This window comes from Actinomadura fulvescens, from assembly GCF_039533225.1.
GTDB classification, from domain to species: domain Bacteria; phylum Actinomycetota; class Actinomycetes; order Streptosporangiales; family Streptosporangiaceae; genus Spirillospora; species Spirillospora fulvescens.
This window is the reverse complement of record NZ_BAAATD010000002.1, coordinates 1-57,671: the sequence shown is the minus strand read 5'-3', so window position 1 is coordinate 57,671 and position 57,671 is coordinate 1. Positions and strand designations below refer to the sequence as shown.

General features: G+C 69.2%; 46 protein-coding genes and 1 rRNA gene (1 of these 47 running past the window's edge). 24 read left to right on the top strand and 23 right to left on the bottom strand.

The window, feature by feature from the left end; translation table 11 throughout:
* From ABD333_RS07335 to ABD333_RS07325, 3 genes are all read right to left on the bottom strand, one after another.
* Positions 1-277 carry the beginning of a DUF6801 domain-containing protein gene (locus ABD333_RS07335; RefSeq protein ID WP_344538984.1) on the bottom strand. It extends 890 nt beyond the left edge of the window, so the window shows 277 of its 1,167 coding nt (coding positions 1-277); the start codon lies at positions 275-277; the stop codon falls past the left edge of the window.
* 435 nt (positions 278-712) lie between these two features.
* Positions 713-961 (bottom strand): hypothetical protein, encoded by a 249-nt coding sequence (locus ABD333_RS07330; protein ID WP_344538982.1) that lies wholly within the window; start codon positions 959-961, stop codon positions 713-715.
* Between the two features lie 408 nt (positions 962-1,369).
* Positions 1,370-3,268, bottom strand: coding sequence for a fibronectin type III domain-containing protein (locus ABD333_RS07325; protein WP_344538980.1), 1,899 nt, complete (start codon positions 3,266-3,268; stop codon positions 1,370-1,372).
* A gap of 873 nt (positions 3,269-4,141) precedes the next feature.
* Here ABD333_RS07325 and ABD333_RS07320 point away from each other — a divergent pair.
* A complete protein-coding gene (locus ABD333_RS07320; protein ID WP_344538978.1) occupies positions 4,142-5,122 on the top strand; it encodes a helix-turn-helix domain-containing protein in 981 nt (326 codons plus the stop codon).
* Between the two features lie 291 nt (positions 5,123-5,413).
* On the opposite strand, the gene ABD333_RS07315 is transcribed toward ABD333_RS07320, so the two are convergent.
* A complete protein-coding gene (locus ABD333_RS07315) occupies positions 5,414-6,031 on the bottom strand; it encodes a hypothetical protein (RefSeq protein ID WP_344538976.1) in 618 nt (205 codons plus the stop codon).
* Positions 6,032-6,259: 228 nt separating this feature from the next.
* Positions 6,260-7,216, bottom strand: coding sequence for an alpha/beta hydrolase (locus ABD333_RS07310; protein WP_344538974.1), 957 nt, complete (start codon positions 7,214-7,216; stop codon positions 6,260-6,262).
* A gap of 263 nt (positions 7,217-7,479) precedes the next feature.
* On the opposite strand from ABD333_RS07310, the gene ABD333_RS07305 reads away from it, so the two are divergent.
* Together ABD333_RS07305 and ABD333_RS07300 are read left to right on the top strand one after the other, a co-directional pair.
* Entirely contained in the window at positions 7,480-7,839 is a 360-nt protein-coding gene (locus ABD333_RS07305; protein ID WP_344538972.1) for a hypothetical protein, read from the top strand.
* Positions 7,840-7,980: 141 nt separating this feature from the next.
* Positions 7,981-9,546, top strand: coding sequence for a S8 family peptidase (locus ABD333_RS07300; RefSeq protein ID WP_344538970.1), 1,566 nt, complete (start codon positions 7,981-7,983; stop codon positions 9,544-9,546).
* A 20-nt stretch (positions 9,547-9,566) separates the two neighbouring features.
* Here ABD333_RS07300 and ABD333_RS07295 read toward each other — a convergent pair whose 3' ends face one another.
* A complete protein-coding gene (locus ABD333_RS07295; protein ID WP_344540434.1) occupies positions 9,567-10,526 on the bottom strand; it encodes an alpha/beta hydrolase in 960 nt (319 codons plus the stop codon).
* A complete protein-coding gene (locus ABD333_RS07290; protein WP_344538968.1) occupies positions 10,526-10,699 on the bottom strand; it encodes a hypothetical protein in 174 nt (57 codons plus the stop codon). Before ABD333_RS07290 ends, ABD333_RS07295 begins: the two co-directional genes overlap by 1 nt.
* 136 nt (positions 10,700-10,835) lie before the next feature.
* Here ABD333_RS07290 and ABD333_RS07285 point away from each other — a divergent pair, with 136 nt between their 5' ends.
* On the top strand, positions 10,836-11,714 hold the full coding sequence (locus tag ABD333_RS07285) for a dienelactone hydrolase family protein (RefSeq protein WP_344538966.1): 879 nt from the start codon (positions 10,836-10,838) through the stop codon (positions 11,712-11,714).
* 137 nt (positions 11,715-11,851) lie between these two features.
* Here the strand turns inward: ABD333_RS07285 and ABD333_RS07280 are convergent, their stop codons facing one another.
* Positions 11,852-13,036, bottom strand: coding sequence for a M64 family metallopeptidase (locus tag ABD333_RS07280; RefSeq protein ID WP_344538964.1), 1,185 nt, complete (start codon positions 13,034-13,036; stop codon positions 11,852-11,854).
* Between the two features lie 60 nt (positions 13,037-13,096).
* Entirely contained in the window at positions 13,097-14,032 is a 936-nt protein-coding gene (locus tag ABD333_RS07275) for a LysR family transcriptional regulator (RefSeq protein WP_344538962.1), read from the bottom strand.
* Between the two features lie 555 nt (positions 14,033-14,587).
* Between ABD333_RS07275 and ABD333_RS07270 the strand changes: the two genes are divergently transcribed.
* Positions 14,588-18,247 (top strand): S8 family serine peptidase, encoded by a 3,660-nt coding sequence (locus ABD333_RS07270; protein ID WP_344538960.1) that lies wholly within the window; start codon positions 14,588-14,590, stop codon positions 18,245-18,247.
* Between the two features lie 362 nt (positions 18,248-18,609).
* On the opposite strand, the gene ABD333_RS07265 is transcribed toward ABD333_RS07270, so the two are convergent.
* Positions 18,610-19,509, bottom strand: coding sequence for an isocitrate lyase/PEP mutase family protein (locus ABD333_RS07265; protein WP_344538958.1), 900 nt, complete (start codon positions 19,507-19,509; stop codon positions 18,610-18,612).
* A 434-nt stretch (positions 19,510-19,943) separates the two neighbouring features.
* Between ABD333_RS07265 and ABD333_RS07260 the strand changes: the two genes are divergently transcribed.
* Both ABD333_RS07260 and ABD333_RS07255 read left to right on the top strand, forming a co-directional pair.
* Positions 19,944-21,188, top strand: coding sequence for a PucR-like N-terminal domain-containing protein (locus tag ABD333_RS07260; protein ID WP_344538956.1), 1,245 nt, complete (start codon positions 19,944-19,946; stop codon positions 21,186-21,188).
* 155 nt (positions 21,189-21,343) lie between these two features.
* On the top strand, positions 21,344-22,897 hold the full coding sequence (locus tag ABD333_RS07255) for an adenylate/guanylate cyclase domain-containing protein (protein ID WP_344538954.1): 1,554 nt from the start codon (positions 21,344-21,346) through the stop codon (positions 22,895-22,897).
* A 46-nt stretch (positions 22,898-22,943) separates the two neighbouring features.
* Here the strand turns inward: ABD333_RS07255 and ABD333_RS07250 are convergent, their stop codons facing one another.
* The 3 genes from ABD333_RS07250 to ABD333_RS07240 form a co-directional block, all read right to left on the bottom strand.
* Positions 22,944-24,041: an alpha/beta hydrolase gene (locus tag ABD333_RS07250; RefSeq protein ID WP_344538952.1), complete on the bottom strand. Its 1,098-nt coding sequence runs from the start codon at positions 24,039-24,041 to the stop codon at positions 22,944-22,946.
* A 140-nt stretch (positions 24,042-24,181) separates the two neighbouring features.
* Positions 24,182-24,961, bottom strand: a complete 780-nt coding sequence (locus ABD333_RS07245; protein ID WP_344538950.1) for a hypothetical protein — start codon at positions 24,959-24,961, stop codon at positions 24,182-24,184.
* Positions 24,958-25,797 carry a hypothetical protein gene (locus ABD333_RS07240; RefSeq protein ID WP_344538948.1) on the bottom strand — a complete coding sequence of 280 codons (840 nt, stop codon included), beginning with the start codon at positions 25,795-25,797 and terminating at the stop codon, positions 24,958-24,960. The genes ABD333_RS07245 and ABD333_RS07240 overlap by 4 nt, the downstream gene beginning before the upstream one ends.
* Before the next feature lie 404 nt (positions 25,798-26,201).
* Here ABD333_RS07240 and ABD333_RS07235 point away from each other — a divergent pair, with 404 nt between their 5' ends.
* Positions 26,202-27,479 carry a PucR-like N-terminal domain-containing protein gene (locus ABD333_RS07235; protein WP_344538946.1) on the top strand — a complete coding sequence of 426 codons (1,278 nt, stop codon included), beginning with the start codon at positions 26,202-26,204 and terminating at the stop codon, positions 27,477-27,479.
* On the opposite strand, the gene ABD333_RS07230 is transcribed toward ABD333_RS07235, so the two are convergent.
* The gene (locus tag ABD333_RS07230; RefSeq protein WP_344538944.1) at positions 27,428-28,243 is read right to left on the bottom strand and encodes a MerR family transcriptional regulator; all 816 of its coding nucleotides are present in this window, start codon (positions 28,241-28,243) and stop codon (positions 27,428-27,430) included. The two genes, ABD333_RS07235 and ABD333_RS07230, sit on opposite strands and share 52 nt — an antisense overlap.
* Positions 28,244-28,609: 366 nt before the next feature.
* On the opposite strand from ABD333_RS07230, the gene ABD333_RS07225 reads away from it, so the two are divergent.
* The 5 genes from ABD333_RS07225 to ABD333_RS07205 all read left to right on the top strand — a co-directional run bounded on the left by ABD333_RS07225 (position 28,610) and on the right by ABD333_RS07205 (position 33,176).
* On the top strand, positions 28,610-29,221 hold the full coding sequence (locus ABD333_RS07225; protein WP_344538942.1) for an SCP2 sterol-binding domain-containing protein: 612 nt from the start codon (positions 28,610-28,612) through the stop codon (positions 29,219-29,221).
* A 172-nt stretch (positions 29,222-29,393) separates the two neighbouring features.
* Entirely contained in the window at positions 29,394-29,837 is a 444-nt protein-coding gene (locus tag ABD333_RS07220; protein ID WP_344538940.1) for an SCP2 sterol-binding domain-containing protein, read from the top strand.
* A gap of 143 nt (positions 29,838-29,980) precedes the next feature.
* Complete coding sequence (locus ABD333_RS07215) at positions 29,981-30,361, top strand: fatty acid desaturase family protein (protein WP_344538938.1); 381 nt, start codon at positions 29,981-29,983, stop codon at positions 30,359-30,361.
* A 346-nt stretch (positions 30,362-30,707) separates the two neighbouring features.
* Positions 30,708-31,916, top strand: a complete 1,209-nt coding sequence (locus ABD333_RS07210) for a PucR-like N-terminal domain-containing protein (RefSeq protein ID WP_344538936.1) — start codon at positions 30,708-30,710, stop codon at positions 31,914-31,916.
* 204 nt (positions 31,917-32,120) lie between these two features.
* Entirely contained in the window at positions 32,121-33,176 is a 1,056-nt protein-coding gene (locus tag ABD333_RS07205) for a hypothetical protein (RefSeq protein ID WP_344538934.1), read from the top strand.
* A 51-nt stretch (positions 33,177-33,227) separates the two neighbouring features.
* Here ABD333_RS07205 and ABD333_RS07200 read toward each other — a convergent pair whose 3' ends face one another.
* On the bottom strand, positions 33,228-34,838 hold the full coding sequence (locus tag ABD333_RS07200; protein WP_344538932.1) for a sulfatase family protein: 1,611 nt from the start codon (positions 34,836-34,838) through the stop codon (positions 33,228-33,230).
* A gap of 169 nt (positions 34,839-35,007) precedes the next feature.
* Positions 35,008-36,042, bottom strand: a complete 1,035-nt coding sequence (locus ABD333_RS07195; RefSeq protein WP_344538930.1) for an MlaD family protein — start codon at positions 36,040-36,042, stop codon at positions 35,008-35,010.
* A 166-nt stretch (positions 36,043-36,208) separates the two neighbouring features.
* Here ABD333_RS07195 and ABD333_RS07190 point away from each other — a divergent pair, with 166 nt between their 5' ends.
* From ABD333_RS07190 to ABD333_RS07180, 3 genes are all read left to right on the top strand, one after another.
* On the top strand, positions 36,209-38,344 hold the full coding sequence (locus ABD333_RS07190) for an ATP-dependent DNA helicase (RefSeq protein WP_344538928.1): 2,136 nt from the start codon (positions 36,209-36,211) through the stop codon (positions 38,342-38,344).
* Between the two features lie 136 nt (positions 38,345-38,480).
* Positions 38,481-40,136 (top strand): alkaline phosphatase D family protein, encoded by a 1,656-nt coding sequence (locus ABD333_RS07185; RefSeq protein WP_344538926.1) that lies wholly within the window; start codon positions 38,481-38,483, stop codon positions 40,134-40,136.
* A 106-nt stretch (positions 40,137-40,242) separates the two neighbouring features.
* Positions 40,243-41,223: an SGNH/GDSL hydrolase family protein gene (locus ABD333_RS07180; protein WP_344538924.1), complete on the top strand. Its 981-nt coding sequence runs from the start codon at positions 40,243-40,245 to the stop codon at positions 41,221-41,223.
* Here the strand turns inward: ABD333_RS07180 and ABD333_RS07175 are convergent.
* The 3 genes from ABD333_RS07175 to ABD333_RS07165 all read right to left on the bottom strand — a co-directional run bounded on the left by ABD333_RS07175 (position 41,211) and on the right by ABD333_RS07165 (position 45,961).
* On the bottom strand, positions 41,211-42,425 hold the full coding sequence (locus ABD333_RS07175) for a pyridoxal phosphate-dependent aminotransferase (RefSeq protein ID WP_344538922.1): 1,215 nt from the start codon (positions 42,423-42,425) through the stop codon (positions 41,211-41,213). The genes ABD333_RS07180 and ABD333_RS07175 overlap by 13 nt on opposite strands.
* Before the next feature lie 174 nt (positions 42,426-42,599).
* Positions 42,600-45,110, bottom strand: coding sequence for an ABC transporter permease (locus ABD333_RS07170; protein WP_344538920.1), 2,511 nt, complete (start codon positions 45,108-45,110; stop codon positions 42,600-42,602).
* Positions 45,107-45,961: an ABC transporter ATP-binding protein gene (locus ABD333_RS07165; RefSeq protein ID WP_344538918.1), complete on the bottom strand. Its 855-nt coding sequence runs from the start codon at positions 45,959-45,961 to the stop codon at positions 45,107-45,109. Before ABD333_RS07165 ends, ABD333_RS07170 begins: the two co-directional genes overlap by 4 nt.
* A 227-nt stretch (positions 45,962-46,188) precedes the next feature.
* Here ABD333_RS07165 and ABD333_RS07160 point away from each other — a divergent pair, with 227 nt between their 5' ends.
* The 4 genes from ABD333_RS07160 to ABD333_RS07145 all read left to right on the top strand — a co-directional run bounded on the left by ABD333_RS07160 (position 46,189) and on the right by ABD333_RS07145 (position 50,597).
* Positions 46,189-46,926, top strand: coding sequence for a TetR/AcrR family transcriptional regulator (locus tag ABD333_RS07160; protein ID WP_344538916.1), 738 nt, complete (start codon positions 46,189-46,191; stop codon positions 46,924-46,926).
* A 143-nt stretch (positions 46,927-47,069) separates the two neighbouring features.
* Positions 47,070-48,089, top strand: a complete 1,020-nt coding sequence (locus ABD333_RS07155; RefSeq protein ID WP_344538914.1) for an AurF N-oxygenase family protein — start codon at positions 47,070-47,072, stop codon at positions 48,087-48,089.
* A gap of 2 nt (positions 48,090-48,091) precedes the next feature.
* Complete coding sequence (locus ABD333_RS07150) at positions 48,092-49,597, top strand: flavin-containing monooxygenase (protein ID WP_344538912.1); 1,506 nt, start codon at positions 48,092-48,094, stop codon at positions 49,595-49,597.
* A 181-nt stretch (positions 49,598-49,778) separates the two neighbouring features.
* Positions 49,779-50,597: an SDR family NAD(P)-dependent oxidoreductase gene (locus ABD333_RS07145; protein WP_344538910.1), complete on the top strand. Its 819-nt coding sequence runs from the start codon at positions 49,779-49,781 to the stop codon at positions 50,595-50,597.
* A gap of 354 nt (positions 50,598-50,951) precedes the next feature.
* Here ABD333_RS07145 and ABD333_RS07140 read toward each other — a convergent pair whose 3' ends face one another.
* From ABD333_RS07140 to ctaD, 3 genes are all read right to left on the bottom strand, one after another.
* On the bottom strand, positions 50,952-52,076 hold the full coding sequence (locus ABD333_RS07140) for a PP2C family protein-serine/threonine phosphatase (RefSeq protein WP_344538909.1): 1,125 nt from the start codon (positions 52,074-52,076) through the stop codon (positions 50,952-50,954).
* 106 nt (positions 52,077-52,182) lie between these two features.
* Positions 52,183-52,863 (bottom strand): class I SAM-dependent methyltransferase, encoded by a 681-nt coding sequence (locus tag ABD333_RS07135; RefSeq protein ID WP_344538907.1) that lies wholly within the window; start codon positions 52,861-52,863, stop codon positions 52,183-52,185.
* A 91-nt stretch (positions 52,864-52,954) separates the two neighbouring features.
* The gene (gene ctaD, locus ABD333_RS07130) at positions 52,955-54,622 is read right to left on the bottom strand and encodes an aa3-type cytochrome oxidase subunit I (protein WP_344538906.1); all 1,668 of its coding nucleotides are present in this window, start codon (positions 54,620-54,622) and stop codon (positions 52,955-52,957) included.
* Positions 54,623-54,856: 234 nt separating this feature from the next.
* Here ctaD and ABD333_RS07125 point away from each other — a divergent pair, with 234 nt between their 5' ends.
* The 4 genes from ABD333_RS07125 (at position 54,857) to ABD333_RS07110 (ending at position 57,503) form a co-directional block, all read left to right on the top strand.
* Entirely contained in the window at positions 54,857-55,357 is a 501-nt protein-coding gene (locus ABD333_RS07125; protein ID WP_344538904.1) for a 2-thiouracil desulfurase family protein, read from the top strand.
* Between the two features lie 56 nt (positions 55,358-55,413).
* On the top strand, positions 55,414-56,364 hold the full coding sequence (locus tag ABD333_RS07120) for a hypothetical protein (protein ID WP_344538902.1): 951 nt from the start codon (positions 55,414-55,416) through the stop codon (positions 56,362-56,364).
* A gap of 399 nt (positions 56,365-56,763) precedes the next feature.
* Positions 56,764-57,225, top strand: a complete 462-nt coding sequence (locus tag ABD333_RS07115; RefSeq protein ID WP_344538900.1) for a hypothetical protein — start codon at positions 56,764-56,766, stop codon at positions 57,223-57,225.
* Entirely contained in the window at positions 57,222-57,503 is a 282-nt protein-coding gene (locus ABD333_RS07110) for a hypothetical protein (protein WP_344538898.1), read from the top strand. Before ABD333_RS07115 ends, ABD333_RS07110 begins: the two co-directional genes overlap by 4 nt.
* Positions 57,504-57,546: 43 nt before the next feature.
* On the opposite strand, the gene rrf is transcribed toward ABD333_RS07110, so the two are convergent.
* Positions 57,547-57,663: ribosomal RNA gene (gene rrf, locus ABD333_RS07105) — 5S ribosomal RNA — on the bottom strand.
* Positions 57,664-57,671: the final 8 nt, after the last annotated feature.

Here is a 57,671-nt window from a genome sequence, read left to right as displayed (position 1 = left end):
CCGCCGTGCCGCCGATCTTGACACCGTCGACGGCCTGAAGGCCTTCCGTGGTGTCCGCACCGAGAGCGGCGTCCCAGTTCACCTGGACCGTCGGAATCTCGCTGTTCGCCTTGATCTTCTTCGGGATGGCGGTCTTGATCTTGAGGTCAAGGGTCCGCTTCCCGATCAGGGGGTAGGTGCAGTCGTACTTGAGTGTCTTCTCCACCGGCTCCGCCGCAGCGGTCCCGGTGCCGGCGACACCGACCAGTCCCAGACCAAGTCCGGTGACGGCTCCCATGATCAGGCCCTTTCGCAGGCCTGGAACTCTGTTGGATTTCACGCGTTACCTCTCTAGAGATGAAAGCCGAGGATTCCTCAGCAAGATTCGGGACCCCCGAGTCTCAGATGACTCCTTCCTTGGACGCCGGCAGGCGGGCCTTATCACGCCTGCTCGGCTAGAGGCATCTAGGCCGTCTGACTACCGGGTTACACAACGGAAACCTACTCTTCGGTAGTTCACCCGTCATCGGCCGCGAGTGACAAAGTTCACGATTTATGGCTCATGGACCACAAAAACCCAGGTGAGGCCACGAGGACGCCTGCATCCGAAGCTCTTGACGCTATTTCGCAGCCCGAAGAAATTGTCAGCCAAAGGCAAATCAGACAAGGATTCTGTCAGCCGATGATGAAACCGGCCCGGCGGCGACAATGACTCTCGGTAACGAGCATGTGCCTAGGTTGCACAGGCACGCAAAGCGGCGACAGACTTGGGGTCCTTTGCATCCGGCACGAACGGCTGACCGTCCGGGGGCACCTTGATGCCACGCTTCTTCATGCATGCACGCAGCTCATCGAGCTTCTTCTGCAGACCGGAGTCGGCCTGGCCCAACAGCTGCATCCCGCACTTCTGCACTGCTGCCTGCTGCGCAGAAGAGAGCTTGGAGTAATCGGTAGGGATTCCCTGGATGCCCTCCTGGCGCAAGCAGTTCTCCAGCTTGCTCCTCGCTTGTGCCGCGGCAGCCGTTCCACTACCGCCCGACCCGGAAGGCGTCACAGTGGAGGCCACGACCCCCGGCTGGGACGGCGAGGAGCCGTCTTCGTCTCCGCCCCCACACCCGGTGGCAAAGGAAAGCACAGCGGCGGCAGCCGCGATGGTACAGACAGAATTCTTCAAGCCCCGCACAATCGAGCTCCTCTCGGCGGCACCCTTTCCTGCGAGAGGGTACGTTCGCGCCAAATCAAGGCACAAGCGAAAAGTGTGATGTCAATAACAGGAACGGAAACTTGCTCACTGGACGACAAACGGGTCACCGTCTCTGGTCGCCGGCGGATAAAGAACCGGCGTGGCCGGACTCCACCAGCACGGGAGCCCGGCCGCCTACCGCCAGTGTCAGCGAGCCTGCTTCAGGTCCGCCGGGGTGCAACCCGCGCTGGCGAGCTGGCAGAGGGGCGCCTGAACGATCTTGATCGCGTTGTCGCCGCCAGCGATCGCACCGTTGAGCAACGGGTCCAGGTCCTCGCCCACTCCGCACCCGGTGAACCGAGGGATCGTCATGGTGCCCGCGAGCGGGCCGCCGTCCTTCACGTTCTTGTACTCAGGGGTGCTGTGCAGGGTGACCGGCATCGGCCTCACCGACCGGCATCGTTTCCCGAGGCTGAGGTCGGTTCCGTTCACGGTCGCGTCGAGCAGACGGACCGTCATCTTCACGTTCGCCGTGGCCTTGAAACCCGTATCGGTCTCCTGCCCCTCGAGAAGACCGACCTCACGCTGCTCGAGCTCCATCGTCGCGGTGGTCGGCATGAAGCCGAACGTGAGCATCGTGGCCCGGGTCTGCATGCTGGCCACGAACTTGAACTTGGCCTTAGCCGTCGTCTTCGTCGCGTGGTAAGCGACGTTCGTGAGAACCGGGTTCTGCGCCGGATCGTTCAGCACCACCGCACTGTCGAGCTTCTTCACGTTGGAGAAACCGGCCATGTAGGTGCAGGCTGAGATCCACTCCGGCGTATCGCCGTTGAGCTTGCCGCACTCTGCTGGAGGACCCTTGGGAGTCGTGACGGTGAGGACCGGGCTGGGCCCTGACAGGTTCCCTACCGTGTCCTTGGCACGAACGGTGATCTCATATGTCGTCTGGGGCTTCAGACCGGTCGCCCAGCCGAACGGCTCGACCGACGTTCCGGCCAACCTCTCGCCGGCCGTGCCCTTGTCCCTGGCATAGACGTTGTAGCCCTCGACTCCAACGTTGTCCGTCGACTCCTCCCAGGACACCACGGCGGCGTTGCTCGTCAGAGCGGTCTTGGTGAGCTTGCCCGGCGGGGACGGCGGAGTCGTGTCCGGCCCTTCAGGATCGAGGGTCACCTGAGCGGGCGCGCTCGCCTCCGAGACGTTCTTCGAGAGATCTCTGGCTTTGACCGTGAAGGAGTGGCTGGACCCGGGGGTGAGCCCCGTCAGTGTCTCGTTGGTCTTCGACCCCGGATTGACCTGCTTGACGAGCTTGTCACCGTCATAGATGTCATAGCCGGCCACCCAGAAGTCATCCGCGGACCGTCCCCACGACAGGGTCGCTTGAGTCGACGACTTGGACGTGACCCGCACCGCACCCGGCTTGGACGGTGCCTTCGTGTCCGGCTCGTCGACGACTTCGTACTCAGCGATCACGTTCTTCTGGTCGGGCCGCTGCTTGCACGTCACGTCGATCGTCCCGAGCGTCGTGGGTTTGCCGTCGGCCTTTCTCGGCATGATCTTCATCTGAAGATCTTTAACGATGAAACGCCCGTGGCCGGCCTTCTCGACCTCCAGGGGAAGCAGTTGCGTGCTTACCTTGATCTTGAAGGCTCCCGCCGGCGGAATTCTGGTCTTGGGGACCTGGAAGTACTGGTCAGCATTCTCGATACCGCCGGCGGGATCCTCCCAGCGGGCGTTCGCATGGCCTAGTTCTGCCCATGACCCCTGGTTGTCCAGAGTTCCACCGAGCTCCACCGCGCCAACGGCGGTCAGGCCATCTGTCGTCTCCGCGTTCACCGTCGCGACGGCCTCGATCGTCTCTGACGGATACTCCTTGCCCGCGGTGGTCTGCAACGAGACCCGCTTCGGGAAGTCCAGAGTCATCGCGGTGGTCAGCTCGTGTTCGCCGATCAATGGGTACTTGCACGAGTACTTCAGATTGATCGACGTCGGCTCGGCGACCGCCGCCGGTGTACCGGGAGAGGCGATGGAGCCGCCGACCACGGCGGCGGCAGCGGCCAGCACCAGGGTGGCCCTCCGCCGTCCAGGAGTGATCAGATCCTTCATCGCGCCACGCCTCTCCTACCGCCACGGAACCTCTCGCCGCCCTGCACAGGCTCCAGGAACAAGAACTGGTTGCCGCGAGAATAGGGACTCGCTTAACCCCCGCGTAACGGGCGACCCAAGATCCGTTCGATAACTAACACCAAGCGAGCACCGCTCACACGGAGCTTGTCACCGGACGCTATGGGTTGATTGCCCGCCAGGAGCCTACGGATGGCCGAAAATTATCATCGGGTGAGCATCCCGACGCTGTCTCCCAGTGTTCCGGAGCAGCTCACGTCAGTTCCGAAGCCTACTCTCGGATGCCGAGGTTTGCGCCGCGGCAGGGGGTTGGTATCCGCGTGCCATGCACCGGCTCGACATCGAACTTTCGTTGTAGCCGTAGCCACCGATACCCGTTGTGGAGAATGCGACACCGGACAACGAGCTCTTCGTGCAGCGACCGATGGGCTCCTGAACAAGTTCAACCGGAGTTCGCCATACAAACAGCGTTGAATATGGAGTAGAACATCATTGCTGACCGTGCCGGAATGATTGCTTCACGTAAAATGAGACGCATCATAGCGCGAAGCGGTCAGTAGCGGTGTCGAGGTCATCAGATGAACATCGCCTTCATCGTCTGCCGCCAATTACGCAGACTTCTCTATCGCGATGCGAGTACTTTTGTAGCAGCAGGCCTCCAATTCCATGCCGACCTTAGTGATCTGTCATCAGGAAGAAGAAGCCGACAAAGTTATTGACAACCAATGACAGTCGTTCCGACCCGAGTCTGATTACGATCACGGAGAGCAGCGTCGACGGCTGAGCTCGGTCACGCTTGGTGTCGGGTTCACAAAGGTAAGCGGGGGTCTCATGCCGGGCAGTATCGCCACGAGGATGTTCCGGACTGAGCAGCTTCCACCTGAACAGCGCTTCGAGTGCTGGCTCGACTTCACCGCACGAGAGTTCTGGCGCGTGCACGGAACCAGCGATCACAAACATCACTTTCGCGCGTCGGCTCGCGTGCTCGACCTGGGGCTCATGCGGGTTGCGGCTCTGAGCAGCCAATCCATGGAGTCCGGTAGGACCCTTCCCCTCATACGCCAGGCAGATCCGGACGTTTACCTGCTGAAACTCTTCCTGCGGGGCAGCGGAAAAGTGTGGCATGAGAATCACCGCACCGACGTACAACCCGGCGGCTTCCTGCTTCTGGACAGTTCACTGCCCTACCGCTTCCAACTGTCGGATCACAACGGCCTCGCAGAGACTCTGGTGGTCCAAGTGCCTCGTGGTCAGTTGGCGCTACCGTCCGGCCAGATCGACCGACCCATTTCCATGCCCTTCCACTCCAGGGACGGGGTCGGAGCTGTGTTTCACAGCTATCTGGTGGAGCTCATGAAGCAGGCAGACGACTACGGCGGCACCGCCAATAACGCCCTCTCGACGGCCACCCTCCACCTGCTCAACGCCATGTTCGGTCAATGGCTCGACGGCCCGTACGAATACGACGACCAGCCGGGAGCGCTGCTGGCTCAGATCCATCTCTTCATCGAGCAGCGCCTCGGCGACCCTGGACTGACCCCCGACGTCATCGCCGCCACCCACCAGATCTCCACTCGGCATCTGCACCGCATCTTCCGACACGAGGGGGTCGGTATAGCGGGCTGGATACGTCGACGCCGGCTAGAGAACTGCCGCCGCGATCTCACGGACCCGCAGCTGCGATCGCAGTCCGTGCACGGCATCGCCAAACGATGGGGATTCTCAGACGGTGCACATTTCAGCAGACTCTTCCGCACCACTTTCGGGATGCCGCCGGGCGCATACCGCCGTTCGGCGCTGCGCCCTGACGGCGGCCGTGGATTGTCCAGCCACTGAGCACTGCGGCTCGCCGCCCACGAAAGAGGAGGGCCTGAGGCCCGGGCCCTTCTTGAATTCTGCGGGTCGCCATCGTCAGGCCCTGGGTCACCGAGCCGGGCTTGGGATTCTGGCAGGGGCCTTGAGCAGAAGCTGGAGCTTCTTCGAACAAGCGAAGCGGCTCCGCCGACGTCCGTCGACGTCGGCGGAGCCGCTTTCCGCTGCCCGCAAACGCTATCAGCGCAGAGGTCAGCAGGTCGGGGCTCGGCCATTAACGCCCTATTGCCGGTGCAGAGCGCTGGTGCGGCCGAGCTATCGGCGGGCGGCGCGCGGCTTGGACGTGAACGTGCCAAGAGTCAGAGTCTGGCCTGAGTTCGGGGTGCAGTTGACGGTGTAGTACGCGTCGCCGTTCGGCGCTTGGGAGATCACGGTTCCGGCATCGTCCTTGACCGTCAGCCTCAGGATGACGTTACCGAGGGAGAACGTGTTCGTACCCGCGTTCGCGTAGTGAAATCCCTTGGGCAGGGCGCCGTGGTCTTGGAATTCGTAAGGCTCGCCCAGATCCAGCGGAGGCATGGTCTCAGCGGACTTGGCGAAGATTTGAAGGCCGACGTTGTTGGCACCCGACAACGGGACCTTGCGTGTGCTGTTGACCTGAATCGTGCCGGTCTTCTTCGGGTAAGAGAAACTAGTGATCTTTGTATCGAGCGTTCTTCCGAAGCTGAATACCGTGTACAGACCCATTTCCGGCATGGGTTCGTCCGCAAAGACAGAGCGCGGCAGCGCCGAGCTGGACTTTGAGGCCATGGGAAGGGCGCTTCCGTCGTGGAACTGGCAGGTATAGGCGACCGTCGCCGCGACGGGCTGCGCCGTGGCTGTGCTCGTCCCGAAGAGCTGACCGGCGCCGAAGCCGAGCACTGCGGCGCTCACGGCCGTGACCGTGACTTTCTTGGCTGCGCTATTTCTGCTTGCCATTGAGTTGCTCCTTGCCGAGGGTTGATGACTCAATGACGATAATCCGGACATGGTCCACCTGTCGTTGATCATCAGCGCCAAGGACTTGGATATTTCCGACACCTCGAGGGGCTCGTAACGCGTTGACTCCCCCGCCCGTATGTGGCCAGGCGGAGGAGCCGAACGTGACTGAGCCGGTCGAGGTCAGGCGGCGGCGTGTTTGGGGGTGGTGGTTTCGCGGATGAACGTGGCGACCTCGTCGATGGCCTGCATGCCTTCGGGGATGACGCCGGCGAAGGCGGGGAAGACGTGGATCTGGTTCTCCCAGATCTGGAGGCGGTGCGGGACGTCGGCTTCGGCAAGGCGCTTGGCCATGAGCTCGGCGTCCCAGCGGAGCCCTTCGCAGGAGCCCACGATGATGAGGACCGGCGGGAGGTTCTGGAGGGCCTGGTCGCAGGGGGACGGGAGCGGGTCGCCTTCCATTCCGGCGAGCAGGAGGCGCTTCAGGGGCTTGAGGCGGTGCACCGGGATGTAGACGTCGGTCTTGGTGTGCGGGTAGGTGGAGCGGGCCTCGTGGTCGAGGTCGACGAGGGGTGAGAGGGCGGCGATTCCGGCGGGCGCGGGAAGGCCGGTTTTGAGGGCGGTCAGGGCCGTGGTGAACGCGAGGAAGGCGCCTGCCGAGTCGCCGGAGATGACGATGTTCTCGGGGGCGTAGCCCTGGTCCAGGAGCCAGCGGTACGAGGCGAGCGCGTCGGCCATGGAGGTCGAGAGCGGCGCACTGGGGAGCTGGCGGTAGGCCACGGAGAACGCCGTCGCGTCCGAACGTTCGGCGATGCGCTCGACGAGCTTGCGGTGGGTGCGCAGGCCGCAGCAGAAGAAGCCGCCGCCGTGCAGGTAGAGGATCACCCGGTCGGGGTTCGTGACGCCGGCGGGCCGGATCCATTCGCCGTGGAAGCCGTCCAGCCGGATCCGTTCGACCTCGGTGTCGCGGGACGTGCGCATGAGGAGCGGCGCGCCCAGGTCGAGGACGACCGCCAGCCGCAGCATGAACTTGGTGAGCGGGCTGTAGCGGAAGATCGGGCGGATGGCGTACTTCATGAACGCCGAGAAGCGACGCGCCTGCTTACTGCAACCTGGACGTTCTTCGATCACGGGTTCCATGGACGGCGCTCCTTCGACCCCGGGGTGGAGTGCCATCGAGCCTAGGGAGCCGGGCACTGACAAAGCTGCTCATCTCACGCCAAACCCAAGGCCGCGACATTGCCAGGGAACGCGCACGCGTGGTCACCGCCCGCACGACCCGTTCGCCGTTGTCACCAGGATGACAAGAAGCGGCGGCCGAACGTGGCGCGAGGGGCATCGACCCGGACGAGGGAGGCACATAGTGTCGGCCCCCGCTCACACGTGCGTCGAAGGGATCTGCCGTGAAGCTCGCGTTCGGTGCGGGACTGGTCGCGCTCACCGCCCTGCTGGCCGCCTGCGGCGGGGATGACACGGGGGACGCCGCGTCTCCCCCGGCCGCGCCGGTGGTTCCGACGACCTCGGCGCCGGTCGCCCCGTCCACGATCTCGCCCACGACACCTCCTCCGGCCGCGAGCCCCTCACGACCCGCGCCGCAGGTGAGCGCTTCGTTCACCGCCTGCATGCGCAAGCACGGGGTGAAGATCCCCGACCGCAGTGAAGCCTGGACGCCGCCACCGAACACCGATCGGGCCAAACTCCAGAAGGCCTTCGCCGAGTGCATGCGCCGCATGGCGCCCTCTCCCCCGCCGCAACAGCCCTGAGTTGTCAAGGGGCGACAGACGAAGCCATGGCGGATTCCTGCTCAGGATGTTGATAGATCCGCGGCTCGCCTTTCTCCAAGATGTGGCGCCGGGCCCGGCGTCGGCTCGCCCGTACACGCATCGAGGAAAGGGTGTTCCGACTTGGCCAGGACTCGAAGGCTGCTGGTGACGGCGGCGGCGGGCGCGATCTTCCTCCCGCTGCTGACCGCGGTCCCGGCTGCCGCTGAGGGAGAGATCCTCAACGCGCAGGCGGCACGGCCCGTCAAGGGCAGCTACATCGTCACGCTCAAGGACACCGAGACATTGCGCCAAGAGGGCGTACAGCGGGAGGCCCGGCGGCTCACCCGCAAGTACGCGGGGAACGTCGGTTTCGTCTATCAGCGGGCCGTCAGGGGATTCCAGGCACTGCTCAGCGAGGAGAAGGCCGAACGGCTCGCGGCCAACCCCGCCGTCAAGTCCGTCGAGCAGGACGTGCAGGTCACGGCTTCCGACGTCCAGCAGAACCCGCCGTCCTGGGGCCTGGACAGGCTCGACCAGAAGGCGGTCCCCCTCAGCCGCACCTACACCTACGACACCGCGGCCTCCAACGTGACGGCCTACATCGTCGACACCGGGATCATGACGTCCCACGCGGACTTCGGCGGGCGGGCCAAGTCCGGGTACGACTTCGTCGACAAGGACGCCGACGCCACCGACTGCAACGGCCACGGCACCCATGTCGCGGGCACGGTAGGCGGAGCCGCCCACGGGGTCGCCAAGGGCGTCAAGCTGGTCGGCGTTCGCGTGCTCAGCTGTACGGGCAGCGGTTCGACGGCAGGTGTGATCGCGGGCGTCGACTGGGTGACGGCGAACGCCGCGAAGCCGGCGGTCGCCAACATGAGCCTCGGCGGCGGCGTGAGTTCCACGCTGGACGCCGCCGTCGAACGGGCCGTCGCCTCCGGCGTCACCTTCGCCGTCGCCGCGGGCAACGACAACAAGAACGCCTGCAACGCCTCCCCGGCCCGGACGCCCGGCGCCCTCACCGTCGGCGCGACCACCTCGGCCGACGCCCGCGCCTCGTTCTCCAACTACGGCTCCTGCCTGGACCTGTTCGCACCCGGTGCGGGCATCGTCTCGTCGTGGATCGGCGGCGACTCGGCGACCAGGACGGCTTCCGGCACGTCGATGGCGTCCCCGCACGTGGCGGGCGCCGCGGCGCTGGTCCTGGCGGGCAACCCCGGCTACACCCCGGCCCAGGTGGGCTCCGCGCTGACCTCGGCGGCGAGCACCGGTACGGTCACCGGTCCGGGCAGCGGATCCCCGAACCGCCTGCTGTTCACGACGGACGGCAGCGGCGCGCCGCCTCCCCCGCCGCCGCCCCCCTGCGACGCGAAGACCAACGACACCGACACCGCGATCCGTTCGTGGCAGACCTCGTCCAGCCCGGTCACGATCGCCGGTTGCACCGGGAACGCCAGTGCCACCACCAAGGTCACGGTCGACCTCACGCACCCCCGACGCGGATCGCTGACCATCGACCTCGTCGCGCCCGACGGCACGTCCTATCCCCTGAAGGGCTTCGATCTCTTCGACGGCGCCGCCGACCTCAAGACCACCTACACCGTGGACGCCTCCGCTGAGGCGAGCAACGGCGCGTGGACCCTCCGCATCGCCGACTGGTGGTTCGGCACACAGGGCACCCTCAACACCTGGACCCTCACCCCGTAACGGCCTGGAGCGACCGCTGTCTACGCCGCGCGGGCGGTCGGGCGTGGGGTCGGGGTCACCTCGTAGACGAACGCGGCGATCTCGTCGAGGGCTTGGGCGCCCTCGGGCACGACTCCGGCGAACACGGGGAAGACGTGGACCTGGTCCTCCCAGATCTGGAGGCGGTGCGGGACGCCGGCTTCGGCCAGCCGGGCGGCCATGAGCTCGGCGTCGAAGCGGAGGGCCTCCCGGGACCCGACCATGATGAAGACGGGCGGGAGGCCGGTCAGGTCGCGGGTGGAGGGTGACGGGTCTTCGTCCATCCCGGCCAGGAGAAGCCGCTTCAGGCCCTTCAGGCGATGCGCGGGGATGTAGGCGTCTTTCCTGGTGTGCGGATAGGGCTTGCGGGCGACGTGGTCGAGGTCGGCCAGGGGCGAGAGCGTGACGATGCCGGCGGGGACGGGGAGCCCGGCTTCGAGGGCGCTCAGCACGGTGGTGAACGCGAGGAAGCCGCCTGCGGAGTCGCCCGCGATGACGATGTCGTCCGCGCCGTACCCCTGGTCCAGGAGCCAGCGGTACGAGGCGAGGGCATCGGCCATCGAGGTCGACAGAGGCGCGCCGGGGAGCTGCCGGTAGGCGACCGAGAAGGCGACGGCGTCCGAACGCGCCGCCAGGCCCGCGACCAGGTTGCGGTGCGTACGCAGGCCGCAGGAGAAGAAGCCGTCGCCATGCAGGTAAAGGATCACCCGGCCGGGGTTCGTGATGCCCTCGGTCCGGATCCACTCGCCGTGGAAGCCGTCCAGCCGCACTCGTTCGATCCTCGTGTGCCGTGACGGGCGCATCACCACCGAGGCTCCCCAGTCGAAGACTCCGGCCAGCCTCAACATCGGCGGCGTGAGCGGGCTGTAGCGGAGCACCGGGCGGGTCAGGCACTTCAGGAGGAACGCGATTCGGCGGGCCTCTCGGCTGGTGCCGAGCCGGTTCTCGATAACGGACTCCATCACGACGCGTTCCCCTCGGCGAAGCTGCTTTCCAGCCGACGGTAGAGACCGATTTGACCGCGACGTAACGGCGTCTCAGAACCGGCGCGATATTTGATAATCGCGCTGCCACAAAACTCAGAGTTTTGTCGCGTGCCGCCAACACCGAGCGCGGCGACCTCCTCCGCAGCCACGGCAAGACGCCACGATGGCCCCGGCGAATGTCACTCGGTGACAGGTTGCGTGAGCGTATTTCGTTCTCAGGTGAATGGGTCCTGGCCCGGTCTTCTGCGACAGTTCGGGCCCACCCCTTTGTCGAAAGGCCCTCCGATGAACGACGCCTTCCGAAGACGCACCGCGACCCTGCTCATGGCCGCCGGGTTGTCCACGGTGCTCCTGACTGCGCCGGCGGCCGCGGACGCCAATCCCTACGAGCGCGGCCCGGCGCCCACCGAAGCCTCGATCACCGCAGGCACCGGCCCGTTCGAGGTGGCGTCGGTCTCGGTGCCGGGGGCGAGCGGGCTCGGGTTCGGCGGCGGCACGATCTACCATCCGAAGGCCACCGGCCAGGGGACGTTCGCCCCGATCGTCGTCACGCCCGGTTTCATCGGCCCGCAGTTCTCGATCGCCTGGTACGGGCCCCGGCTGGCGTCCCAGGGCTTCGTCGTGATGACGATCTCCACCAACGCACCGATGGACGTGCCGCCCGATCGTGCCAAGCAGATGCTCGCCGCGTTGGACTACCTGACCCAGAAGAGCGCGGTGAAGGACCGTGTCGACGCGAGCAGGCCGGGATTGATGGGGCACTCGATGGGTGGCGGCGGCACGATCCGGGCGGCCGCCGAACGGCCCGAGATCAAGGCCGCCATCCCGCTGGCCCCGTGGGACCCCGACGCCTCCCTCGCGCGCCCGGTCAAGGCCAACACGCTGATCATCGGCGCCGACATGGACTTCATCGCCCCGGTGTCCATGTTCTCCGAGCCCATGTACGCGGAGTTGCAGAGCGCACCGGAGAAGGCCTACCTGGAGCTCAACAACGCAGGCCACGTCATCTCCTACATCGCGCCGAACACCACGATCGCCAAGTACAGCATCGCCTGGATGAAGCGGTTCCTGGACAACGACACCCGCTACGACCAGTTCCTGTGCCCGCCGCCCAAGCCGAGCTCCGCCATCAAGGAGTACCGGGACACCTGCTCGCTCGGCTGACCGGCCCCCCGGAGACGTCCACGACCTTCGTCCCCGGGAGGGTTCGCGAACGCCGGGCACACGTCCCTGGGCATGGGCTCGCCGATCCCCGGATGTCAGCGGTTCGGCCGGGGATCGGCGAGGCGGGCTACGCGGTGCTAGCCGCCGATACTCCAGGTGCGGGTATCGGTCAGCGAGCCACGCTTCAGGGCGGGGTCGCGCACCCATGGCGTGTTGTCGGTGACGGTCGCGGTCACCGTGTGCGTGCCCTTGGCCAGGCGCAGCGATGGAACGTGCAGTGCGTTGCCCTGGCCCGCGTAGTGGCCGTCGACGGTCCAGGTCGTGGTGACCCTGGACGAGACCGGCCGCACCCAGAGGGTGGTGGAGGCCCCGGACGCCGCGTCTATGAGCCCGGTCTCGCGGTAGAACGCGGCGATCATGGCTTCGCGGCCGGGCAGGTTGAACTGGCGGCCGAGCGTTCGCATGATCGAGTTCTGGCTGGGCCGGTAGACGCCGTACCGGTAGTAGTAGCCGCCCTCGTACGTGTCGATCACGCCGCCGTCCGGAGTGGCCTGGCCGAGCCAGGCGTGCCACTTCAGCCGGTACTGGCGCATGGTCTCGCGGGAGTAGATCGAGACGTTCGGCTCACGCGGCTCGCCGCCCGTATACCGGTTACCACCCTCGTACTCGTCGGCGAGCCCGCCGATCGAATGGCCGAGCTCGTGGATGGCGACCTGGCCGGACTGGGCGTTGCCGCCGGACGCGGTGGCCACCCTGCCGCCCGCGCCTCCGTAGGTGGTGCTGTTGCCGAGTGCCAGCACCTGATCGACGTCGGGGGCCTGCGCGGCGTACTGCTGTGCCTTGGTCTCGTTCACGCAGAGAAGCCGTTGGATGCCTCCGCAGTAGAAGCCCATGTCCATGGCGGTGTTGCGGTTGACGCCATAGGGGTCGTTGTCCACTCCGGACTGCGGCGAGGCGACGTTGACCTGCCAGACGTTGAACTGCGTGCGATGCGAGCGGAACGGCTCGATGGCCATGATCTCGGCGAACTTGCTCCGGACGTGCTGGCCGTACGTGGTGAACTGGCCGCTCGTGTAGCCGTCGCCCACGAAGACGAGGTCGAAGCGGCTCTCACTGGGCCCGTTGACCTCGATCGGAACGACATCGGCGGCGGCGATCACGGAGCGGGGCGCGGGGGCGTCGGCGGGGGTGCGGGTCAGCTTCACACGCTGGATGGTGCCGTCCGGCGAGAACACCTCACGCCACTCCGTACGGGCGATCTGGGCGGCCGCGGTGCCTGGGAGGAACGCGAGAAGGAGACAGAGGATGGTTGCGATGCGCACGGGGATCCTCCTTGAGGGGAGAGCCCCGAGTATCGTCAAATTGCGGCTTTTCGCCCTATCTCAACCCTCCATAACTCTCGTGTGATGCCACCGCGCATAGGCAGGGCTGTCAGCAATGGCGTCGCGGTACGCCTCCTCGGCGAACGCCCGCAGCTCACCGATCCGGTCGGCCAGCGGGCCGCCGTGCCGCCAGGCGAGCAGGTGCCGCATCCACAGCGGCGGTCCGGCGAGGGGCCGCATCATGATGTCCGGCCCGGCCCGCCAGGTGGCCTGGCACGGCGCGACCGCCCGCCCCTCGCCGACCAGGGTCCGGATCATGTCGCGTTCGGTCATCATGTGGCGCACGCGCGGCGTGAAGCCGGCCTCCTGGCAGGCGGAGTAGAAACACTCCGGCCATCCGGCGCCGTCCGGCGGGGTGACCAGCCAGTCCTCGCCCGCCAGGTCGGCCAGCACGACCTCGTCACACCCGGCGAACCGGTGCCCCGCGGGCAGGGCGACGAAGACCGGCTCGACCGCGATCAGCTGGGTGCCGATCCCGGGCATGACGGGCAGTTCGTGCCCGGGATAGTCGACCAGCGTCGCGACGTCCAGCCGCCGCGAGACGAGCAGATCCAACAGCAGGCGCGGCGAGTACTCGGTCTGTACGGTGATCCGCGACCCCGGCAGCTCGAACAGCCGGTGCAGCAAGCCGGACAGCACAGGCGTGGCGTAGCCGCCGATGCGCACGCCGTCCGTGCCGTCGGCGGGCCCGGTCAGAAGCTCGTCCACGGTCATGAGCGCGGACCGGGCCCGGTTGAGGACGAAACGGCCGAACGGGGTCGGCGTGACACCGAGCCTGCCCCGGCGGAAGACCTGACCACCGAGCGCCGCCTCGATCCGGTGCAGCTGCGCGGCGAGGGCGGGCTGCGAGACCCCCAAGGTGGCGGCGGCCCGGCTGACGCTACCCGCGTCGGCGATGGCGCACAGCGCCCGCAGATGCCGCAGTTCGACCTGCACATCGACCACCTTCGGCCCATCCGCTGCACCTCGGCCGGCCGAGGGCTTTCGCGCCATAAGAGCACGAACGAACCCCGTCGGACAGCCCCAAAGATCAAGTAGACCGAACAGTGCGCGGCGAGCATTTCTCGCCGGAATTTAGCTGTCGCTGACAAGAACAGCACTTTCCCTGTCAATAAACCGCGGCCACACGGACATACCTCCAGAGATAAGCATATACAAGCTTGTTCTTCAGCCATCCGAGAGTCAGAATCGCGCACGTGATCAGTCGCGCACATAAACAACGGCTCACATTGACATCGGAGGCTGAATTTGTCCGCTCCCCCACGCAGGCGCGCCGTCGCGGCGGCGCTGTCAGCGACAGCGCTGATGCTGTCGGTTGTCCACGGGCCGGCGGCCGGCGCCGAGGGGCCATCTGCACGCTCCGGCCCAGCGCACGCAGGATCGGCCGCCGAGCCACACGCGGTGAGCCTCATCACGGGCGACTCCGTCGTGTACGACGCATCCAGCCGACAGGTGAGGCTTACCGGTAAGAGACCTGGCATCGCCTACAAGATGATCACCAGCGGCGACGACCGATACGTCATCCCGAGTGACGTCCAGCCGCTCATCGCCGCGAAGAGCGTGGACCGGGAGTTGTTCAATGTCAGCCGGTTGGTCGACGACGGACTGGCCGACGCCGGCAAGCCGCTGCCAGTGATCGTCGATTACCGGTCCGGCAAAGAGCCCCCGAATGCCGGCACGCTGCGTGCGCGGGCCGACGCTCTGCCCGGAGGCAAGACACGACGAACCATCGCTGGAGCCGGCCTGGTCTCCTTCTCGGTGGACCGCAGGCAGCGCGGCGCGATCTGGTCTGCGCTCGCCCCGGCCAAAGCCGCCGCGAAGAACGGCAGAGCCGTTCTTCGCGGATCCGCGCAGCGCCTGCTCCTCGACAGGAGGGTCAGCGCCACCCTCGAGCAGAGCGTCCCGCAGATCGGCGCCCCCCAGGCATGGCAGGCCGGGCACACCGGTCAAGGTGTCAAGGTGGCCGTGCTCGACACCGGACTCGATCCAGGCCCCGATTTCGAGGGCACCGTTATCGGCGGCAAGAGCTTCGTCGGCGGCGAGGCCCCTCTCACCGACGGCCGCGGCCACGGCACCCATGTCGCCTCGACCGTACTGGGACAGGGAAAGGCCGGGACACCGGTGCGCAAAGGCGTGGCACCAGGCGCCAAGCTGCTGGTCGGCAAGGTACTCAACGCAGGCGGGCACGGTTTGGAATCCGACATCATCGCCGGCATGCACTGGGCCGCCGAAGAGCAGGACGCCGACATCATCAACCTGAGCCTCGGCGCGCCAGAGCGTCAGGAGACCGATCTGCTCGCCCAGACCGTTGATGATCTCTCGGCGACGACTGGAGCGCTCTTCGTGGTCGCCGCGGGGAACGAGGGTGCCGCTGCCCGGACGCTGGACTCTCCCGGGATCGCCGCGTCGGCGCTGACCGTGGGCGCGGTCGACAAGGCCGACAAGCTCACGGACTTCTCCTCACGTGGCCCGCGGCAGACCGACGGCGGCGTCAAGCCGGAGATCTCGGCCCCTGGTCACCAGATCGTGGCCACCCTCGCCGAGGGCACGTCGATGGGCTCTCCCGTGGACGCCAACTACACGTCCGCCTCCGGCACCTCGATGGCCACTCCGCACGTGGCCGGCGCCGCCGCGATCCTCAAACAGCAACACCCCACATGGAGCAGTGCGCAGATCAAAGCCGCACTGGTCGGCTCCGCCAAGGACATCGGCCGCACCGCTTTCGAAACTGGAAGCGGCCGTGTCCAGGTGGACAAGGCCATCAAGCAGACCGTGCTCGCCACTCCCGACACCCTCAGCCTCGGCCGCCTGACCGCAGGCCAAGGCCAGGTGACCAAGACCGTCAGTTACACCAACACCGGATCAAGCCCGGTCACCCTCGCTCTGAAGGCCGAGCTCAAGGACAGCAAGGGCAACGTCGTTCCCTCCGACAAGGTGACCCTCTCCCCCTCCACCCTCACCATCGCGGCAGGCCAGACCGGGCAAACACAGCTGACCGTCCGTCGCCCGGACGACTACAGCGGGATCTTCCAGGGGCGGCTCACCGCGACCGCGGGTGACCAGCAGATCGCCACCGCCATCGGCCTTGACGGCCCGGTCCACAACGTCACCTTCCGCGTGATCAACCGTTCGGGCAACACCCTGTGGGACAAGCCGCTGACCGTCCTGCCCCTCGACGACCCGGACGCGGGATGGACGGAGTACGAGGAGGCCAACCGCACACTCCAGTTGCCACAAGGCTCCTACCAGTTCGCGATCGAGGGCTCTCTCGGGGAGGCCGGCACAGCGGGAGGCGGGACCCTTCTCGCGGTTCGCCCCGAGGTGAACGTCACGAGCGCCACCGAGGTCGTCTTCGACGCGCGGCAGATGAAACCCATTCAGGTCAACACCGGCAATCCCACCGTTCCAGAGGCGACCAGCATGAGCTGGAACCGATGGGCCGACAGCCGCCGCGGCTTCTCCGTGTCCTGGATCGGCCGTCATCTCACCCAGATGCCGGTGTACGTGATGCCGACATCGGCGCCGGTCACGAAGGGAACGTTCGCCATCGGGTTCCAGGGTCAATGGATCAAGCCACCTGTCCTGCTGGAGTACGGCGGCCTCCGGATCGGCGGGCGCTATCACGACTTCCATCGCGAAATCGAGGTTCCCGGCTCCTGGTCGAAGCTCGAGATGTTCGCGGCGGGCAAGCGCGACATCAACCTCGTGTACGTCGGCGATGGCAGCGCGGCCCAGCTGCCGGCGGTGACACTGGACAACAAGGTCGCCCTGGTTCAGCGTCCCGGAAACGGAGAGCCGGGAGCCGCCGTGGCGCAGCGCCTCAAAGACGCCGGCTACCAAGGCGCCATCGTCTTCGAGTCTCGCGATGGCTACGAGGCCACCAACGAGCAGGAGGATCAACTCATGAAGGGCGGCGAGAAGCTGCCCGTCGCCGGTATAACCCGCGCCAACGGACTGAGCCTGCTCCAGGCCGCCGCCCTTGACGTCGGCGAGCACGTCCAGCTCAGCCTCACCAGCACGATCAGGCCCGACGAGGTGTGGAACCCGGCCAAGTACTGGAAGAACCAAATTCCGGCGGACCCGCGGATCAGCATGGACGAGAGCAACTCGGCGTCGCGCGCGGTGCTCTTTCCTTCCACTGAGCCCGATCTCCACGCGGAGACCAACGCGGCGATGGCCACCTATCTCTTTGGGAACAGCTTCGTGGAGAACTCCAATTACTGGGCGCCTGTCAGGCGGCGAGAATTCTTTCCTGCCGACCCGGACCTGCAATGGGCCCGGATCCTGCTTCCGTATGAAGGCGTCAGTCACGGTTGGGTGCGCTGGGACAAGTACCCGGTACCGTCCGCAGGCATCGAGATGCGAGGCCGCGCACCGTTCCGGCTCGGCCAGCTCGAACGAGTCAACCGACCCGCCTCTGGCTTCGGCTCCTCTCCGACGCCACTGTTCTTGGGACGGCGCGGAAACACCCTCTATCTCGCCCCGGAGCTCGTGGCCGGTGAATGGCACAGCGAACAGGGCGGGCGGTACGGCGGGATCAGCGGCGTCCAGCCGCCGAGCGACAACGTCGTCGACACCCTCACCCGGGAGGGCACAGCGCTGCAGCCACGTACCGACGACGGGTTGCACGCCTACGACGTTCCGGCGGGGGACGCCCGCTACAGCCTGCGCCTGGTCTACAAGGCACCGATGTCACGGTTCACCGACTATGAGGTCGACACGACCTGGGGCTTCAATTCCCGAACGCCAAGCGCCGCCACCGTCCCCTCAGGCTACGTCTGCGGCATGCGCGGGACCTCAGGATCGGGCGACTGCGCCGCGACGCCACTGCTCCTTCTCGACTACGGCATCTCACACGACATGGCCTATACGGTGGCCGCGAACAGTGCCGTGGAAGTCACTGTCTTCGGACACCACCAGCCTGGCATTGCCAATTCCGGACTCACCCAGGTCCAAGCGTCGGTGTCGTACGACGCAGGGGCCACATGGCAGGCCGCTTCGGCCTCGCCACGCACCGACGGCGGATACGCCATCGCCCTCAACACGCCCAACCTGCCGGGAGCCAAGGTGTCACTCCGCGTCCAGGCTCGTGACGCGGACGGCAACACCGTCGACCAAACGCTGAAGAAGGTCGTCACACTTCGCCGCTGACCCGGCGTCGCGCACCGCTGGTGAGGAAAGCTCCTCACCAGCGGTGGCGGCTCAGGGCAGAGCGGGCACGAAGCAGGTCCACGCCGTCTGTAACTGACAGCCGGGATGGACCGGATCGGCCGAGTTGTCGGCGTGGGGCTAGCCGAGGCGTTCGAGGACGAGGCGGTGACCTTCGCTCTCCCGGCCGACCGACCAGATCGAGTCCGTCAGCGTGGGCCACCCGCCGTCGGCATCCATACGCCTGACCGCCCGTTGAAAGGTCAGCGAGCCGAAGTAGGGGAAGATCCTGGCCTCGCTGTGCCGGGCTGGCCGGGGCCGTTCCGGCGCAGGGTGAACGCTACGCCGGTGGCCGCATGCGGCGCTCAGCGGGGACGGTGGCGGGTGAGGTTGCGTTCGAGGAGGGCGGTCGACTCCGCCACGCCGACGGTGTGGTCACGGCCGTCGGGCAGCCGTCCGTCGTCGGCCTTGAGCCTCGCCATCGCGGCGTCGATCGCCGCGTGGGCGGCGAACAGGCAGGGTGTGCTGTAGATGGCCACGTCCACGCCGAGCTCGGCGAGCTCGGAGAGCGACCACCGCGGCGACTTGCCTCCGGCGATCTGGTTGAACAGCAGCGGCTTGCCCGGCTCGACCGCGTCGACGGCCGCCCGGACGCCGCGCACCTGCTCGGCGCTGCGGATGCCGTCGACCATGACGATGTCGGCGGCGGTGGCGGCCAGCGCCGCCGCGCGGCGCTTCATCTCCTCCTCGTCGACGGCGTCGGTACGCGCGAGGACGACCAGGTCGCGGCGGGTCTCCAGGACCAGGTGGAGCTTCTCCAGATACTCGGGCAGCGGAAGGACCTGTTTGCCGTCGCTGTGGCCGCTCCGGCGGGGGCGCCGCTGGTCTTCCAGCATGATGCCGGAGGCGCCGATGGCCTCAAGGTGCCCGACGACATGGCAGGCGGTCTCGGGGTCCACATAGCCGTCGTCGATGTCGACCAGCAGGTGATGGCGCGGGAAGGCGAGCCGCAGCCGCTGGACGAACGCGACCATGTCGGGCCAGGCGATGAAGCCGATGTCGGGCAGCCCGTAGTAGGAGGCCGCGAACCCGTAGCCGGACACGAACAACCCGTCGTAGTGCTGGGCCGCCACCGACGCCGAGAACATGTCGAACACGCCGACCAGCGGCGTCACGGAGCTCTCGCGGATCGCCGCCCGCAACCCGTCGCCCGGAGAGAGCGCGCCGGCGTACGTCTCGTTCAGGCACCTCGTCGATTCGGACATCCGCGTCGTCCCCCTCCAGAGCCTCATGCAATCCGCATGTACTGACTGCGATGATGCCATAACAGACAGTGACGGACCGGGAACTGGTAGTGACTTCTTTCCTGATTGTCATCCGGTGATAAACGACATCAGAGACTTGTCCGATGTGGAGTACGGGACGATCCGGCGTGAGGCGCCGGTCACGCGCTATTAACCTGCGTGAGCATTTTTCCGCAGGAGCGTGCATTGGGCATAGAGAGAAAGTGCTCATCGCGCGACAGACTCCGAGATGTCCTGGATCACGGCCGGACAGGCGCATGGGTCCCCGCTCGATGTGTCCCACCCCAGGTCCGTGATCGTTTGTAACCATCGGCAATGCCGGAGCGTCGATGCCGGGTGTCCCGCCCGCACCGGTGTAACAGGCGGCGCGGCCGGTGGGTACGGAGGTGTCTCCCATGACTGAAATTCTCGAGCCGGGACTCCTGGAGGACCCGACCCTGCCACTCCCGCGGCGTCTGGCGCCGATCCTGCGGCCGGAGCTGCCCAGCCTCGCCGAGGAGATCGTCGCGGAGATCCGGCGGAACATCCCGGAGTACGCGGGATCGATCGACGGCCCGTTCGGCCATGTGCTGCGGCTCGGCGTGCAGGAGGGCCTGGCCACGTTCGTCGACCGGATCGCGGTCCCGCACACCGCGTCCACCAAGAGCGGCATCGAGGGCATCTGCCGGAAGCTCGGCAGGATCGAGGCGCACGAGGGCAGGAGCATGGACTCCCTGCAGGCGGCGTTCCGGATCGGCGGGCAGGTGGCGTGGCGGCGGCTGATGAAGATCGCTCCCCGGTACGAGCTGTCGTCGTCGATCATGTCGCGGCTGGCGGACGCGGTGTTCGCCTACCTGGACGAGCTGGTGGCACTGTCGCTGAACGGCTACGCCGAGGCCAAGACACATCCGGCTGGGGCGATGGACGGGCGGCGCCGGCGCCTGCTCCAGCTCATCCTGGAGGACTCGGCCGGGAACGGGATGGTCATCACCGAGCTGGCCGACTCCCTGCGATGGAAGATCCCCGAGCAGGTGACGCTGGTCGCGACCAGGCCCGGGGTGCGGTGCGCGCCAGCCGCCCTGGACGAGGACGTGCTGCTCGACCTGGACGGCGCCGAGCCCTATCTGCTGATCCCCGGCCCGCTGACCATGGCCCGCAAGGCCATGTTGCAGGCGGCGATCCCGGGACGGCAGCTCGCCGCCGGGCTCACCGTCCAGCCGGTGCGGGCGGCCGACTCGCTCCGCTGGGCGCGCCGGGCGCTCGACCTGGCCGACGGAGGGATCATCGAGGACGGGCCGGTCGTAGCGTGCGAGGACCATCTGGTGACGCTGTGGCTGCTGTCGGACCCCGAGCTGATCAACCAGATCGCGCGGCGGGAACTGGCGAGCCTGGACGACATGACGCCCGGCCAGCGCGAGCGGATCACCGAGACGTTGCAGGCCTGGCTGGTGACCCGCGGCACGGCCGCCGAGATCGGCAAGCACCTCTACATCCACCCGCAGACGGTCCGCTACCGGATGCGCCGGATCGAGCAGAGCCTCGGCGACCAGCTCAAGGACCCCGAGGCGCGGTTCGGCATCGAGGCCGTGCTCCGCGCGATGGCGCTGCGCGCCCGCAGCGGCCCGGCCCCCGACCGCAGATCGGGCGACCGCACCGCCTGACCCGGCTCCCGGGGAAAGCCCGCCCGTCACGCCGCACGCGGCGGGCGGGCTTCGTCCTCCCGGGGGCGTGGGCACGGGCACGGACAGCGACGATCTAGATTGGGCGGATCTCCCGCTTCCGCCTTTCGACGAAGGAGCAACACCGGGTGCCGATCATGAGACGGCCGGTTCGCTGGATGCTCGACGGCCCATCGGACGCGTCGCGCGCCGATGTCGAACGGCGGATCCGCTGGCTGGTGACGATCACCGCGGTCCTGTCCAACATCGGGGGCGCGCTGGTGGTCCTGGTGCTGGCGACCGTCGTGCTGCCCGATCCCGACGACGTCTCCGCCACGCGGCAGCAGGGCAACGTGGCGCTGCTGTTCGGATACGCCACGGCGGCGATCGCGGTGGGCGTCGCGGTCGGGCTACGGTCGTTCCGGCCCATCCGCGGGCTGTTCCGCACGGACCGGGTGCTGACCGAACACGAGCAACGCCTGGTCCTGCGCGCCCCGTTGCGGCTGATGAGAGTGCACGTCGTGCTCTGGGGCGTGGCCAGCGTCGGCTGGGCCGCGATCAACGTCTTCTTCGAGCCGCTGCTGGCGCTCAAGCTCGGCCTCGTCTGCCTTCTCGGCGGGCTGACCACCTGCACGATCGTCTACCTGCTGGCCGAACGGCTGTTCCGCCCGGCGGTCGCGCGGGCCCTCACGACCACCGTGCCGCCGGCCTCCCGCGTTCCCGGAGTGGTCACCCGTTCCCTCCTGGCCTGGGCGCTCGGGACCGCCGTGCCCGTGCTCGGCGTCGTGCTGATGGGCCTGGCCGCGCTGACGATCGCCGACGTGGCCGGCCGGGAACTGGCCTGGACGATGGTGGTGCTCGGAGCGACCGCGCTCGTGGTCGGCGTCGGGGTGACCTACCTGGCCGCGCGGGCGATGGCCGACCCGATCGACTCCGTTCGGCTGGCCCTCACGCGGGTCGACCGGGGCGACCTGCGGGCGGAGGTCCCCGTCTACGACGGCAGCGAGATCGGGCGCCTCCAGGCCGGTTTCAACCACATGGTGTCGGGGCTGCGCGAACGCGAGCTCCTCCAGGACCTCTTCGGCCGCCAGGTCGGCGAGGACGTGGCCAAGATCGCCCTGCAGAACGGCGTCGAACTGGGCGGCGAGCTCCGGCAGGTGGCGGTGATCTTCGTGGATCTGGTCGGCTCGACCCGGCTGGCCGCCACCCGTCCTCCCGCCGAGGTGGTGGCGCTGCTCAACGAGTTCTTCGCGGTCGTCGTCCAGGTGGTCGGGAAGCACGGCGGCTGGATCAACAAGTTCGAGGGCGACGCGGCGCTGGCCATCTTCGGCGCGCCCGTGGACCTGCCGGGCGCCCGTACCCGCGCCCTGGCCGCCGCCCGCGAGCTCGCCGAACGCCTGGCCGCGGACGTACCGCAGCTGAGCGCGGCGATCGGCGTCTCGGCGGGCGAGGCCGTGGCCGGGCACATCGGCAGCGAGAAACGCTTCGAGTACACCGTCATCGGTGATCCGGTGAACGAGGCGGCCCGCCTCACCGACCTCGCCAAGAACACCAGCGCCCGCGTTCTCGCCTCGGGCACCGTCCTCGACGCCGCCGAAGCGGACGAAGCCGCGCACTGGGAGTTCACCGGCGAGGTCACCGTGCGCGGCCGGACCCGGCCCACCCGCACCGCCGCCCCGCGGCTCCCCGCGATGACGCCAAGCGACGGCTGACCGCGCTGCGCCCCGGATCTAGCCGACCAATCTGCCTGCCCCGGGCCTAGCCGGTCACCTTCTTGCCTCCGACGGCCTGCATGACCAGAGGCCAGGAGGCCTTCATCTCGCGGTTCCAGTAAGCCCACTGGTGCCATCCGTCGCCGTACAGGTTCGCGGTGACGGGGATGCCGAGCGACCTGAGCCTGCCGACGAAGGCCGACGAGGTGAGGCCGGTCAGCTGCTCGCTGATCCCGCCGACCAGCCGGGCCCTGATCGCCTCGGGAAGGCTCAGGTCGGTGGGATCGAGCGGTCCCCGGTCGCCGGTCGTGCCGGACGAGACGTAGAGCCCGGTGCCGCGCAGCTTCGCGGCCAGGTCGTAGGGGTTGTTGGCCCGCCAGTTCGCCGAGTGCAGCCACGGAACGCCCCAGATCCGGAAAGCGTCCCCGGCGGGGAGGTTGAGCAGCAGGAGCTGGCTGTCGATCCCCGGCATGGTGATGTGCAGAACGCCGCTGTAGGAGGCGGCGTACCTGAACAAGCCGGGGTGACGGCCCGCCATCGTGAGCGCGCCGTGCCCGCCGGTGGAAAGGCCGATGGCCGCCCGGTCGTCCCCGCCGCGCAGGTTGCGCTCGACGAGCTGGCGCAGCTCGGTGGTGTGGAACGTCTCCCACGCCGGAACGCCGAACGCGCCGTAGTTGTACCAGTCGGTGAAGCCCGCCTGGCCGGGGTCGGGCATGACGACGAGCGCGTCCCATTGCGCGGCCACGTCCTCGATGTCGGTGCGTTCCATCCAGGTGGCCTGGGTGTCCGCGCTGTCACCGCCGCCGAGTGCGAACACCACCGGCCACGTGCGCGCGGAGTCACGCTGCCAGCCCTGCGGTACGCGCACGCGCACCTTCACCGTCTGCGCCACCGCCGGGGACTGGACGGACAGGTCGACCGTCGAGGCGTCCAGCCACGTCTCGTCAACGATCCGCGCGCCGTCGTCGGCCGGAACCGTCGCGGCCGTGGTCTTGGACGCAGACGCAGACGCAGACGCAGACGCAGGCACGGGCACGGCCGCGGCGGCGGACGGCGCGGACGGTACCGGCGACAGGGCGGCGCCCAGGATGAGCGCGGTGAGGACGGCCGTCCTGGCAGGCGATCGCGGCTTCGATGTGCCCATTGCTCAGCGCTCCTCCAGCCCGGCCGTGCTCGATCATGACGGTGGGGAGAGTACTGGGATCATGCGGTCCGGAACAGTCAGGCGGCGCAGCACTTCGCGCGCGGACTTCGAGCCGGGTGACAAACGCCGCCGGCGGACGGTCAGCTCTCCGGGACCGGCACCATCGGGCGGAACTGGTCGTAGAACGTCTCCTTGAGCCGCAGCGCGCCTTCTTCGATCTCCCTGAAGCACTCGGCCCCGTCCTCCCGGGCGAGCAGTTCGCTCACGCGCATGCCGAGGCGATCGGAATGCGTGCCCGACAGGAGGGACACGGTCGCGAGGGAACGCGCCTTGGCGTCGTGCACGTAGTGCGGGTAGTAGAACCGCGAGCGGTTCTCCCCGTTCTGGATCAGCACCGGCTCCATCCGCGGCCAGAGCAGCTCGTACTCGACCGACACCAGCACCTCGCCCCAGAACCGCAGGAACGTCAGCAACCGCAGGTCAGGGCTGCCCTGCCGGCCCGCGTCGGCGATCAGGCCGAGGGTGTCGGTGATCGCGGCGGTCGTCGCCGCCGTGGGCGTGCTCTCGACGATCTCCTTGCGGGGCACGCCGAGGCGGATCAGGTCCTCGGTCATGTCCTCGCGGTGCGAGCGGGTGTGCCCGCTGTCGTCGGGATACTCCTCGCGCAGGATGACGCGGGCGATCCGCAGGCCGGCCTCGTCCTCCAGCAGATCGATCGCCAGATCGTAGGCCGGGGTGAAGGCGAGCGAGAGGAACCGCCGCTGCAGCAGGATCTCCGCGAAGTCCTCGTCCGCGAGCCGCGTGACGTCCGCCAGCACCGGATGCCGTTTGAACCGGTCGATGAGCGCGTCCTCGAACTCGTCAAGCTCGTGCAGGTCGTCCATGGTTCCAGCCTCTCCCCCGCCCATGTCATCGCTCAAGGGTTGATGTTCCCGATCGAACCGCGCCAGTCCCGAAGGTCGACGTCGCAGCCGATGCGCCACAGCACGTCCAGCTCGTGCTGGACCTCCAGCCCCAGCGCGGTCTCGCTGCCGTCGACCTCAAGCTGGGTGGAGTCGATCGCCAGCTGCCCGTGCAGGAACGAGCTGACGAGATACCGTTCGTCGACCTTGTAGACGGCGATGGACGGCAGCGAGTTGTAGACGCGCACCTGGAGCCGCTCGCCGTCGCTGCCGAGGTCGGTGTAGATCTCGGCCAGCTTGGCCAGGCACTGCCGCGCGCTCGCGCCCACGTCGCCCGACAGCTCGGGGTCGCGGAACCGGCTCAGCGCCTCGTCGCGGAGCCGCGCCACCGGGGACGACGGATGCAGGATGAGGATGCGCACCCGGACGTGACGCTCCTTGATGGCGTCCCGCAGTTCGTCGACGAACAGCCGGAGGTTCGGAATCCAGGTCTGCAGGATCATCACTTCGGTGGTCGCCGCCTCCAGATATCTGCCGAACACCGTCTCGGGAAAGCGGTGGTGCACCTGGATGACGCCGCCGTAATGCCGTTGTTTTCGTTCCAGCGCGAGCGACTCGATATCGAGCTTGGACAGTTGCGCGTTGACGTTGTCGAGCACCTTGAGGCGGTCGACCTCCATCAGCAGGAACAGGGTGACGGTGCTGAGAATCAACAGCGTGACCTTGGGAAGCGCGCCGCCGGGAGCCAGTTTGTCGAGCCAGCCGAGCAGGTCGGCGAGCAACACCACGATGCCCGCCATGGCCATCAGGGCCAGCGCGATCCGCTCGGCCCTGTAGCGAATGCCGCCTTCCATCCACACCCCTGCCCCGTACGGCGGCCACAGGCCACTACCGACGGTCAAGACGGTACACGGCAAGGTGTTGCGGAGACAGAGGTATTCGTCACGATGGTGGCACGTCCGGCGGCGCCCGTCCGTGCCACCATCGAAACGTCACGGTAGCCAGCCGTTGAGAGCTGGGAAAAGTCATCGAGTGACTCATCGCGAGCAATTCCTGCTCGTCGATTGATAGGCGTTCCGCTCCTCGCGTTCCTGCCGGAGACGTCCGCGCGGACGCCCCGCGCGGCACCCCGCGCCGGTCGCCGCGGCGTTTCTTGACACCGGTGAAACGTGCCGTGCACGATTGTGACGTAAATCCACGGCACATAGATCTGCGAGACTCGCGTCTGGCCGGACGTCCAGCGCTGAGAGGAGGCGGCATGAACGGGCCCGGCCAGGTGATCGAACTCGACCTGAAACTCGACCTCGACGTGCAGGCCAAGCTGTCGCTGGCGCTGCGGCGGATGGTCCCGGAGATCGTGCGGGACTCCGTCGCCGAGATCCAGCGCAAGATCCCCGAGTACGCCGACGAGGACTGCGTTCAGGCCCTGGAGCTGGCCACCGGCTACGCGGTCGACCAGTTCCTCGTCATGATCGAACGTCCCGGTCCGCCGTCGGACCAGATCGTGGAGTTCTTCCGCAAGATCGGCACGCTGGAGGCCCTGTCCGGGCGGGGACTGCGCGAATGGCAGGCTGCCGTGAACATCGGCGCGCGCAGCGCCGTCCGCCACCTCGCCCGCGCGATGACGGCGGTGGAGATGCCCACCTCCGTGTACGGCCAGGTCGTCGAGGAGGCCTTCTCCTACCTCAACCGGCTCACCCGGGCCGCGGCCCAGGGCCATGCCGAAGCCGCGGGCGAGGAGTTCGACCTCCGCCTGCACCGCCGCCGCGTACTGCTGGAGCGGCTGATCGAGGGTCTTGGCGCGCACGAGGTGACCGACCTCGCGGGCGAGGCCGACTGGCCGGTGCCCCGCCGGGCCGCCGCTGTGGCGTTGCAACCCGGCGATCCGGGGCCGCCCTGGCATCTGGGGCCGCCCGCCGACGTGCTGGACGGACGGCACCGGCCCGAACCGTGCCTCATCGTGCCCGACCCCGAGGGGCCCGGGCGCCGCCGCGGGCTGGAGACGATGCTGCGCGGACGCGCCGCCGCCATGGGCCCGACGGTGCCCGTCGACAGGGTCGGGCTGTCACTGCGGTGGGCCCGGCAGGCGCTGGAGCTCTCCCTCCGGGGCCTCGTCCCTTCCGACCGGCTCGTCATCGCGACCGAACATCTGCCGGCCATGACCGTTCTGCGCAACCGGGAGATCGTCGCGCATTCCGCGGCGCAGCGGCTTCGTCCCTTGCTGGAGCTGCGCGCGAACCAGCGATACCGCTTCGCCGAGACGCTCTCCGCGGTGCTCGAAAGCGGCAGTCACGCGGCGGTGGCGGCGGAACGGCTCCACGTGCATCCGCAGACGGTCCGCCTGCGGATGCGGAAGCTGGACCAGCTGTTCGGTGCCGACCTTCACGACCCCGACCTGCACCTGGAGTTCCTCATGGTGCTGCGCGTGTGGCTGGCCGAGGCACGGCCCGGCGTCGATCCCCCGTGGTTCGGCCCGCGCGAGCCTCAGGGGGCGGGCGCCGGCGGGGCGGTCTCCGACGCGGTCCGCGCCTGCTGAGCGATCTGTGCCATCTGCCGGCCCAGCTCCGCCTGGATCTCCACGTGCAGCGACCGGGCGAGCAGCCCCTGAACGGCGAGGACGCCCATCGGGCGGAGCCGCTGCACGAGCGCGGCGACTTCGCGGAAGTCCTGCCGGTCGGAGTAGTTGACGACGTCACCGAGCCCGGCGTGGTCAACGGTCAGCTGGACGAACCTGCGCGCGATGGCGTCGCAGTCGCCCCGCAGGACCTCCGCGATGTCGAAGACGGCATGGAGGGGGATGCCGGAGGAGACCAGTTCGGCGCCGACGGCCAGCAGCGCCGGGCTGGGGATCTCGTAGCGGTCCCCCGTCCACCGGATGAAGCCCAGCTCCTGGGCCCGCCGCAGATCCGCCTCGAACTCCGGGAGGTCGTCGGGACCACGGCCGTCGAGCTCCTCCACCGGATAGTGGGGGGCGAAGGCCCGCACCACCTCGGCGAGGGTCATGGAGCCGGGCTCCTCCTCCGACCACCGGTCGGTCAGCACCCGTTCCAGGCCCAGCAGGTCGCTCAGATTGTGGCCGCGCTCCCACGCGGTGAGCATCTCGGCGATGCTGGCGAGCGTGTAGCCCCGCTCCTGAAGCTGGCCGATGACTCGGATCCGGGCGAGGTGGGAGTCGTCGTAGAAGCCGACCCTGCCCTGCATGCGAGGGGGATGAAGCAGGCCGCGCTCCTGGAAGCCGCGAACGTGGCGGACCGTGGTCCCGGCCTCCCGCGCCAAGTCGTCGATTCGGTACTCAGCCATGCCCGCTTCTTCAGTCTCTTCGGCCCGTCATCCTTGACCGATTCATCGTACTGCCTGGCTGTGGGGCGATGACCGACGTCACATCGAACGATGTCCCATCGTTAGACGCCCCACCGTCGTGGACGAGTCACAGGGGCCGGCCTGGTCGGCGCACAATCATGGGCGCGACCGATTTTGTCCCTGAGACAACAGTTGTCGAGGCCGTTGATCGGCGTTTTTGTCAACCGATCTCTAAAACGATTCTCGCCCTCAAAAAAGGGCGCCACCCATTCACCCGGATTTCGTTGTCAGTCTTGACGGGGGCACTCCAATACCGCGAAGCTATGTGACAGTCATCCATGTCTCATAGATTGACGGAGGTCTCCCGTGACCGACTCGAGCGCTCTCGGCGACATCAAGACCCTGATCAGCACCAGCAGCGACGCCGACCTCAAGGCGCTGCTCGGCGCGCTGAACGCCGAGCAGATCAGGGAGGTGCTCGCGCAACTGGACTCGGGCGACTTCCCGGTGCTCCTGGAGAAGATCGACCCGTCCGTGCTGGCCACCCTCGCCGAGGGCATCAGCAGCCCCAGCCAGCTCAAGCAGTTCCTGGACCTGTCCGGCGGCGACGACGCGCTCATCAACCAGTTCGTCACCAAGGCCGGCACCGACACGATGCTCGACCGGGTGTTCAGCCTGATGGGCGAACACTTCCTGGCCGAGAAGGTCGGCGGTGACAGCGGCACCGTCGAGTGGCACATCGCCACGCCCGACGGCGAGAAGGTCTACCACCTGGAGATCGCCAACGGCCGCGCGGACGGCGGCAGCGGCCCGGCCGCCAAGGCCCGCACCACGCTCACCATGTCGAGCCCGGACCTGCTGCGCCTGTGCGCGGGCACCCTGGACGGCATCACCGCGTTCATGCACAGCAAGATCAAGCTGTCCGGTGACATGCTCTTCGGCGCCAAGCTGCCGCAGGCGTTCAACACCGCCGCCTGACCCACACCGCCTAACGCACACCGCCTAACGCACACCGCCCGCACGAGCGCCGCGCGCCGGCCTGGCCCCACGGCCCGGCCGGCAGTGGCATACCGGCAGTGGCATACGGGCAGCCGCATACGGGCAGTGGCATACCGGCAGCGGCATATCGGCAGCCTTCCGAAAGGGCAGAATGAGCGACAACCTCCAAGGCCTGCTCGACCAGATCAGCTCCCCCAAGGATCTGCGCGCCCTCCTCGACATCGAGGGAATGGACGACGCGGTCATCGACCAGTTCATCGGCAGCGTCGGCGCCCAGGCCATGCTGGGGCGCGTCTTCTCGCTCATGGCCACGCGCTACAAGCCGAAGGGCCGTCTCCGCGGCGGCATCGTGCAGTGGGAGATCGACACCCCGGGAGGCCGGCACACCTACCAGCTGCTCCTCACCCCCATGGGCGCCAGGTCGTTCGAGGGCGTCCGGGGCAGGCCCCGCGTGACGCTCAGGATGGCCACGCCGACTCTCCTGCACCTTTGCGCGGGCCGCCTCGACCCTGTCGCCGCGTTCCGCGAACGCAAGATCAAGATCCGCGGCAACCTGCTCTTCGGCGCGCTCATGCCCCGCTGGTTCGACTACTGAGCGCGCCGCCGCGCGGCGGGCGTCTTGTCAACGGACCCACATCTCCCTCGGAAACTCCATTCACGGATAGCAAGAGGACGACCACGCCATGTCGTTACCGTGCCCCGTGACGGCCCGGAGTCCCCGCCGATCGGAGCACGAGCGTGTCCACGACAGCGCACCTGCTGCGCAACGTCTGGGCGCACACCGTCATCTTCTGCGGGCACTTCCCCGGCGGCATCGAGGTGTTCGAGGAGGAGACTCTGGAGGGCGAGGCCAGGGGCGAGTGGTACGTCCGGCAGCTACTGGGCTCGGGCAACATCAAGGGCGGGCGGCTGCTGCATCTGATGACCGGCAACCTCAGCCACCAGATCGAGCATCATCTCTTCCCCGACCTGCCCAGCAACCGCTACGCCCAGATCGCGCCCCGGGTCCGCGAGCTGTGCGGGACGTACGGGCTGCCCTACCATACGGGCCGCCTCGGGGGGCAGGTCGCCGGCCACTGGGCGAAGATCGCGCGGCTGGCGTTCCCGGGCGGGACATAGCGCACTCGGCGCCAATTGTTACCCATCGGTTTATCAACGGGTGAGCATCGCCGTTTCATGGTCGCGACCGCCCCACCGCGACACCGCGTTTCTATGTACATCCACGTACATTTACGCGCCTTTCTTTGGCAGCGGCTTAGTACAGCGCGGCATCGAACTCATCTAGCTTTCACAGTGTCCTGGACCACGACCGGAACGGCGCGCAGGGGTCCCCGCTCGGTGCGTCCCGCCCACCGTCGTGGTCTCGTGCTACCGCCGGCGTGACGGCCGGACCGGTCCAGGTGGCGACCCCGCCCCGGAGCCGGTCCAGCAGGCCCGACGACGGCGGTGACGGAGGTGTGTCCAGATGACGCAGACTCTTCCGCCGGGGGCGTTGGACGACCCTTCGCTTCCGGTCCCCCGAGGGCTCGCCTCGCTGATGCGGCCGGAACTGCCCAGCTTGACCGAGGAGATCATCGCCGAGATCCGCCGCAACATCCCCGAGTACGCCCGCCCGCTGGACGGCCCGTACGGCCAGACGTTGCGGGCGACCGTGGAACGGCATCTCGCCGCGTTCGTCGACCAGATCGCCGACCCGACGACGGTCCGCGAGAGCCATGAGGAGGCGTGCCGCAGGCTCGGCCAGCTGGAGGCGCACGAGGGCCGCAGCCTCGACTGCCTGCAGGCGGCGTTCCGGATCAGCGGCCAGGTCGCCTGGCGGCGGATCATGAAGGCCGCGCCGCGGTTCGACGTGTCCGCCGCGGTGATGTCCGGGCTGGCCGACACCGTGTTCGCCTACATGGACCGGCTGGCCGCGCTCGCCCTGGACGGCTACGTGCAGGCCAAGCAGAGCCCGGTCGCCATCGTGGACGAACGGCGCCGGCGCCTGCTGCGGCTCGTTCTCGAAGGCGCCTCTGCCTCCAAGGCGGCGATCCGCGACCTCGCCGAGGCGGCGGGGTGGAAGGTGCCGGATGAGGTGGTGCTGGTCGCGACCCAGCCCAGCGCGCGGTACGTCCGCGCGACGCTCGACGGCGACGTCCTGGTGGACTTCGAGTCGGCGACGCCGCACCTGCTGCTGCCGGGCCCGCTGACCCCGGGACGGCTCGCCATGCTCAAGGCGGCGCTCCCCGACCACCGGGCCGCCGTCGGCCTCACGGTCCCGCTCGCCCGCGCGGCCGACTCCCTGCGCTGGGCCCGCCAGGCCCTGGCGCTGGCACGGCGCGGCGTCATCGACGACGGCCCGCTCACCCTGTGCGAGGACCACCTCGTGACGCTGTGGCTGCTGTCGGACATCCCGCTGATCGAGCAGCTCGCACGGCGCCGCCTCGCGGTCATGAACGACCTCACCCCGGCGCAGTACGAACGGCTCGTCGAGACGCTCCGCGTGTGGCTGGTGACCCGGGGGACGGCGGCCGAGATGGCCGAGCAGCTCCACGTTCACCCGCAGACGGTGCGTTACCGGATGCGCCAGCTCGAACGCACCCTCGGCGAACACCTGCAGGACCCGGAGACACGTTTCGGCATCGAGGTCGTGCTCCGCGCGATGCACCTGCGGCAGCGCGCGACCGGCACCTGAAAATGCGCGCCCGGTGACAACGCCGGGCGCGCCCCGAAACGGGCGGTGCGCAACCGGCAACAGACTCTCTTCCAGAGCCTTGCCCGGTTTCCACGGCCCGTGGTCCGATCCTTTTCACTTCCATTCTTGTCGGCCTCGGAGATAGGCGGGAAAGTGCGTCCAGAGCGCTCCCTGAAAGTGGCCGGATCCGTTCTCGCGGTCGGAATGGGCACCGCGTCGGTCATCGCGGTGACCATGAACCTGCCGGGCTCCACCGGTTCCTCGGCCAACTCACCGATGGGGAACTTCGGCGACGCGGATCCCACGCCCGGCACGCCGCCCGTGTCCGGAGAGCCCTCCGAGAACCCCACGCCCACCAAGTCACCGGACCCGACGCCGACGAAGGACCCGGAGCCGTCGCCCACGCCGACCCCGACTCCGACCAAGACGCCCCGGCCCCCGAAGCCGACCCCGCCGAAGCCGGGGAAGCCCGACCCCGCCCCGAAGCTCTCCCTCTCCCTGTCGGTCTCCGCGGTCTCCGCGGCCCCGGGCGGCTCGGTGACCGCGACGCTCCAGGTGTCGGCGTCGCGAGCGGCGGCCAAGGGCACCGTGGTACGGCTGACCGCGTCCGGCGCGTCGACGTCGCCGAGCTCGCAGAGCCTGGGCACGGTCTCGGGCAGCCAGTCGGCGCTCTCGGTCGTGCGCGTCCCGGCGAACGCCAAGGCGGGGACGATCACGCTGGTGGCGACCGCCTCCGCGAGCCGCGCGGCCGCCACGACCGTCACCCGCACGATCTCCGTCACGGGCGGCCCGGGGTCGCCGACGCCGACGCCGCCGCCCGGAGCGGGATCACAGAGCGTGCCCCCGGGCGTGCCGTCGCTGCCGCCGGGCTCCACCACGGCGCCGACCACACCGCCCGGGCCGCAGGTGGCGCTCCCGCCGATCGCCACTCCGCAGATCGCTCCGCTGACCGGGACCCCGCTGAAGTCGGCGGCCCTGCGCAGCAACTCGATCCCGGTCGACGGCACGGAGAACCTCACCGCCGTTCAGGCGGGCTGGCTGGCCGCCCTGCTCACCGCCGGCTGGCTCGTCATCCTCAGACTGCGGCTGGCCCGCCGTGACGACAGGACTCAGCGCCGGGCCGGCCGCCTTCAGCTCACACCGGCCGTCTCCACGCTGGCCCTCAAGACACCACCGCCGTCAGCGAAGGGCCGGCACGCGGCTCCGTCCGCGCGGAAGGCGCCTTCGGCCAGGCGGAACCGCCGCCCTGCGACCCCGTAAACGGACCGGCGATCCATCCGGTACTCCGGTACGGGTGACGGACGTCCCGTTTCAGCGGCGGTCGGCCTTGCGGCATGAGGCGCCCGCGCACGCGCGATAGCGCTTCAGCCAGCCCGACATCGTGTGGATACGAGCACGGATGCGTTTCGCCTTCGGTGACGCGTCCTTACGGAGCAGCGCCGGGTCCGCGGCGAGATTGCGCAGCTGGTGAGGGTCCGTGGCGAGGTCGAACAGCTGGCGCTCGCCCGTCACGTACTCCACGTAGGTGTAACGGCCGGTGCGCAGCGCGGCGTACGTCGGCGGAAGCGGGCAGCCGAGGGCGCGCTTCGGGCGTGTGTCGCAGTCCGGTCCTACCGGATCGAACTTCGGCTTGCCGGCGAAGAACTCGACCAGCATCGCGCGCCGCCAGGCACGGGGCTTGCGGCCGCGTAGCAGCCGCGTCAGCGGGCGCCCTTCGGCGAACGCCGGAATGCGCGCCCGAGCCAGCTGTGCGAACGTCGGCGCCAGGTCCACGGTCCCGGCCATGGCACGCACGGTGCCGCCCGCCGGTACGCCTGGACCGCGCACGAGCATCGGCACCCGGATGTCCTCCTCGAAGGGCGTGGTCTTGCCGGGCGGCAGCCTGTGCTGCCCAAGGTGGTAACCGTTGTCCGAGGTGAAGAAGAGGTAGGTCTTCCCCAGGCGCCCCGTGTCGCGCAGGCTCTTCCTCAGCGCGCCCACCATGTCGTCGACCGACAGCAGGGAACGCAGGCGGTCACGGTAAATCCTGTCGCTCCTCCGGATGGCCTTGGCGCCGAGCTTCGGCTTGGTGGCGAGCCAGCGCGGCTCTGTGAACCCAGAGGCGGGCCCGGCGAGGCGTGGTGCGGTCTTGGCGCGTCGTACCGCGCGGTTGAACGAGGGAGTGCGCGGAGCCTTCACCCCTGGGAACGCCCTGGCGTGACGGGCCGCGTAGGCCGCGGGCAGATGCGGGGCGATGGGTGCTACGTAGAGAAAGAACGGCTTGTCCCGAGGCGTTTCGCGGACGAACGAAACGGCCTTACGCGTGAGGACGTCGTCCAGGTGGTCGGCCGGCGCCCTTCCGTACGAGACGGGGGCTCCCTGCTCGATGAGCTGGTAACCGCGCTGCTGATACAGGCCGCGTGCTGCGGGCACGTGCCAGGCGTCCCAGCCCGGCGGGACGTACGCGGGGCCTGCGGTGTTGGGATAGCCGTTGAGGTACTTGCCCATGAAGCCCGTCCGGTAGCCGGCCGGGCGCAGCCAGGTGCCGACCGTCGAACCGTCAAGCCCCCGGGCATGGAACTCGGGGAAGCCGCCGTTCGGGGGATTGTTGGTCAGGACGCGGTGGCTGTGCACGTACTGCGACCGCAGGATCGTCGCCCGCGACGGGCAGCACCACGAGTCGGAGACGATGAAGTTCGTGAAGCTGGTGCCCTCGCGCCGGAGCCGGGCGAGGTTGGGGAAGCGGCTCGGGTTCGTGGCGAGATCCGTGGTGGCGAGGTCGTCGGCGACCACCAGGATGATGTTGGGCTTGGCGCCGCCGGGGCCCCGGAATAGCCCCGCGGCCTCTCCTCCCGCCGAGCCTGCGAGGGGCAGCACCAGCAGCGGCGCCACGAGCACGGCGAGCCGGGCCCGGTAACGACGACGGCGAACGGCACGGTTCAATGCCCCTCCCCCTTCCTGCGCGGCCTACAACAGTTCCTCTTCCCCCTGACCAGGCCATCATCACACTAAGTGACACATCTTATCCAGGCGGTCACCGCCTGGGGGAAGCTGCCGCCCAGGGAAGCCGTCTGGGAAGCCGTCTGGGAAGCCGTCAGGAAATAGCCGCCGCCTAGGGAATCTGCCGCGGCGGATTACCCGGCGGGCAGAGGTCGGCAAGGACCTGGCAGACGTCGAGCGCGGCGTGGCCGCGGAGCACCGCCGGGCGGTAGCCGTTCGGGCCGGGCCCGGTCATCACGTCGCTGAGCCCGCCGAAGAAACCGTTGAGCGCGTCGATGAGCAGGCCGACGTTCTGGTCGTGCCCGGCGACGACCCGGGCCGTCCTGCCGGTGCCGTCGATCAGGGCGCCGAGCTCGCCGCCGTGGCCGTGCAGGCTGTCGCCCACCTGGGTGGAGAGCCGCCCCGCCTGGTCGAGCAGCTGCCCGATCCGGTCGGGCCGGTCGGTGAGGACCGGGCCGAGCTCGCCGGCGTCCCGGGTGGCGGTGACGATCGCGTCGCCGCTCCCGCCGAGCGCGTCACCGAGGCCGGCCACGTCCCGCACCAGCCGCCGGAGCGCCTCGCGGTTGGCGTGCGCGCCGTCGATCACCTTCGCGCCGTTGTCGATGCCGCGGCGCAGCGCCGGTCCCTGCCCGGACAGGCCGCGCCCGAACGTGCGCGCCAGCGTCGCCACGTCCTGCGGATCGATCTTGCTGGTCAGCTCGTAGGCGGGCCGCGCCGTATCGGCCGGGTCCGCCGGATCCTTGGTCTTGGCGATCGTACCGCCGTCGGGCAGGTACGGGCCCGCGGTCGCGCCGGACCCGAGCTCCAGGTCGATCTCCTTCGGGCCGAACATCGACACCGGATCGATGCGCGCCTCGGCCGAGACGGGGACCTGGACGCCCTCCTCCACCCGCAGCCGCACGGTCACCCGGCCGTCAGGCGAGAGCCGCACCGACTCCACGTTCCCGACCGTGATGCCGCGCACCTTGACGTCCGACCTGGTGTCCAGCCCCTGTCCCGCACGCCCGAACGTGGCCTCGTAGTACGTCGAACCCGCGTGCGTCCGCGCCGACGCGAGCACGGCCGTGACGCCCGCCCCAGCCAGGACGGCCGTGCCCAGGGCACAGAAGAGCACCCGCGATCGAAACGACAATGCCGAATCGGACATGCTGACGTTCCCCTTACATGGCCGTGACCGGCCCGCGCCGTAAGTGGTCGCTTGCATTATCTTGGTCGTGGCAGGTCAGCGTGACCCCGTGGTCACGTGATCCATCTCACGGCAGGTCACCAGGCCGGGCACGGGAGCCCGCGCGGACCCGGTAGCGTTGGCCGACGTGCCCGCCCCAGACCTGCTGAGCCCCAGCGACACCAAGATCCCGGACCTGGCGACCCTGCTGGCCGCCGCCGTCGAGGCCATCGGAGGGGCGGAGCGCCCCGGCCAGGTGCGCATGGCCGAGGCCGTCGAGCACGCCATCGCGGCCGAGGAGCACCTGGCCGCGCAGGCGGGCACCGGCACCGGCAAGTCCCTCGCCTACCTCGTCCCGGCGATCCGGCACGCGGTCGACAAGGGCACCACCGTCGTGGTCTCGACGGCGACCATCGCGCTCCAGCGCCAGCTCGTGGACCGCGATCTGCCCCGGCTGGCCGAGACGCTGGGCCCGCTGCTCGGCAAGGAGCTGAAGTTCGCGATCCTCAAGGGCCGCCGCAACTACCTGTGCCTGCACCGCGTGCAGACCGGCGTGCCCGACGATCCCGAGGACGGCGGCGAGAGCCTCTTCGACCCTCAGCAGCTGTCGGCGCTGGGCCGCCAGGTCAAGCGGCTGAACGAGTGGGCCGACGAGACCACCACCGGCGACCGCGACGAGCTCGTGCCCGGAGTGAGCGAGCAGGCCTGGCGCAACGTGGCCGTGAGCGCCAAGGAGTGCCTGGGCGCGACGCGCTGCCCGCAGGGCACCGAGTGCTTCGCCGAGCTGGCGCGGGCCGAGGCCGGCGAGGCGCACATCGTGGTCACCAACCACGCGCTGCTCGCCATCGACGCGCTGGAGGAGTTCCAGGTCCTGCCCGAGCACGACGTGGTGATCGTGGACGAGGCGCACGAGCTGGTCGACCGCGTCACCTCCGTCGCCACCGGCGACCTGAGCGCCGCCGCGGTCGAGGCCGCGGCGCGCCGGTGCGGCAGGCTCATCGAGGAAGGCGTCGCCGACCGGCTCAAGCAGTCCTCCGAAGACCTCGGCCTGCTTCTGGAAGAGATGCCCGCCGGCCGGATGGACGTGCTCTCCCAAGCACTCGGCACCACCCTCATGGTCGTCCGCGACGCCGCGCACGCCTGCCTCACCGCGCTCGGGCCCGACAAGAAGGACCAGGAGCCCGGTGACGCCGCCGCGCGCAAGGCCGCCCGGTCGGCGCTCGACGACCTGCACGACACGGCCGTACGGATGCTGGACTCGTTCCAGGTCGAGATCGCGGCGCGTTCCGACGTGGTGTGGCTGGACAAGCCGTTCGTCCAGGACGGCCGGCCGAGACGCCCGCCGACGCTGCACGTCGCGCCCATCGGCGTCGGTGGCCTCCTGCGGACGACCCTCTTCGAGAAGCGCACCGCGATCCTCACCTCGGCGACCCTCACCCTGGGCGGATCGTTCGAGCCGCTCGCCCGCCAGTGGGGCCTGCCCTCGCTGGAGGCGCCCGCCGTGCCCGAGGCGCGGACCGCCGCCGAGGGGCTGGCCGCCACGGCCGACGACGAACCGGACAGAGAAAAGGCGGACAGGGACAAGAAGGCGGACCGCGAGCTCGTCTGGTCCGGCATCGACGTGGGCTCGCCGTTCGACCACCCCAAGGCCGGCATCCTGTACGTCGCGCGGCACCTTCCGCAGCCCGGCCGCGACGGCCTGCCGGACGCGTACCTCACCGAGATCACCGAGCTGATCGAGGCCGCCGGCGGGCGCACCCTCGGGCTCTTCTCGTCGATGCGGGCCGCGCGCCAGGCCGCCGACGAGCTGAAGGACCATCTGTCCCACCCGCTGCTGTGCCAGGGCGAAGACTCGACGTCCGTGCTGGTCAAGCAGTTCGCGGAGGACGAGCGGACCTGCCTGTTCGGCACGCTGTCGCTCTGGCAGGGGGTCGACGTGCCCGGCCCGTCGCTGCAACTGGTGATCATGGATCGCATCCCGTTCCCGCGGCCCGACGACCCGGTCTCCTCGGCCCGGCAGCGGGCCGTCGCCGCGCGCGGCGGCAACGGCTTCATGGCCGTCGCGGCCACGCACGCCGCGCTGCTGCTGGCGCAGGGCGCAGGGCGGCTGCTGCGGTCGACCGACGACCGCGGCGTGGTCGCGATCCTCGACCCGCGGCTGGCCACGGCCCGCTACGGAGGCTTCCTCAAGTCGTCGCTGCCGCCGTTCTGGGCGACCACCGACGCCGGCACCGTCCGCGGCGCCCTGCGCCGCCTCGACGACGCCGCCGCCACCGGCGGTTGAACGGGTCTTGACCGGCCGAGGGCACGACATGGACCCGTCGTTGCACCCGGTCCCGGCCGTTCCTGTGATCGACTACCTCCTGTTCTCCCGACGTTGACGGTCTTCGGCGACCGGACCCGAGCCCGGAGGTGGGGGCATGACAGGATCCCATCCGTTTCCCCGGCGCCGGTTCCTCGCCGGAACCGGTGCCGTGACCGCGGGCGGGCTCGTCGGCCCGGTCCTCTTCGACCCGGTCACCGGTGCCCGCGCCGGAGTCCGGACGGCCGCCGGCGCGCCCGTGCCCAGCGGCCTGTTCACGCTGGGCGTCGCCTCAGGTGATCCGAGCCCGGAGGGCGTCGTGCTGTGGACGCGGCTGGCACCCGCGCCCGTCGAGGGCGGCGGCATGCCATCGCAGACCGTCGCCGTCCGGTGGGAGGTCGCCAGGGACAGGCGGTTCCGGCGCGGCCGCATGACGGGACAGGCCGTGGCGCGGCCGGAGCTCGGGCACTCGGTGCACGTCGAGGTGAACGGGCTGGCGCCCGACCAGGAGTACTTCTACCGCTTCCGGGCCGGACGGGAGATCTCTCCGGTCGGCCGGACCCGTACGGCTCCGGGGCCGCGCGCCGCCCTGCGCCGGCTGCGCTTCGCGTTCGCCTCCTGTCAGAGCTGGCAGGACGGCTACTACACCCCGTACGAGCACATGCTCGACGAGGACCTGGCGTTCGTGGCGTTCCTGGGCGACTACATCTACGAGACGCGGCCGTCCACCAACGGCGTGCGGGTCCACGAGGGCACGGACGAGCCGTACACCCTTGAGCAGTACCGCAACCGCCACGGGCAGTACCGCACCGACCCGCACCTCCAGGCCGCCCACGCCGCCTACCCGTGGATCGTCTCGCTCGACGACCACGAGATCGACAACAACTGGGCGGATGAAGTCCCGCAGGACCCGGCAGTGCAGACGCCCGAGCGGTTCCGTGCCCGCCGCGCCGCCGCGTTCCAGGCGTACTACGAGCACATGCCGCTCCGTCGCCGCTCGCTCCCGCGCGGGCTCGACATGCAGCTCTACCGGCGGCTCGACTACGGCACCCTGATGTCGCTGCACGTCCTCGACACCCGGCAGTACCGCAGCGACCAGCCCGCCGACGAGCGGCAGGCGAACCTGCCCACGGCCACGATCACGGGCGCCGAGCAGGAACGCTGGCTCGCCCACGGCCTGACCCGCTCGGTCGCGCGCTGGAACGTCCTCGCCAACCAGGTGATGATGGCCCAGACCGACGGGACGCTCGGCCCCGGCCGCAGCTTCGGCGAGTGGGACCAGTGGGACGCCTACCGCGCCCAGCGCGCGCGGCTCATGCGGCTCTTCGGCTCCGGCCGCGTCCGCAATCCGATCGTGGTGACGGGCGACCGGCACGCCACCTGGGTCTCCGACCTCAAGCTCGACTTCGACGACCCGGCCTCCCGGGTCGTCGGGGCCGAGTTCACGGGCACGTCGATCTCGTCCGGCGGCGACTCCGACCAGGTCGAGTTCCACGGGCGCTGGGACCCGCTGCGGGCCGACAACCCGCACTGGAAGTACTGGGACGGGCGCCGCGGCTACCTGGTGTGCGACGTCCGGCCCGGCCTGCTGACCAGCAGGCTGCGCGTCGTCGACACCGTACGCAGGCAGACCGGCACGGCCGTCAAGACCGCCGCCGTGTTCCGGGTCGTGGCGGGCAGGCCCGGCGTCGAGGTCCTCTCCCACGACACGCCGCCGCGCGACGGCACCATGCACCTTCGCCCGCAGGCGCCCGACAACGACCAGCCTCTCTAACTAGACATTCTTCGCAACTAGGTCTTGTTAACCACAGGAACGACGTTCACACTCACATCGGCGCCGCAAGAACGTAGCTTCCGTTTCCCTCGCACGGAGGTACCCCGTGGGCACGAACCCACCCCGTCGTCCGATCCCACGCCGCCGCCCGACCTCACGCCGTCGTCCGACCTCACACCGCCGTCCGACCTCACGCCGTCGTCTCGTACCCACCGCCGCCGCGACCGTCCTCACGACCGGACTGCTCACGATCCCCGCCACCGCAGAGGCCCGGACCACCGCCACCGCGGCCCGGACGGCCGCCGGAGCCCAGACCGTCGCCGCTCCCCCCGTCCCCGCCCGGATGGCCTCGCTGGGCGACTCCATCACCCGCGCGTTCAACGCCTGCGGCTGGTACACCGACTGCCCGAGCCGCTCCTGGTCGACCGGCTCCACCGGCGAGGTCAACAGCCACTACCTGCGGCTCCGCGCCCAGAACAGCGCGCTCACCGCCTACAACGACGCCCGCTCCGGCGCCAAGATCGCCGACCTCAACGGACAGGCGCAGACGGCCGTGTCCCAGCAGGCGGGCTACGTCACCGTCCTCATGGGCGCCAACGACGCCTGCACGTCGTCGGAGTCCACGATGACCTCGGTCGCCGACTACGAGACCCGGTTCCGCGCCGCGATGAGCACGCTGCGGTCCGGGCTGCCGAACGCGCTCGTCTTCGTCGCCAGCGTCCCCGACATCAAACGCCTCTGGGAGGTCGGCCGCACCAGCGCCGCGGCCCGCACCGCCTGGTCGACGTTCGGGATCTGCCAGTCGATGCTGGCCAATCCCACCTCCACCGCCGCGGCCGACGCGGCCCGGCGTGACCGGGTCCGCCAGCGGGTCATCGCCTTCAACCAGGTGCAGGCCACCGTGTGCGCCGAGTACGGGGCGAACTGCCGCTTCGACGGCAACGCGGTCTTCTCCTATCCGTTCGCCCTCTCCCACGTGAGCGGCTGGGACTACTTCCATCCCAACACCAGCGGGCAGGCCGTCCTGGCCCAGCAGACCTACGCACGGAGCTTCTGGGCGACCGCCCTGGTCTCTCAGCGGCGGTAGGAGTGCAGGAAGTCGGCCATGCGCCCGATGGCCTCCTCCAGCTCGTCGGCGTGCTGAAGGGTGACCACGCGGAAGTGGTCGGCGGAGGGCCAGTTGAAGCCACTGCCCTGGACGACCAGGAGCTTCTGCTCCTCTAGGAGGTCGAGAGCGAAACGCATGTCGTCCTCGATCGGATACATCTCGGGATCGAGGCGCGGAAAGACGTAGAGGGCACCCTGCGGCTTGACGCACGAGACGCCCGGGATGTCGTTGAGGAGCTTCCAGGCGCGGTCGCGCTGCTCGCCCAGCCGGCCGGTGGGGAGCACCAGGTCCTCGATGGACTGGTGGCCGCCGAGCGCGGCCTGGATCGCGTGCTGGCCCGGGACGTTGGGGCAGAGCCGCATGTTGGCGAGGATGTCGAGGCCCTCGATGTACGACTCGGCGTGCTCCTTGGGCCCGGAAAGGATCACCCAGCCGGAGCGGAAGCCCGCGACGCGGTAGTTCTTGGAGAGGCCCCCGAACGTCAGGCAGAACAGGTCGGGCGCGAGGGAGGCGATCGAGGTGTGCGTCGCGCCGTCGTACAGGATGCGGTCGTAGATCTCGTCCGCGAAGATGATCAGGTTGTGCCGGCGGGCGACCTCCACGAGCCGTTCCAGGACGGGACGGGGATAGACGGCGCCGGTGGGGTTGTTCGGATTGATCAGGACCAGCGCGCGGCTCCGGTCGGTGATCTTCGACTCGAGGTCGGCGACGTCGGGGGCCCAGTCGGCCCCCTCGTCGCAAAGGTAGTGGACGGGGGTGCCGCCGCCCAGGCAGGCCGCCGCCGTCCACAGCGGGTAGTCGGGGGCCGGGATCAGCACCTCGTCGCCGTCGTCGAGCAGGGCCTGGAGGGTCATCACGATCAGCTCGGAGACGCCGTTGCCCAGGTAGACGTCCTCGACGTCCACGCCGGTGAGGCCGTGCTGCTGCTCGTACCGCTGCACCACCGCGCGGCGGGCGGACAGGATTCCCTTGGAGTCGCTGTAGCCGTGCGACTCCGGCAGGTTGCGGATCATGTCCTGGAGGAGCTCGGGCGGGGCCTCGAAGCCGAACGGGGCCGGGTTGCCGATGTGCAGCTTCAGGATGCGCTGCCCCTCGGCCTCCAGCTGCTTGGCCCGCTTGAGGACCGGCCCGCGGATGTCGTAACAGACGTTGGTGAGCTTCGACGACTGGTTCACCTGCATGAAAGACCAATCTAGCCGGTGCCCCGGGAGCCGTCCGCCGCCTCGCAAGCCGTCCGCCGCCTCGCAAGCCGTCCGCCGCCTCGCAAGCCGTCCGCCGCCTCGTGGCGGGCGCCACGAGCCGGCGGTGGTCCATGGGCCGTCCTTACGGCGCGGCGGTGGTCCATGGAGCGGTCCTCACGGCGCGGCGATGGCGGTGAGGGCGGCCAGCCTGGCGGCGCGCCGGGCCGGCCGGATCGCCGCCAGGACCCCGGCCAGCGCGCCCACCAGCACGATGATCGCCAGGGGCAGGGCCTGCGCGGCGAACGGGTTGCCCAGCGCCCGGGTGAGCGCCCAGCCGAGGAAGACCCCGAGGCCGACGCCACCGGCGGTGCCGAAGAGGGCGACGATCACCGACTCCCAGCGCACCATCGAGCGCACCTGGGCACGGGTCGCGCCGACCGCCCGCAGCAGGCCGAGCTCGCGGGTGCGTTCGTGGACCGACAGCGCCAGCGTGTTGGCGATGCCCAGCAGGGCGATGATGATCGCCAGCGCCAGCATCGCGTACACGATGCCGAGGAAGGCGTCCATCTGCTCGGTCTGGGCGGCGACATAGGCCTCCCGGTCCTGCACCGTGGGCGCGCCGTACGGCTTGACCAGCGTCTCGATGGCCCGCTGGGCATCGGCCGCCGAGGCACCGGGCTTGAGCTCGACGAACGCGACGCGGTCGAGGGCCTGGCGGTTGTGCGCGTTCCAGGCCGTGCGCGGCATGAGGTAGTCGCCCGCCACATCGTCCTTCCGGTAGATCGCGCCGATCGTGAACGTCTGCCTGGAGCCGTTCGCGAACGTCACGGTAACGGCCGAGCCGACCCGCCAGTCGTGGTCGTCGGCGGCGTCCCGCGACACCGCGAAGGTGTCGGCGGTCGCGAGGCTGCCGCCGTCCTCCACGTCCAGCGTGAGCACCTTGCCGAGACGCGCCGGATCCGCGATCCGTACGTCGGCGTTGTCGGCGCCGACGCGGACGGCGCCCTGCCCGAGCCCCGCCGCGTTCGCAACCTGCGGCAGCCGCGCGACCTCGTCCGCGACCTGCGGGCTGAACCCGCCCTGGTCGTTCGACCCGGCGTTCACGACGAGCGCGCCGTGGAACGACCCGGCCACGCCGTCCTCGGCCGACGCGCGCAGCGATCCGGCGAAGACCGTCATCAGCGTGACGACGCCGACCCCGACCATGAGCGCGGTCGCCGCCCCGGCGGTACGGCGCGGGCTGCGCGTCGCGTTCCCGCGGGCGAGCACGCCCGGCACGCCGCGCCAGCGGGCCGCGGGGGCGCCGGTGACCGCGGCGGCCGGACGGGCGACCACGGGACCGAGCACGACCATCACGATCAGGCACATCAGCGCCGCCGCGCCCGCGATCGCCATCGACTCGGCGAGCGCGCCCCAGACGGCGCCGCCGACGGCGACCGCCGCCAGCACCGATCCGATGACCAGCCGCGCCTCCGACGGGCCGGGCCGTTCCGCCGCGACCTCGCGCAACGCGGCCAGCGGCGGCACCTTCGCGGCGCGCACCGCCGGTCCGAGCGCCGACAGCAGCGTGACGACCAGGCCGACCGGCGCGGCGATCAGCACCGTGCCGATGCCGATCACCAGACCCTGCGCGGGCAACCCCATGCCGAAGCTCGCGAACAGCAGCTTCAGGAGCGCCGCGCAGCCGAGCCCGCCCGCCAGCCCGGCCGCCGTCGCGACGACGCCGATCGTCAGCGCCTCGGCGGTCACCAGCGTGAGGATCTGCCTCCGGGAGGCGCCGACCGCGCGCAGCAACGCCGACTCGCGGACACGCTGGGCGACCGTGATGGCGAACGTGTTGTGGATGCTGAACGCGGCCACCAGCAGCGCGACGCCGCCGAACGCCGCGAGCGCCGTCCGGAAGATCCCGAGGAACTGGCCGACCCGGTCGCGGTCCTCGGCTGCCAGGTCGTCGCCCGTGACGGCCTCGGCGCCGGACGGCAGCACGGGGCGGACACGTTCGGCGAGCGTGTCCTGGGAGACGCCCGACGCGGCCCGGATCGTCACGGCGGTCACCTTGCCGTCGCCCTGGGTCACGTGCTTTCGCATGCCTTCCAGGGTGAACGCGGTGAAGGAGGTGTCACCGAAGCCGTCGTCATCGCCGAACTTGCTGATGCCGACCACGGTCACCGGCACGCGCCGCGGGGTGAGCACCGCGGTCCGGTCGCCGACCGTCAGCTTCCCGCGGTCGGCGGTGGCACGGTTGATCACGACCTCGTCCGGGGTCCGCGGCGCGCGGCCGTCGATGATCCGGTACGGGTTGAGCTCGGGATCGCTGATCCAGTTCCCGGCGATCCGGGGCCCCTGGGATTCGATGATCTTGCCGTCAGCGGCCAGCGGCTGGCCCGAGGCCTGCACGACCGGCTCGGCCACCGCCACGCCCGCGACACCGCGCACCCGCTCCACGGCCGAGCCGTCGATCTCGCCGCGCAGCATGCCCGGCATGTCGGTGACGGTGGTCGCGTTGCGCACGGTGACGTCGGTGCCCGCGTAGGCGTTGGCGAAGAAGCGGTCGATGCTCTTGGCGAGCGTGTCGCCGAGCACCAGCGTCCCGGTCAGGAACGCCACCCCGAGGAAGACCGCCACCAGCGAGCCGGCCAGCCGCCGCCGGTGACCCCACAGCTCCCTGACCACCAGCCCGGTCATGACCTGCCTCCCAGCTCACCCATGCGGTCCAGGACGCGGGCGGCGGTCGGGTCGGTCATGATGTCGACGACCTGCCCGTCCGCCAGGAAGATCACCGCGTCGGCGTACGCCGCCGCGACCGGGTCGTGGGTGACCATGGCCACGGTCTGCCGCAGGTCGTCCACCGCCTCGCGCAGCAGCCCCAGCACCTCCGCGCCCGAACGGGAGTCGAGGTTGCCGGTGGGCTCGTCCGCGAAGACGATCTGCGGCCGGGTCGCCAGCGCCCGCGCCAGCGCCACCCGCTGCTGCTGGCCGCCCGACAGCTCGGACGGGCGGTGCCGCAGCCGGTCGCCGAGTCCCAGCACCGACGTGATCGAGGCGAGCCACTCCTCGTCCGGCCTGGTGCCCGCGAGCGTCATCGGCAGGACGATGTTCTCCCGCGCGGTGAGCGTCGGGATGAGGTTGAACGCCTGGAACACGAACCCGATCCGCTCCCGCCGCAGGCGGGTCAGCCGCCGGTCCGAGAGCGCGCCGAGCTCCTCGTCGCCCACGAACACCTGCCCGGACGTCGCCGAGTCGAGCCCGGCGACGCAGTGCATGAGCGTGGACTTCCCGGCCCCGGAGGGCCCCATGATGGCGGTGAACCGGCCGCTCGGGAGTTCCACGCTGACCCCGTCGAGCGCGCGTACGGCCGTGTCACCCGACCCGTACACCTTGGTGAGCCCGATCGTGCGGGCCCCGGCCGTACCGGCGCTCGTCGCGCCGGTCGGCGTCGCGCCGGCCCGTGTCGCCCCCGTACGCCTCGTCGCGCCGGTACCCCGCGTCGCGCCCGTCTCGTGGACGGCACGCCTTGCTTCCCCTGCGTTTCCCATCACTGCGTTCCCATCGCTGGCTTCTGCATGCGGGGATCGTCGTCGCAGGGTTCCCGGGGCGTCGTCGGGTGAGGAGAGGCATCATCGCTGCGCCCTCCGGCGCACATGCCGCCGCGCCGCTACGCCCCCGGGCGTAGGGCCCGTTCATTGACCGGGCGTCCAATTGTGATGCGCGCAACATACAAGCAGGCTTGCTTGCTTGTAAGTGCGCTCGTACCGTCATAGCTGTGTCAGTAAGCAGCCGCCGGCGCCATTCGCGCAGGCACAGTGGGAGCAGCAGCCGCCGCCGGACCCAGGAGGAACGGCGGTCGCGCACGCAGGCGCGCCTGCTGGAGGCCACCATGGAGTGCCTGGTGGACCTCGGGTGGTCGCGTACGTCCACGACCGAGGTCGCCCGCCGGGCGGGGGTCTCGCGCGGCGCGCAGCAGCACCACTACCCCACCAAGATGGTGCTGGTGGCCGCCTCGCTCGAACACCTCCTGGAGGCGCAGCGGATCGCGTACGAGACCGCGTTCGCGATCCTGCCGCCCGAACGGCGCAACGTCGAGGGCGCGCTCGACCTGCTCTGGGAGGTCTTCCGGGGCCGCCCGGCCAAGGCCCTGATGGAGCTCGCGGTCGCCGCCCGCACCGACGAGGAGCTCCGCCCGCTCTGCCGCGACCTCAACGAACGCATCCTCCAGGTGATCCTGGAGACGTTCGAGCGGCTGTTCCCGAGCACGACGCTGCCGGACGACTTCGTGCCGACCATGCTGCGCGGGATCTTCGCGATGTTCGTCGGCCTGTCGGTGCAGAACGCGCTCGACGACGACGCCGACGGGCACCAGGCGGCCGTGCTGGCGCAGGTCAAGAGCGTCGCCCGGCTCATCATCCCCGCCCCCGGCGTCGCCGGACCAGGCACCGGACCCGACACTGGCACGGGCACTGGGCCGCAGGCGGCCGCGCCGCCGCCGGACGACACCGCCTGACCCGCCTGACCGCCTGACCCTCCTGACCGCCTGACCCGCCCCAGTCCGACCAGACCGATCCCGCTCCGACCGAGACCCGACCACTCCGGCCGTGACCGATTTATTGCGACATTGACAGACATCGCCCCAAGGGAGCGCCCGACATGACGAAAGCCCCCACAGAGCTCGCCGAGGAAGTGCGCGAGCAGGTCAAGGACAAGAAGTCCTACCTCGGCGTCATCGACCGGCTCAACAAGGCCTCGGTGGACAAGCACTGGGAGGCCTACGCCGACATCCCCTGGGACGACCCCGAGTTCCAGGTGGACAGGAACGACCCGCGCTGGGTGCTGCCACCGTTCGACCGGCTCGGCGAGACCGAGTGGTACAAGTCGCAGCCGCCGGAGATCCAGTCGCAGATCGGGCTGTGGCGCGTCGCCACCGCCATGAAGATCGGCCTGCAGTTCGAGAACCTGCTCAAGCGCGGCCTGCTCAACTACGCCTACCGGCTGCCGAACGGGCGGCCGGAGTTCCGGTACGTCTACCACGAGACGACCGAGGAATGTCACCACGGGATGATGTTCCAGGAGTTCGTCAACCGCACCGGGATGCCGATCAAGGGCATGCCGCGGGCGCTGAGCGCGGTCGCCCAGGTGGCGCCGTGGATCCCGCTGGTCAACACCGAGCTGTTCTTCGTGTTCGTGCTCGGCGGCGAGGACCCGATCGACTACGTGCAGCGCAAGTCCCTCAAGGGCGGGCACATCAAGCACCCGCTCGAAGAGACGATCATGAAGATCCACATCGCGGAGGAGGCCCGGCACATCTCGTTCGCCCGGCACTACCTCAAGCACCGGGTGCCGAACATGAACCCCGTCCGCCGGCGCATCCTCGGCGTGGCCACCCCGATCATCCTCGGCGTGATGGCGCGGATCATGCTCTCCCCGCCCGGCCCGATGGTCCGTCACTTCAACATCCCCAAGGACGTCGTCCGCGAGGCGTACAAGAACCCCGCGGCCCAGGCGGAGATCTGCGCCTCGGTCGGCAAGATCCGTGACCTGATGGCCGAGCTCGGCCTGATCAACCGCCGCAACAAGCTGGTGTGGAAGGCCTTCGGCATCTGGGACACGCCCCAGGTCCGCGGCGCCGCCGCCAAGACCGGCGGCGGCGCGCAGGCCAAGGCCGCCTAGCCATGGCCGTCACCCCCGCGGCGGGCCCAGGCGAGGCCTACAAGGTCGTCATCGTCGGCACCGGGTTCTCCGGTCTCGCCATGGCGATCGGGCTCAAGAAGACCGGCACGCACGACTTCGTCATGCTGGAGAAGGCGGACGAGGTCGGCGGCACCTGGCGCGAGAACACCTACCCGGGCTGCGCCTGCGACATCATGTCGCTGCTCTACTCCTACTCGTTCGAGCCCAAGGCCGACTGGTCACGGATGTTCCCCCGGCAGGACGAGCTGCTGGCGTACATCAAGCACTGCGTGGAGAAGTACGACCTGGCGCAGCACATCCGGTTCGGCACCGAGGTGACCGGCGCGGAGTACGACGACGACACCGACACCTGGCGGCTCAGCCTCGAAGGGCCGGGTGCCGAGGCGGGTGAGATCGTCCGCGGCCGGGCGCTGGCGGCCGGGATGGGACCGCTCCACCAGCCGAGCGTCCCCGACCTGCCCGGCCTGGCCTCGTTCGAGGGCACGACGTTCCACTCCGCCGAGTGGGACCACTCCTACGACCTGACGGGCAAGCGGGTCGCGGTGATCGGCACCGGCGCGTCGGCGATCCAGTTCGTCCCGCAGATCGCCAAGCGGGTGCGTTCGCTGACGGTGTTCCAGCGCACCCCGCCGTGGATCATGCCCAAGCCCGACCGCCGGGTCACGGGCGTCGAGCGGGCGCTGTTCAGGCGGGTGCCGGGCGTGCAGCGCGGCTACCGCAACGGCATCTACCTGCTGCAGGAGAGCTTCGTCCTCGGGTTCACGAACCCGAAGCTGATCAAGGCGGCCGGCAACCTCGCCGCCTGGCACCTCCGGCGCCAGGTCCCCGACCCCGAGCTGCGCCGCAAGCTCACCCCCGGCTACACGATGGGGTGCAAGCGCACGCTGGTGTCCAGCGACTACTACCCGGCGCTCATGCGGCCCAACGTGGAGCTGACCACCGAGGGCATCACCGAGATCCGCGAGCACTCGATCGTGACCCGCGACGGCCGCGAGCACGAGGTGGACGCGATCATCTTCGGCACCGGGTTCCACGTGACCGACGCGATGGAGAACGCGCACATCGTGGGGCGGAACGGCCTGAAGATCCAGGACGCCTGGCGGGACGGCATCGAGGCCCATCTCGGCGTCACGGTGGCGGGCTTCCCCAACCTGTTCCTGCTGCTCGGCCCCAACTCCGGCCTCGGCCACAACTCAATGATCTTCATCATCGAGGCGCAGGTGCGGTACGTCCTGCAGTGCCTGCGGATGCTGGACGCGAGCCGGGCCGCGCGGATCTCGGTGCGCCCCAGCGCGCAGGACCGGTTCAACGAGTGGGTCCAGCGCAAGTCGGCGGGCGCCGTATGGGTCGCGGGCGGCTGCTCCAGCTGGTATCTCGACAAGAACGGCGTCAACCGGGCCGCGTGGCCCGCGTCGACCATCGACTACTGGCTGCGGACCCGCAAGCTCTCCCCCGCCGAGTTCCAGCTGGACGGACAAGCGCGGTGACGAAAAACATCCTCAAGGCACAACACGACATCGCTACCGACCAGTAAACTCACGTAATTAACAACTGATCCAATTAGCACGACGCTCCCACCGCGCACTCCGGGCCGGGGCCACTCCCCCCCTCCGCCCCGGCCCGGAACCTCCTCCCGGTGGGATCCCGACTTCGAGCGGAGCCACGCCCATGAACATCGCGATCGTGACCGGAGGCGCATCCGGTATCGGCCGTGCGATCGCCACGTCCCTGGTCGACCGCGGCGACACGGTGATCGTCGCCGACCTCAACGCCACCGGCGCCCAGAAGGTCGCCGACCGGCTCGGCACGCTCGGCCGGGGCCGCGCGATCCCCGCCGCCCTCGACGTCACCGACGCCGACGCCGTCGCCGACCTCTACAAGGGCGTCAAGGCCGAGCACGGCCGGCTCGACCTGGTCTTCAACAACGCCGGGATCTCCATCGGCGGCGCGGCCGAGGAGCTCACCCTCGACCACTGGAACCGCGCCATCGACATCAACCTCAAGGGCGTGGTGCACGGCGTGCACGTCGCGTACCCCATCATGCTGGAGCAGGGGTCCGGCCACATCATCAACACCGCGTCGCTCGCGGGCCTGGTGCCGATGCCGCTGGGCATCCCCTACACCGCCACCAAGCACGCGGTCGTGGGCCTGTCCCTCGGCCTGCGCGCCGAGGCCTCCGGACGCGGCGTCAAGGTCAGCGTGGTGTGCCCGAGCTTCGTCGACACCCCGCTGCTCACCAACGTCAACCCGGACCTGCCCGAGACCTCGATGAGCGGCGACGCCAAGGAGGACATCAAGAAGGCCTCGCCCCGCCTCTACACGGCCGAGAAGCTGGCCCGCGACATCATGCGCGGCGTCGCCAAGAACCAGGCCCTCATCGTGGCCCCGGCCCACGGCCGCGCCGCCTGGCGCGGCGTCCGCCTCAACCCGGCCGCAGCCGTCAAGGCCTCCGCCTTCGCCGTCAACCGGATCCGCGGCAAGTCCTGACCCAGCGCCGCCCGTAGGGACCCCGCACCCTACGGGCGGCCTCCAGCAGGCGCCCGCAGGCGCCCGTCGCTCGCCCGTACGTGAGCGATCGCGGCCCGGCGCGCACGCACGCAAGCGACCGCAGCCCGGCACGCGCCCGCCGCCCGCCCGTGGGCCCCGCAACCGGCGCGCCCGCACCTGAGCGACCGCAGCCCGACGCGCGCCTGCCTGTGGGCGCCCCGGCGGCCAGTCGCACCCGCCCGCAGGCGGGCCGGTGGGCGGCTGCGGCGGCCTGCGGCGAACCGCCTCCACCTGGCCCGCGCCGTTCTGCGCTCCCCCACCCGCTCGCGGTACGTACGCAGCGGCGGGTTGTGGTCAGTGGTCGGCTTGGATGCGTTCGCCTTGACGCGGGGCCGGGACGACGGCGGGTTCGGAACGGACGAGGAGCAGGGCCGCGTCGTCGTGGAGCCGTCCGCCGACATGGGCGCGCAGATCGTCCACCAGCTTGCCGACGAGTCCCCGGGGGCTCTCGTCGTACAAGCCGGCGACCCGGTCGGCGAGCGGATAGAAGCGGCCGCCCGCGTCCCTGGCTTCGGTCACGCCGTCGGTGTAGAGCAGCAGCCGGTCGCCTTCGCGGAGCCGGACGGTCGTGGCGGCGCCCAAAGAGCCGCCCAGGTCGAACAGCCCGAGCGGCGGCGCGAACGGCTCGGCGTCGACGAAGGACACCCGGCCGCCGGACAGCAGCAACGGCGGCGGATGCCCGCACGACACGAATGATGCGGTACGGCCGTCCGGGCCGATCTCGACGAGCAGCGCGGTCACGAACTCCCCGTGAAGCCCGCAGGCCGCCAGGTAGGCGTCGAGCCGTACCGCCATCCCGGCCAGCGACGTCTCGTTGTGCGCCAGCTCGCGGAAGGCGCCCAGCACGTCGGCGGCCTTCTCGACAGCGCTCAGCCCCTTGCCCATCGCGTCACCGACGATGAGCCTCACGCCGTACGGCGTGGCGACCCCCTCGTAGAGGTCACCGCCGACGTGCGCGTGCTCGGCCGCCGCGAGGTAGTGGCTCTCGGCGGCCAGCGGGCCCAGACGCCGCGGCACCGGCCGCAGCACCGCCCGCTGCATGGCCTCAAGCACCGCGCGCAGGTCGGCCTGCGCGCAGTCGCTGCGCTCCTGGCGGCGGCACGCGACCCACATCATCGCCGTGGAGATCGCGATGCCCGCGACGCTGCTCACCACGACCGTCGGCCGGGTCGGTACGTGCATAAGCGCGAGCGGGGCCCCGGCCAGCAGCGCCGCGACCCCGGTGAGCGCCGCGCAGCGCGGGCAGGTCGGCGACAGCGCGGCCAGCGCCGGCACGGCCACCAGCAAGGGCATGACCGTGTACGCGCCGGGCATCACGAGATCGAGGACAAGGATCGCGCACAGCAGGGTCAGCAAGGTGACCGCTGCCGGTACCGATTTACCGCAGTCGGAGCGGGCGGAGTGTTCCGGCCAGGGCATGAAGTTCGCCGTCCTCAAGAGCATGAGACCCCAGAGCGGACGATGGCCGGTCGTGCGGGCCACCGTCCGATGCGGATATCCAACGGTCCGCGCTGCTCGTTCTCCGTCATTTCGGCCAGGGCGCACCCTTTCTGAGAGCGTCGTATCCAACGAAGGTGAAGAGCCTGACCCCGCGTTCGAGCGGCACCGGCTCACCCGTGTAACGGTGCGTTCCGACCCCGTAGACGCCCTCCTCGGGCGGGGACGACCACCGTCGCTCGAAGCCGTGCTTGTCGAACCAGCGATGGATGCGGGGCGTCACGTCGGGCGGCTGGCGGTTGCGCGTCCACACCACGTGCGCGCCCTCCGCGCACAGTTGCGGCAGGAAGGAGATGGTCCGTTCGATGTCGGCGTCGGTCAGGTTGCCGAACACGCCGCAGACCAGCACCAGGTCGGCAGGGACCACCCCGGCGTAGGCGTCGGTGTGGGACGCGTCGCCCACCACCGCCTCGACGTTGGCCAGTCCGGCCGCCTCGATCGCGGCCCGCGCCACGCAGACGTTGTGCTCGTCCAGTTCGATCAGGCGGGCGGCGACGTCGGCGGCGCGCGGGTGATCGGCGAGCACGCCGAGCAGGTCCCGGCCCTGCCCGGCGCATGAGCTCACGGCGACGAACGGCCCGGGCGGCGCCTCGTCCAGCACGTCCCGGATGCGCTGCCGCACGACCCGCAGCCGCCGCGACAACGGCGAACCCGGATCGTCATAGGCGCCATGCCATTCGGCCCAGTCGCGCCCCTCGCCTTCCACCATGTGGTCACGATATTACCGAGAGTGATCGATTTATGGCGGACGTGACGAGGTGACCACTCTAGGTCGCCGCATACCCATTTGAGGCGGACGGCTAGCCGTCGGCGCCGGAGGTGTGCTTGGCCTCCTCTTCCGAAAGCCTCGGGTAGTGCAGGTCGAAAGCAGGCCGTTCGGAACGAATCCGGGGTATCGACGTGAAGTTGTGCCGGGGCGGCGGGCAGGACGTGGCCCACTCCATCGAGTTGCCGTAGCCCCAGGGGTCGTCGGCCTCCACCCGGACGCCGTGCCGCGCGGTCCGGTAGACGTTGTAGATGAAGAACAGGGTCGAGACCCCGAGGATGAACGCGCCGGCAGTCGAGACCCGGTTGAGGACGACGAACTCCTCGGCGTAGTCGGCGTACCGCCGCGGCATGCCCTGCGCGCCGAGGATGTGCTGGACGAAGAACGTGGTGTGGAACCCGATGAACAGGAACCAGAAGTGGATCTTGCCCAGCGGCTCGTTCAGCATCTTCCCGGTCATCTTGGGCCACCAGAAATAGAAGCCCGCGAACATCGCGAACACGACCGTGCCGAAGACCACGTAATGGAAGTGGGCGACCACGAAGTAGGAGTCCTGCAAGTGGAAGTCCAGCGGCGGCGAGGCGAGGATGATCCCCGTCAGACCTCCGAAGAGGAACGTCACGAGGAAGCCGACCGAGAACAGCATCGGCGTCTCGAAGCTCAGTTTCCCTCGCCACATCGTTCCGACCCAGTTGAAGAACTTCACCCCCGTGGGCACGGCGATGAGGAACGTCATGAACGAGAAGAACGGCAGCAGCACCTGCCCGGTCGTGAACATGTGGTGCGCCCAGACCGCCATCGACAGCCCGGCGATCAGGATCGTCGCGCCGACCATCCCGAAGTAGCCGAACAGCGGCTTGCGGCTGAAGACGGGGATGACCTCGGTGATGATCCCGAAGAACGGCAGCGCGATGATGTAGACCTCGGGGTGGCCGAAGAACCAGAACAGGTGCTGCCAGGTCAGCGCGCCGCCGACGGCCGGATCGAACACGTGCGAGCCGAGCCGCCGGTCCGACTCCAGCACCAGCAGCGCCGCCGCCAGGATCGGGAACGCCATCAGCACCAGCAGGCTGGTCAGCAGGATGTTCCAGGTGAAGATCGGCATCCGGAACATCGTCATGCCCGGGGCGCGCATGCCGATGATGGTCGTAATGAAGTTGACCCCGCCCAGGATCGTGCCGAAGCCGGACAGCGCCAGCCCCATGATCCACAGATCCGCCCCGACGCCCGGCGACCTGATGTCGCTCGTCAGCGGCGCGTACGCCGTCCACCCGAACGCGGCCGCCCCGCCCGGCGCGATGAACGAGGCGAAGACGATCAGCCCGCCCATCAGGAACAGCCAGTAGCTGAACATGTTGAGCCGCGGGAACGCCACATCCGGCGACCCGATCTGCAGCGGCATGATCACGTTCGCGAATCCGACGAAGAGCGGCGTCGCGAACAACAGCAGCATCACCGTGCCGTGGATGGTGAACATCTGGTTGAACTGCTCGTTGCTCACCAGCTGCGTGCCCGGCTCCCCGAGCTCGGCCCGGATGACCATCGCCATCAACCCGGCCAGCAGAAAGAACACGAACGACGTGATCAGATACAGGTAGCCGATCACCTTGTGGTCGGTGGTGGTGATCCAGGACACCAGGACGGAACCCCGGGGACGCGGCCGCGGCGGCGCCTCCGGGAGCGGACGGCCGAGCAGGACCATGCCGGACTCCCTGCGGAACGAGGTCCCTTGACTACGGGTCCATTCAACTATTCGCCAGGGCCCAGTGAGACGCAAGACACACTCCTGAACTCCTGAACTCCCGCTCCCCAGCACCAAACCCACCCATTAACCCCACGCCGCAACCCGCCCGCAGAGCGGAGCCGGGCGGAGATCGAGCGCGCGCGGGGCTCGACGGTTGGTCGGTCGAGCAAGGGCTGGTCGTAGGCTGAAGGAGTGGAACGGATCCTGGTGAGCGCCTGCCTGCTGGGGCGGCCGGTGCGCTACGACGGCGCCGCCAAGCGCGTGAACGACGAGATCGTCGAGCGCTGGCGGGCCGAGGGACGCCTGGTCTCGTTCTGCCCGGAGGTGTCCGGCGGCCTGCCCGTCCCGCGCCCGCCCGCGGAGATCGTCGGCGGCGACGGCTCGGCGGTCCTCGACGGCACCGCCACGGTCCGCACCGACAGCGGCGACGACGTGACCGGCGCGTTCCTACGGGGCGCTCGCCTGGCGCTCGAAGCCGCCCGGGGCGCCGGCGCACGGATCGCCATCCTCAAGGAGGGCAGCCCGTCCTGCGGCACGATCCGCGTCTACGACGGCCGCTTCGCCGGGACACTCGTCCCGGGCCACGGCGTCACGACCGCGCTGCTGGAACGCGCGGGCATCCGGGTGTTCAACGAGGACCAGATCGAGGCCGCGGCCGCCTGCCTGAAGGAGCTCGAAACCCCGAGCCCGTAGGCCTTTCCGGACCGTAAGATCGGAGCTACGCAAGGCTCACCCCCGGAGGCTTACGGTTGCGTATCAAACGGGCTTTCGAGTGGCTCTTCCGGTACATCGACGTTCTCGTCGCGCTGACCCTGGCCATCGTGATCCTCGGCCTCGACGTCATCGGTGTGGCCTCCAGCAAGGTCGTCGCGAACGCGACCGTCGCGACCCTCGCCGTCGTGGCGATCGTCCTGCTGCGCGACCGGCAGCGCGGTGACGAGCGGGGCGCCGCCGTGCTGCAGTCCGTCGAACGCGCCAACGAACGGCTCGTGCGGCTGGAACGGAGCGCGGTGGTCCGAGAGGTCACCGGCGACGAGTGCAGCGAGGCCCTGGCGCAGGCGCGCAAGGGCGCGGCCCGGTGGTTCTTCAAGGGCTCGACGGGCACGTTCGTGCGGGCCGTCACACTGCCCGAGTGCGTCGAACGCTCCCGCCGGGCCCGCCGTTCGCTCATGTTCCGCCTGGAAATCCTCGACCCCGCCGACGAGGCGCTGTGCAACCGGTTCGTCGCCCTGCACCAACGCCTGGCGACGCGTCCCGACAGCACCGAACGTTCCTGGACGATGGACGGCACCAGGCGTGAGCTGTACGCGACCGTTCTGGCGGCGTGCTGGCACCAGCAGCGGTACGAACTGCTCGACATCGACGTGCGGCTCTCCTCCACGTTCTCGCTGCTGCGGTACGAGCTGACCGACAGCTGTCTGATCATCACCCAGCGCGGGCCGGAGTTCCCCGCCACGGTCATCGACTGCGGGACGCCGACCTACGACTGCTGGGAGTCGGAGCTGCACGTCAGCCTCCAGCAGGCGCGGCGGCTCCCGCTGCACCGCGTCCGGGACATGCCGCTCAGCGAGGAGCCCACCACCGAGGAGATCCGCGCGCTCTTCCGCGCCCTGGACCTGGAACTCCCGGCCGAGTACGACGAGGACGACGTGATGGAGCTCGGCAAGATGAGCCTCGCGACCCCCAACCCGTACTCGTAGGTCGAGAAGGCCGCCGGGCGAGCGATTGAGACGGCTGTCACCGGCCTTCGAGACCACCCTCTACAAGTCGGCTGCACCCTGACCCGGCGATGACCAGCGCGATCGCCTGGTCAAGCGTCGATGGCCGGCTCCAGGCTCACCAGCACGGCGAAGGCAGACAACGTCATACCCCTCAACCCGTACACCCGCAGGAGCCGAAACAGCGGCGACCGCTCTACGCGGCGAGTGGTCCACCGAAACCCAACTACGGGTAGCCATTTGGGCCGGCGACGATAGCCATTCCAACACTCCGGCAACCCGAGAACGAACAATGCCCCTGCGCACCAGAGCCTGCGTCGACTTATCCACAGAAGAGGGAAGTCCTGGTGCCGCGGCTGCGAGGACGCCAGCCTGATGTCCATGAGTCACAAGGACGATCCATCGCTGGCTGTAGTCCACGAAGAGGCTCAGCGCGGGCTGGACACTCAGGACAAGACCTCTGAACGCATCGACACGAAGGCAGCGGCTACTCTCGCGTTCACCGGCTTGCTGATAACGCTCACCCGCCACGACGAGCGGTTATTCGTCTCCGCTGGCCGGATCACCGCGGTGGCTGCCGCCGTGATAGCCCTCGGCGCGTTCTTTCCGTGGCCACGTCGGCGCATGCTGGAGCTCAAGCGACTGCGCCGATACCTCGCCAAGGAGGCCGCCGAGACGACTCGTTACCTGGTCCTCCTCAAGACCGGTTATGAGGACAGAATCGCTTCCGAAATCTCCCAGCGACGCCTTGCGTTGCGGATGGCTCTGATCCTCGTCGTCGTTTCAATGACACTCATCGCCCTCGGCGCTACGCTGAGTGATACACGGGAGGTAGTGCGATGAGAGTGATCAGGCTTCGCCCTAGAGAATGTCCCGAGGAGCCGTGGCCCAAGGACATCCTGCGGTCATTTGGTGACGGCGAAAAGATCGACTGGGCTAAGGAGATCGGCACCAGAACGCGCTACGACCGCATGACGGTCGAGCTCTTCACCCGGTGGCACGAGTGGGCGAGGACGGGCGTCGAACCACCGCCCTGGGGACGGGTGCGCCGCATCTTCTGGAAGATCCGGAAGCGCCTGGAGTACGACCCCGACACCGTTCCCAAGAACTCCCAAAAATAAGAAAGGCCCCGCCATGGTGGCGGGGCCTTTCCTTTAATGAAGTGTCCGGCGGTGTCCTACTCTCCCACACAGTCTCCCGTGCAGTACCATCGGCGCTGAAGGGCTTAACTTCCGGGTTCGGGATGGGACCGGGTGTTTCCCCTTCGCCATAACCACCGAACGACCAAC

What these genes read in the sequence shown, in the direction of transcription:
- ABD333_RS07325 (WP_344538980.1), bottom strand. Translation starts at nt 3,268, where the DNA reads ATGAAGGATCTGATCACTCCTGGACGGCGGAGGGCCACCCTGGTGCTG.
- ABD333_RS07320 (WP_344538978.1), top strand. Translation starts at nt 4,142, where the DNA reads ATGTTCCGGACTGAGCAGCTTCCACCTGAACAGCGCTTCGAGTGCTGG.
- ABD333_RS07310 (WP_344538974.1), bottom strand. Translation starts at nt 7,216, where the DNA reads ATGGAACCCGTGATCGAAGAACGTCCAGGTTGCAGTAAGCAGGCGCGT.
- ABD333_RS07295 (WP_344540434.1), bottom strand. Translation starts at nt 10,526, where the DNA reads ATGGAGTCCGTTATCGAGAACCGGCTCGGCACCAGCCGAGAGGCCCGC.
- ABD333_RS07285 (WP_344538966.1), top strand. Translation starts at nt 10,836, where the DNA reads ATGAACGACGCCTTCCGAAGACGCACCGCGACCCTGCTCATGGCCGCC.
- ABD333_RS07270 (WP_344538960.1), top strand. Translation starts at nt 14,588, where the DNA reads ATGATCACCAGCGGCGACGACCGATACGTCATCCCGAGTGACGTCCAG.
- ABD333_RS07265 (WP_344538958.1), bottom strand. Translation starts at nt 19,509, where the DNA reads ATGTCCGAATCGACGAGGTGCCTGAACGAGACGTACGCCGGCGCGCTC.
- ABD333_RS07260 (WP_344538956.1), top strand. Translation starts at nt 19,944, where the DNA reads ATGACTGAAATTCTCGAGCCGGGACTCCTGGAGGACCCGACCCTGCCA.
- ABD333_RS07255 (WP_344538954.1), top strand. Translation starts at nt 21,344, where the DNA reads ATGAGACGGCCGGTTCGCTGGATGCTCGACGGCCCATCGGACGCGTCG.
- ABD333_RS07250 (WP_344538952.1), bottom strand. Translation starts at nt 24,041, where the DNA reads ATGGGCACATCGAAGCCGCGATCGCCTGCCAGGACGGCCGTCCTCACC.
- ABD333_RS07240 (WP_344538948.1), bottom strand. Translation starts at nt 25,797, where the DNA reads ATGGAAGGCGGCATTCGCTACAGGGCCGAGCGGATCGCGCTGGCCCTG.
- ABD333_RS07235 (WP_344538946.1), top strand. Translation starts at nt 26,202, where the DNA reads ATGAACGGGCCCGGCCAGGTGATCGAACTCGACCTGAAACTCGACCTC.
- ABD333_RS07230 (WP_344538944.1), bottom strand. Translation starts at nt 28,243, where the DNA reads ATGGCTGAGTACCGAATCGACGACTTGGCGCGGGAGGCCGGGACCACG.
- ABD333_RS07220 (WP_344538940.1), top strand. Translation starts at nt 29,394, where the DNA reads ATGAGCGACAACCTCCAAGGCCTGCTCGACCAGATCAGCTCCCCCAAG.
- ABD333_RS07210 (WP_344538936.1), top strand. Translation starts at nt 30,708, where the DNA reads ATGACGCAGACTCTTCCGCCGGGGGCGTTGGACGACCCTTCGCTTCCG.
- ABD333_RS07205 (WP_344538934.1), top strand. Translation starts at nt 32,121, where the DNA reads ATGGGCACCGCGTCGGTCATCGCGGTGACCATGAACCTGCCGGGCTCC.
- ABD333_RS07195 (WP_344538930.1), bottom strand. Translation starts at nt 36,042, where the DNA reads ATGTCCGATTCGGCATTGTCGTTTCGATCGCGGGTGCTCTTCTGTGCC.
- ABD333_RS07185 (WP_344538926.1), top strand. Translation starts at nt 38,481, where the DNA reads ATGACAGGATCCCATCCGTTTCCCCGGCGCCGGTTCCTCGCCGGAACC.
- ABD333_RS07175 (WP_344538922.1), bottom strand. Translation starts at nt 42,425, where the DNA reads ATGCAGGTGAACCAGTCGTCGAAGCTCACCAACGTCTGTTACGACATC.
- ABD333_RS07170 (WP_344538920.1), bottom strand. Translation starts at nt 45,110, where the DNA reads ATGACCGGGCTGGTGGTCAGGGAGCTGTGGGGTCACCGGCGGCGGCTG.
- ABD333_RS07165 (WP_344538918.1), bottom strand. Translation starts at nt 45,961, where the DNA reads ATGGGAAACGCAGGGGAAGCAAGGCGTGCCGTCCACGAGACGGGCGCG.
- ABD333_RS07155 (WP_344538914.1), top strand. Translation starts at nt 47,070, where the DNA reads ATGACGAAAGCCCCCACAGAGCTCGCCGAGGAAGTGCGCGAGCAGGTC.
- ABD333_RS07150 (WP_344538912.1), top strand. Translation starts at nt 48,092, where the DNA reads ATGGCCGTCACCCCCGCGGCGGGCCCAGGCGAGGCCTACAAGGTCGTC.
- ABD333_RS07145 (WP_344538910.1), top strand. Translation starts at nt 49,779, where the DNA reads ATGAACATCGCGATCGTGACCGGAGGCGCATCCGGTATCGGCCGTGCG.
- ABD333_RS07140 (WP_344538909.1), bottom strand. Translation starts at nt 52,076, where the DNA reads ATGCCCTGGCCGGAACACTCCGCCCGCTCCGACTGCGGTAAATCGGTA.
- ABD333_RS07135 (WP_344538907.1), bottom strand. Translation starts at nt 52,863, where the DNA reads ATGGTGGAAGGCGAGGGGCGCGACTGGGCCGAATGGCATGGCGCCTAT.
- ctaD (WP_344538906.1), bottom strand. Translation starts at nt 54,622, where the DNA reads ATGGTCCTGCTCGGCCGTCCGCTCCCGGAGGCGCCGCCGCGGCCGCGT.
- ABD333_RS07115 (WP_344538900.1), top strand. Translation starts at nt 56,764, where the DNA reads ATGAGTCACAAGGACGATCCATCGCTGGCTGTAGTCCACGAAGAGGCT.
- ABD333_RS07110 (WP_344538898.1), top strand. Translation starts at nt 57,222, where the DNA reads ATGAGAGTGATCAGGCTTCGCCCTAGAGAATGTCCCGAGGAGCCGTGG.